This window comes from Candidatus Thermokryptus mobilis, from assembly GCF_900070205.1.
GTDB lineage: Bacteria > Bacteroidota > Ignavibacteria > Kryptoniales > Kryptoniaceae > Kryptonium > Kryptonium mobile.
In genome coordinates this window covers 1-57,671 of record NZ_FAOO01000013.1, presented here as the reverse complement: position 1 = coordinate 57,671, position 57,671 = coordinate 1, and the positions used below count along the sequence as shown (strand labels likewise).

The following is a 57,671-nucleotide window of genomic DNA, read 5'->3' as shown; positions in this document are numbered from 1 at the left end:
TTAGGAATCTTGAAAGAAGAATAGCCGATATTTGCCGTGGGGTTGCGAAAGAAGTTGCTATGGGTAGATCCGAGCCGACGACTATAACTGCAGATGATTTACCGAAATATCTCGGGCAACCGAAATTCTATCACGAGGTCGCAGAGAGAATCAATAAACCTGGTATAGCTACTGGACTTGCTTGGACTCCAGTTGGTGGTGAGATTCTCTTCGTTGAAGCAACGAAGATGAAGGGCAAAGGTTCGCTTCATCTCACTGGGCAACTCGGTGATGTGATGAAGGAATCGGCTCATATCGCTTTGAGTTATATTGCTTCAAAATCGGAAGAGTTTGGAATTGACCCGGATTTCAGAGAAAAATATGATATCCATATACATGTCCCTGCAGGGGCTATACCGAAAGATGGACCCTCGGCTGGAGTTACAATATTGACCGCTTTGTATTCGCTTTTGACTGGAAAAGTTGTTTGTAATGATATTGCTATGACAGGTGAAATAACTTTAAGAGGCGCTGTTTTACCAGTCGGTGGTATTAAAGAGAAGGTTTTAGCAGCACATAGGGCTGGAATTAAAAAGGTTATATTGCCAGAGAAAAACAGAGCCGACATAGATGAAATTCCTGAGCAAGTTAGAGCAGAGATGGTGTTTTATTTTGTGAAGGAGATGGACGAAGTTCTTGAGCTTGCGATAAAGAAAGAAGAAGTCCTTGAGTCAGTTTAATCAATAAGTTTTAGAATTTAAATTAGTTAAGGCGAATTGTTCCGATTGAAAATCGGGATGATTCGCCTTTTGTTTATTAAAGGAGGTGATTGTTAAAGATGAAGGACTATTATAAAATACTTGGAGTAAGCGAGAACGCAACACAAGAAGAGATAAAGCAAGCATATAAGAAGCTCGCAATGAAATATCATCCAGATAGAAATCCTGGGGATAAACAAGCTGAGGAGAAGTTTAAAGAGATTAACGAGGCGTATAGTGTTCTCTCTGACCCGGAGAAGAGGAAGCAATACGATCAGCTCAGAAAGTTTGGTTATACCGGTGTAGAAGGTGGATTTCCAGGTGGTTTCAACTTTGAAGATATATTCTCAAATTTCCGAACTGGATTTGGTGAGGGATTTAACTTCGGGGATTCATTTATTGATGACTTGTTAAATCAATTTTTTGACCGTGGTGAGTTCTTTAGAAAAAGCAGAAGAGGCGCTGTAAAAGGAGAGGACATTCATATAGATGTTGAAATTCCCTTTTCAACTGCGGTCAGTGGCGGTGAGATATATGTAGATGTTCCAAGGAAGGAAGTTTGTAATGTTTGTGGTGGAACGGGTGCAAAGCCAGGAGCGAAGGTGACAACCTGTCCTGTATGTAACGGAAGCGGAATGGTTTCGGAAGTTAAAGGTATGTTTGCTTTTTCAAGACCTTGCCCACGCTGTTACGGTCGTGGTAAGATAATCTCGGAAGTTTGCTATAACTGTGGTGGCACAGGTCAGGTTTCAAGATTAAGAAAGATAAAGGTTAAAATACCTCAGGGCGTTGACACTGGGACAACGCTTAGAATCAGAGGCGAAGGTGAACAAGGTATAGGTGGCGGTGGAAATGGTGATCTTTATGTTCATATAAAAGTTCAAGATGATAAATTTTTCAAGCGCAAGGGTAATGATATTTACGTTGAAATTCCAATTAACATTGCACAAGCGATACTTGGAAGTAGAATAAGGATAAAGACCATTTATGGGAATAAGGTTGAACTAACAATTCCTCCTGGAACTCAGAATGGAACAACATTCAGACTGCGTGGACTTGGTATCAGAAATAATGGCAATGTTGGTGATATGTATGTCACTGTCAAGGTTGAAATCCCGGAAAAAATAAATGAGCGTCAGAAAAGACTTATTGAGGAATTTGCCAAGGAGGGAAATTTAAAATATTGAAGGGCTTGAAAGGAATTTTAAATTGTGTTAAATTATCGCTGAAAATTTTTGAGAAAGAAATTGATTGGTTAAATGAAAAAAATTTTAACCATCGCCTGGTGGGAGTATATTACTAAGGTCAGAACAAAGACATTTTTTATATCTTTAATTCTAATGCCTGTCTTAATAGTTGCTTTTGGTTTTCTCCCAAGATTTTTAATGGAAAAAGCTGATCTAAAGCAAAAAAGGATCGGTGTTGTAGACTTGACGGGGCGGATTTTTGATAAGTTGCAAGATAAGCTTGAAAACGAATTCAAACTTCCCGATGGCAAACCAAATTATATCCTTATTAAAATTCAAGCTGGAGATAACTTGGGGGAAATTAAATCAATAGCAAATAAAAAGGTGATTTCTGGTGAGTTTGAGGCATATATTATTATACCGCGAAATTTTGAGGATAGTTTGAATTTTCAATATGTTGGTCAAAATGTTGGCAATATAAGGGACATTGAGCGTTTCAAGAGCGCGCTTCAGGAAATTGTGATCACATCTGAACTTGGGAAGTACGGTGTTGATAAAGAGGCAATTTCAAAAATAATTAGGCCAGTTAAATATAACACGATAAAAATTTCAAAAAAGGGTGAAGAGGAGAAGACGGACTTTCTTGCGCTGTTTTTTAGCTCGTACATTTTTATAATTGCGCTTATGGTACTTGTGCTTACAGGTGGGCAAATGCTTGTGCGAAGTGTTGTTGAGGAGAAGTCAAATCGTATTGTGGAAGTTCTTTTGTCCTCTTGCAATGCGAATGAATTGATGGCGGGTAAGATAGTTGGGCTTGGTATGCTTGGGTTGACGCAGATGTTTATATGGGCTATACTCGGTTTTTACTTTTTCTCTGGGTATGCGTTAATTTCCGTAAAGATTGACCTTATGCTTATTTCACTTGTTTACTTTGTCCTCGGTTATCTATTTTACTCCGCCCTTTTCGTCGCTGTTGGTGCACCTGTGAACTCTGAGTATGAAGCACAACAAATCGCCGGATATATCGCTCTTGGTGTTACACTTCCCATCGCCTTTTCTTTTTTAATTATGCAAAATCCGGATCTTTTTTGGATAAAAGTTTTATCCTTTTTCCCTCTATTTACACCCGCATTTATGGTCGCACGTATCCCTGTTAAGATGCCAGCAACTTGGGAGATAATTGGAACGATAGCAATTCTTGCTCTATCAGTAGTTTTTATGATCTGGGTTGCGGGAAGGATATTTAGAATAGCGATTTTAAGTTACGGGAAGTTTCCAAGTTTGAAAGAGCTTATATCTTGGGTCAAGGCAAAATAATTAAGGAGATTTAAAATGACAGATGCTTCATTTATTACTTTGATTATAAGCACTGCTTCAATAGCATTTCTCCATGCGCTTGCCCCAGATCATTGGCTTCCTTTCATCATGATTGGAAGGGCGCAGAAATGGTCAATTAAGAAGTTAATTTTTGTCACGTTCATCGCTGGGATTGGTCATGTTGGCTCTTCAGTTTTGCTCGGGCTTATCGGGTTATTTATAGGGATGGAGTTAAGCAAACTTCAAGGACTTGAAACGTTGCGTGGCGAAGTTGGACTATGGCTTTTGATCGGATTTGGTATAGCCTATGCGATCTGGGGCATAAAACATGTAAAACATCCACATAAACACGAAATCGTTGATGAAAAAATTTTGAATAGAAAAGTTATCACCGTCTGGACATTATTTGCGATTTTCGTTCTCGGTCCTTGTGAGCCACTTATACCGCTTTTCTTCATATCACTTAAATTTAAAACCGCTGGAATTCTTGCCGTTATAGTTGTTTTCAGCATCGTGACCTGGGTTATGATGATAGTGCAGGCATTGATCGGTTATCTTGGAATTCAACTTGCAAAACTTGAGAAACTTGAGAGATACTCACACGTAATCGCTGGAGTTGTGATCGCTCTGACGGGCGTTTTCATCTTGATTTCAGGGATTTAAATCTCGTCAAGGTTGAATCTTCTATCAAGTTCAATATATTTTTTGCCTTGTTTGACAGTGGCACAATCGGCGTAAGGATCATGCTCAAAGAATAAAATCCAATTCTCTTCAAGTGCTCTCTTTAAAAGTTTCTTTTTTTCTTCCATCGTGATTAAAGGTTGTAGGTCATAAGCCATTACATAAGGTATGGGTATGTGTGATGATGTCGGTATCAGGTCGCCACAATAAACTATCGTTTTTTCCCCGTCAGACACCTTGACAAGTTGTTGTCCGATTGTGTGTCCGTCCGATACGATTAATTCAACCCCATCAAAAATTTCAAATTCCCCGTCAACAACTTCAAGTTGATTAAATTCAATAAGTGGCATGAAATTTTCGGGCAGATAACTTGCCCTATCTTTTTCGTTTGGGTTCATTGCAAGTTCAAGGTTTCGCTTTTGGACATAGTAAGTTGCATTTTTAAATGTTGGTCTTAAAGTCCCATCGGAGTCAAGCATAGTTGAACCACCGGCGTGGTCAAAATGTAAATGTGTTAATATAACATCTGTTATGTCGTCTGTTTTAAGCCCAAACTTTGCAAGTGAATTTTCAAGTGTAAATTTCGCATGGTCAATGCCGTAAATCTCAGCGTATTTGTCATCCCATTTTTTTCCTATTCCCGTGTCAACGAGAATTTTTTTGTCGTCGCTTACTATTAAAAGCGTTCTTAAGGCGAGTTCAATTCTATTTTTTTCGTCCGACGGATTGAGTTTTTCCCAAATTGTTTTTGGAACGATTCCAAACATTGCACCACCGTCAAGTTTGAATCGTCCTGTTTCAACTGCATATATATCGTATTTCCCAATTCTCATTTTTCATCAATGAATTTTATTTTTGGTAAATTTTCAAAGTTTAAATTCTGTTTTTCTCCATTTAACGCTTTCTCCGCTTTTTCAAGCCAGATTTTGACCTCACTAAGCAATTCCCAAAGTTTTATGTTCATATAAATTTGCGGATAAGTTCCAATTTTGTCAAATGCTTTTTTAAATTGGCTTACCGCTCCACGAAAGTTATAGTTTGTCAGATGGTAGAAACCAACAGTTATGTGTATTAGACCGTGGTAAAATTTTTTTAATTCGGGGTTTCTTTCCTCGTTCCAGATTTCTTCAAATGTATCATGACATTCAAAGAAAAGCCCGTTGTTGAACTCATTTATTCCTTTTATAAATTTATTGCCCTTGTCCATTTGTTGAAAAAGTTTATGTTCCTGTAAGTTCTTTCAAAATTTTATCAATTTCTCTTTGTAGCTCTTCCTGTATTTGCACATAGCTTTTGCTGAAAGCTACAAAACCATTTTCCAAAATAAATTTCATACTTAATTTTATTTTTTGTGCGTGGGCTTACAAGTTTCCTTTTAAGCTCTTCTATGTTGAACACAGCGTATGGAACTTGAATTATTTTCATCTTTCTTTTTCCAGATCTTGCTTCTTTTCTCTGGGTTATTTTTGCAACCTGAAAATTTATCGTATCTAACTCGGCATTGCATTCTAATTTTAGATTCTTACCTTTCTTCTTGCAGATATATTCAAGCATATAGCAAAAATCCAATATCCCTTTCCTGAGAAGAAATGATCTACTAATCCAAGAATTTGACTTATCGGATGATGAGGTAGTAGAAATTTACAGGGAAACCACTTACCATTTTATAATAATATCGTTTTGCAATGGACATAAGCTGTGTTTTTGTTTTTTTAGGAAAATATCAAAAAGATTTTAATTTGACAAGTGTTAAATTTGGAATAGCGACCGCTTATTTTTAAATTTTTAAAAAAGGAAATTTTTCTCTCGTATGATAAATCGTCTTGGTGTTATCTTTTTGACCGTATTGATAGACCTGATTGGTTTTGGAATAGTTATACCACTTCTTCCGTTCTACGCTTTAAGCTATGGCGCAAGTTCTTCCCAAGTTGGACTTTTGGTTTCTTCTTTTTCACTTATGCAATTTATTTTTAATCCAATTTGGGGAAGGATATCCGACAGGGTTGGGAGAAGACCTGTGATTCTTTTAAGTGTTTTTGGGTCTTTTTTGTCTTATTTAATTTTTGCCTTTGCAAAGTCACTTGAAGTTTTGTTCATTTCAAGAATGCTGGCTGGGTTAATGGGAGCAAATATAGCAACAGCTCAAGCGTATATCGCAGATATAACTCCCCCTGAGGAAAGAGCAAGGGGAATGGGAATAGTTGGAGCTGGTTTTGGCATAGGGTTTATAGTTGGACCTTTGATCGGAGGAGTTTTAAGTAGATTTGGGTATAATGTCCCTATATTATTTGCCTCGGGACTTTCGCTTTTAAACTTTTTCCTCGCTTATAAATTCCTTCCAGAACCGCAAAGACATTCTCGCTCGGAAAATAGATTTAGCTACGGTTCAAGTATGTTAAAAATTATATCTGATAGGTTGCTTGTTTTCCTATACTTTACTTTCTTCGTTATAACTTTTGGGATTTCTCTAAATTATGTCGTTTTTCCCTTATTTACGAAAGATACATTTTCATTTGATGCGTCGCACAATGGGCTTTTATTCGGTTATGTTGGTGCTATCGGCGTTTTCACTCAAGGATTTCTCGTTGGCAGGATTTCAAAGAAATTTGAGGGTGAGAAGATTTTAATTTTCGGGACTTTGTTTATGGGATTGGGTCTTATTGGGATGGTTTTATCATTAAACTTTTATCAATTTTTTATTTCAGTAACTTTCTTTACATCTGGGAGTGGTGTGACGACTCCGACTGTTTTGAGTTTGATTTCAAGGCGTGCTAAAAGTGAATTCCAGGGTCTTACCCTTGGTTTGGGGCAATCGCTTTCAAGTTTGGCAAGAGTTTTGGGACCATCAACAGGTGGATTTTTATATGGGCATCTCGGTCATAGAGCTCCTTTTATGCTTGGGGCTTTAACGATGGGATTGAGTTTCTTGCTTGCAGTTAGTGTTTATAACAGAGCTAATTCAAAGGACAAAAATATAGATAAGGGAGAAGGATGAGTTTAATTATAATTTTGATGCTTTCTTTGATTTTTGCCTATGTTTTAGTTGTGAGTTACATTGGACCTATGAGGATTTTAAAACCGAGACAAAAAAATTTTTTGATTGATGGTAAGGTTGTTACCTCACCGTCTGACTTGGGGCTTGAATATGAAGATGTCCAAATAAAGTCGTTTGACGGTGTTGATTTAAAAGGATGGCTTGTCAAGTCAGTTGGTGACCCGATCGGTAATGTGATTTATATTCACGGAACATATACAAATAAAGCTTTTGGTTTGAAAAGGGCAAAATTTTTAAGTGAAAACGGCTACAATGTTTTATTGATTGACCTGCGCTATCATGGTGAAAGTGGCGGGAGGTTTTGCACATATGGATATTTTGAAAAGTTTGATCTGTCCGAGTGGATAAGTTTTATTTTGAAAAGGTATCCAGACCTTCCGGTTTCACTGTTTGGGATTTCGCTTGGTGGGGCGGTTGCGCTTCAAACGGCTGGTATAGATAATCGCGTTTGCGCTGTAATAGCTGAGGGAAGTTTTTCAAATTTTTACGATTTGATTTATGAGTATCAAAAAACAAAATTTAAGTTCGCTTCAAAATTTTTAACGGATAAAATCCTTGAAAATTGTGAGAGGATATCCGGGCTAAAAGTTAACGAGATTTCACCACTTGACTATGTCAAGAGAATTTCTTGCCCTGTTCTTTACATTCATGGCAAAAATGATGAAACAGTAAAACCGTGGCATTCAGAGGTTCTTTTTAGATATACCGCTAAAGGTGAGTTATTCCTTGTTGATAATGCAGGACATGTGAACTCTTGGGATATCGTTGGTGATGCTTATAAAGAGAGAATACTTGCTTTTTTGAAATCATCGTGTCGATCAAAAATAAATTAGGAGATTTTATGAAGGTTGCAATTGTGATGGGTAGCGCAAGCGATGATGAGATAATGAAAAACTGTGAGCGATATCTGCAGTATTTCGGTGTTGAATATGAGAAAATGGTTTTATCTGCGCATAGGAATCCGCTTGAGACGATTGAGTTTGCTAGAAATGCTGAAGAAAGAGGTTTTAAGGTTATAATTGCGGGTGCTGGTATGGCTGCTCATTTGCCAGGGGTGATAGCTGCGAATACGACGCTGCCGGTTATAGGTGTTCCAATCCCATCTTCGGAATTAAACGGGGTTGATTCTCTTTATTCAATAGTTCAAATGCCCCCGGGTATTCCAGTTGCGACCGTTGCAATTGGGAAAGCAGGCGCTGTGAATGCAGCTGTTCTCGCTGTTCAAATGCTCGCCTTACAAAATGAAGATTTGAAAAGGAAACTTGAAGAGTTTAGGTCAAAGGGTTCAAAATTATGAAATATGGAATCATTGGACATTTATGCCTTGATGTAATTCATCTACCAGATGGAAGTGAGGTTCAAAGTTATGGTGGGATATTTTTTTCTTTGGCTTCGCTTGCTAACATTGTTGATCGTGGAGATTTAATTTATCCTGTGTTCGGCGTTGGAGAAGTTGATTATGATAAATTTATTGAAAGGTTAAAAGCATACCGAAATGTGGTTGTTGATGGGATTTTTAAGTTTCCGGGGCTTACAAATCGTGTTCATCTTTTTTATCAGGATAGGAAAGAAAGAACGGAATGTTCCGTTCATATAGCGAAGCCGATTGGGTTTGATAAGATTAGATATTTGATGGATGTTGGTGTTGATGGAATTTTTATAAATATGATTTCTGGATTTGATGTTGAACTTGGAACATTGAAAAAGTTGAGGGGAAATTACAGCTGTTATATTCATTTTGATGTTCACAGCATGACGCTTGGGGTTGATGAGAAAAATATCAGATATAGGGTGAGATTGCGAGATTGGAGGGAATGGTTTGAGAATGTTGATACTGTGCAGATGAATGAGTTTGAATCAAAATCAATTGGGGAACCGGGTTGGAGTGATGATGAGCTTGCTGAGGAGGTTTTGAAACTCGGGGTTAAAGCGATGGTCATAACGAGGGCGAATCTTGGCGCAACGGTTTATTATTTTGATAATGGTCTAAAAAGAGCTGATTTAAAGGCCTACGATGTTGAAGTTGTTGACCCAACTGGTTGCGGTGATGTTTTTGGTTCTGCATTTTTTTATAAATTTTCAAAGACGAAAAATCCCATAGCATCAACGGATTTTGCAAATTTCGTCGCCGGATTGAATGCGACAATACCCGGGTCAACGCAGATAGATAAACTCAAAGAGCTTGTCAAAAGATGAGGGTTATGATAACCGGATGTCACGGATTGCTTGGGCAGAGGGTTTTGAAGGTTTTTTTGAAGAGCACATCTGCAGAGATTCTTGCAACGGCAAAAGAGCCCAGAACATTTCTTGAGGCTGAGGGTTTTGATTACACTATGCTTGATATAACGAATAGAAGCGATGTTAAAAATCTTGTCGTTTATTTTAATCCGGATGTTATAGTTAATACAGCAGCTTATACAAATGTTGATGGTTGCGAGTTAAATCGTGAACTTGCTTGGCGTGTGAATGTTGAGGGGGTGAGAAATCTCGTCCATTCAGCCCGCAGAGTTGATGCGAAGTTGATACATATCTCAACGGATTATATCTTTGACGGAAAAAATGGTCCCTACGATGAGAATGCGATTCCGAATCCGATAAATTATTACGGCAGAACAAAGCTCGCAAGCGAGAACGAGATCAAGATTGGGGGTATAAGATTTGCGATTTTAAGGACGAATGTCCTTTACGGTGTTGGTAAAAATGTCAAAAGTAATTTCGCCCTTTGGCTTTATAACAAACTTTCGTCGGGTGAAAAAATTAAGGTGGTCATCGATCAGATTGGTAATCCAACTTATGTTGATGACCTTGCTTTTGCAATTTTAAAAGTTGTTGAGTTTGATAAAGAAGGGATTTATAATGTTGGGGGCAGGGATTTTGTAAGCAGATATGATTTTGCAGTTAAGCTTGCTGAAATTTTCAGCTTTGATCGCGAGCTTATAATTCCCGTGAAGACATCCGAGTTAAATCAGGTCGCGCCCAGACCTTTGAAGTCGGGTTTGATAACTTTGAAAGCGGAGGCAGAACTCGGTCTTAAACCCTATGGCGTTGAAGATGGAATTCGTCAGTTTAAGTTTGAACTTGATGTTTGAGTTTGTTTTCAATTTTTGGTAAAATTAAAAAGAATGCTTGAATGAATAAAAATTTGCAGGAGATAATCAAACTTTATTCGGTTGGCTCTTCACAAGAATTGCAGAGTTTTCTTAATTCGTTATCTAAGCCGACTCTAATGTCAACATTGATAGATTTTTTGACAATTTACTTCAACGACAAGAATTCGTCAAAACTTTATATTGCTGGTTATGAACCGATAGAAGAGAAACTTGGGTATAACGGTTATAAACTAACTGTTGGAGCCAGAGGTTTGAAAAGGATAAGAATCAAAACTTAAACATACTGGTAAGTGGATTTGTGAATGGAAGGTTGGTTTACATACTTGAGTTTCCATTTAGCTGTGATAGAATTGAAAGACAGTTAAAAAGGAAATTTCCAGAAGGCAAAAGAGAACCGGGAGAATATTTGCGTTCGGCTTCGTTTACATTTAACGATTATAGAAATTGCAGTGATTTAAAGGTTATCTACCGAAGCGATGCTTTGGGGAAGTTCAGCAAGTATATCAATAGTAGATTTTATCTTTTTTAAAAAGTAGAGAGATTTGACATGCTTCCAATTGAAAATTTCCTGAATAAGGTGATCAATGGTGATGTCCTTGAGGTTCTTGTTCAAATTCCCTCTGATAGTGTTGATCTTGGGATAACTTCACCACCATACAACAAAAAAGAGCGATACGGCGGTTGGCTCGTTGATAAAGTCGTTTACAAAGGAGTAAGGGATGTTTTGCCTGAGGAAGATTATCAAAAATGGCAAGTTGATGTTTTAAACGAATTGTTTAGAATCATAAAACCTGGTGGTTCTTTCTTTTATAATCACAAGGTTAGATATGAAAACGGAAGGATGATTCATCCGATTGAGTGGCTTTTAAAAACGAAGTGGACGTTTTGGCAGGAAATAGTTTGGAATAGAAAGATAGCGGGGAATATAAGGGGTTGGAGGTTTTGGCAAGTTGATGAGAGGATTTATTGGTTGGTTAAGGGTAAGCCAGAGGAGTTAAGACCAGAACATGCAAAATTTACCTCAGTTTGGGAGATAAGACCTGAACCAGGGCATAAAGAACATCCAGCGGTGTTTCCGATTGAATTACCGACGAGAATCATTTACTCAATTTTGGATGGAAAGGGAATAGTTATTGATCCGTTTTGTGGGACTGGGACAGTGCTTGTTGCAGCGAAAATTTTGGGACACGATTATATTGGCGTAGATATTTCAAAAGATTATGTAGATTACACTTTAAAACGACTTGATCAAGCTGAGAAGGAGAGAAATAGGGTTTTAAAAGAGATTTCATTGCATGCAGTTGAGTTGACATTTGAGGAGAGGAAGGAGATGGGTTTATGGGATAGAAAATTAAAAAAATAAATTTTTCACAAGAAATGCTTGACCTTAAATTTATAAGGGAAAATCCCGAGGTTGTTAAAAATGCTATCAGATTGAAAGGGGATAGGGACACTGTTGATGAGATTTTGAAACTTGATGAAAGAAGGCGTGAGTTGATCAAAAAGGGTGACGCTTTGAAGGCAAGGCGAAATGATGTGACGGAGGAAATAGCGAACCTAAAAAAACAAGGCAAGGATGCAACCGATTTGATTGAGGAAATGAGAAAGGTCTCGGATGAAATTAAATCCATTGATGCTGAACTTAAGAAGGTTGAAACCGAGCTTGAAAACCTTTTGCTTTGGTTGCCGAATATACCGCATAGTTCGGTCCCAGTTGGAAAGGATGCAAATGATAATGTTGTTGTTAGGATGTGGGGGGAAATTCCGGAGTTTGATTTTGAGATAAAAGACCATTTAACGCTTGGGAAAAAACTTGGAATAATTGATTTTGAACGCGGGGCGAAGTTGACAGGCAGTGGTTTTCCTCTTTACATTGGAAAGGGGGCGACACTTGAAAGGGCATTGATAAATTTTATGCTTGACCTTCACATTCAAAAGCATGGTTATACAGAGGTTTTCCCGCCGTTCCTCGTGAATGAAGCTTCAATGCGTGGCACTGGGCAAATTCCAAAGCTTAAAGATGATATGTATTATTGTCCCGAGGATGACCTTTATTTGATACCAACAGCGGAAGTTCCTGTCACAAACATCCATCGCGATGAAATCCTTGATATAAGTGAACTTCCGAAAAAATATGTCGCTTATTCGGCTTGCTTCAGGAGAGAAGCTGGCTCGTGGGGAAGGGAAACGAAGGGTTTTTTGAGAGTTCATCAATTTAACAAGGTTGAACTTGTTAAGTTTACAACGCCAGAGACATCTTACGATGAGCTTGAATCACTTGTCAGGGATGCGGAAGAAGTTCTTCAACTTCTTAACATTCCCTATAGGGTTGTTTTGCTTTGCACAGGGGATATGAGTTTCGCATCGGCTAAGACATATGACATTGAGGTTTGGTCCCCAGCGGAAAAGAAATGGCTTGAGGCGTCAAGTTGTAGCAATTTTGAGGACTTCCAAGCAAGGAGGATGAATGTCAGATTTAGGCGTGATAGAAAATCAAAACCTGAGTTCGTCCATACGCTTAATGGTTCGGGGCTCGCAACATCAAGGTTGATGGTCGCGCTTCTTGAAAATTATCAAACCCCGGAGGGGAAAGTCATCGTTCCAAAAGTTCTTCATAAGTACACTGGTTTTACAATAATTGAGTGAAAACAAAAGAATTGGATCAAAGTATGAAAAAGAACATAACATTGATTTCGTTTGTGTTTTTAATTTCAGGATGTGCCTTTTTGAAAAATATCGGGGTCGTTGAAAAAAGAGAGTATGTCGCTAAAATTGGCAGTGAAGTTATAACGCTTGATGAATTTGAAAGGTCATTTGCGAGAAACAACGGTGGGGTTTCAAAAGCGAAGGAAAAATCAATTGATGAGAGGAAAAATTACCTTGACCTTTTGATAAGATTTAAACTTAAAGTCCTTGATGCCAAAGCTCAAAAATTGGATCGTGACCCGAGAGTTCAAAGTGAGGTGAAAGATTATTACACTACACTTGCGCTTTCGTATTTGACGAAAAGGGAAGTTGTTGACCCGGGATTAAAGCAACTTTATGAGAGGAGGAAGGAAGAAATAAGGGCAAGACATATACTTATTCAAATTAATGGCACAGATACTCTCTCTGCATATAAGCGTGCGAAGGAGGCAATTGAGAAGCTCAATGCTGGGGCTTCTTGGGATTCCGTTGCGCTTGATTATTCTGACGATCCATCTGTGATTTTTAATCGTGGTGATTTGTATTATTTCACAGCTGGAGCTATGGTTCCGGAGTTTGAGGATGCTTGTTATTCAATGAGACCTGGTGAGAGAACACAAGAACCTGTTAGAAGTAAGTTTGGATATCATATCATAGAAGTTCTTGACCGAAAGCCGAGGGTTGAGATGATTCGCATAAGTCATATTGGACGGAAAATTGAAAGAAACGCAACACCTGAAGATACGCTTAGGCTTTATAATGAGATGAAGGCAGTTCTTGATAGTTTAAGAAATGGATTTGATTTCGGTGAGCTTTCAAAAAGACATTCCGATGATAGGTTTTCTGTGCAACGTGGTGGGGATGCTGGGTATTATTCAAGGGGTCAAGCATATAGGGAGATTGATCAATTTATGTTTAACGCAAAGGTTGGTGATATAAGCGATATCATAAGGACAAGGTGGGGATATCACATAGTTAAGGTGACGGAAATTGTACCAGTTAAACCGTTTGATGAGATCGTTGATGATTTGAACAAGTTATATCAGTCATATCGTCTTGAGTATGATTTCAAAAGGTATGTTGAGCGTTTGAAAAGGGAGTATAATTTCAAGTTGAATGAGCAAACATTTGAATTTTTCTTGTCAAAAGCGGATACGTCAAAGACGACTTCTCATGAAAACTGGGACAGTGTTTATACGGGCGACGATAGAAGGAAAGTTTTATTTGAGTTTGCCGATGTTAAAATAACGCTTGACTCAGCGATAAAAATAATCAAAAGGAGCGCTGAGTTTTCTGGGAAAAAATTTGATCGCTTTTCTATGCGTTCTGTTCTTGATAGGATGGTTGAGATGAAATTAACTGAGTATAGGGCGAGGAATGTTGAGAAGATTTATCCCGAGTTTAAGAACGAACTTAAAGAGTTCGTTGATGGTGTTTTGCTTTATTATGTTGAGCAAAAAATGGTTTGGGATAGGATTGACTTGAATGAGGAGAAGTTGAGGAGTTATTATGAGAAGAACAAGGAAAATTATAGGTTCCCAGACAGGGTCAGGTTTAGTGAGATATGGGTTAAGAGCGAATCGCTTGCTAAGGACATTTACTCACAAATTTTGAAAGGGGTTGATTTTGATTCGCTTGCTGAAAGATACACCGAGAGACCCGGGATGCGGGAAAAGAGAGGTGATTGGGGGCTTGTCTCGGCAAGTGAAAATGAAATCGCATGGATGGCTTGGAATATGAAAGTAAATGATGTATCTGAACCGGTGAGGTTTCAAGGTGGTTTTTCAATCGTAAAAGTTACGGGTAAGGAACCAAGCCGAGTGAAAACATTTGAGGAAGCATTTAGCGAAGTAGCAAGCTCAGTTCAGGAGCAAGAGTTAAAGCGACTTGAAAATGAATGGGTTGAGTCGCTGAAAAAGAAATATAGGGTAGTTGTAAATGAAAAAGCGCTTGAAAAGGCTTTTAATCGTTAGTTTACTCGCTATGGTTTTCGGATGCTCAAAAAAGACCGGAAACGAAGATTACATTGCAAGGGTTGATGGTGAATATCTTTTAAGGCGGGATGTTGCTGGGCTTGATTCAAGCTTCGTGAGAAATTACATTGACAAGTGGATTATCAACAACTTGATTTATAAGGAGGCGCTTGAAAGAGGTTATGATAAAAAAGACGAAAAGATTGAGCGAATGGTAAATGAGTTTAGGAAATCACTTATTATTAACAAATTCGTGCAGGATGAAATAGTGAGAAAGGCGAGTAGTTTATCAGACGATGAAGTAAGAGAATTTTATCAAAAGCATAAAGACGAATTTATACTTGATAGACCCTTTGTCAAAATTGGCTATGTGAAGTTAAAGTCAAGGACTGATGCCAGTATTTTAAGAGGTAGAATCACAAGAACAAGAAATTTTAAAGAAGCGATTTCTGGTTTAATTTCGGAGTCAAGCGTTCTTGAAATTGTTGAGTCAAGATATTTTGATCAGCTCAGTATATCATCTTCTGATCTTTGGAAGGTTGCCTGGAACCTAAGCCCAGGGGAGGTTTCTTTCCCCGTTAGGTCGGGTGATAGTTATTTTTTGATTTACCTTTATGATAAAATAGAGCCCGGGGAAAGTGCTGATTTTGAACTTGTCGCCGATGATGTCAAACAGAGGGCTATAGTTGAAAAGCAAAACCGTTTGCTTGATAGTTTGGTCTCAAACTTGAGAAAAAAATACAATTATGAGGTGAGATGGTGAGGATGAAAATTTTATTTTTGCTTTTTTTATCTTTTACATCGTTTGCACAACAAAGAACCCTTGACAGGATAGTTGCTATCGTTGGTAACGAAATCATACTTGAATCGGATTTGAATTATCAGACATATATTTTCGCAATTCAAAACAATCTCAATCCGAACGATCCGAATCTGAAAAGGTATGTTTTAGAGGAGATGATAAATGATAAGATTGTTTTGACCAAAGCAATTGAGGATACAATAGTTGTTTCCGATGATGAGGTGTTAAGGCAAATAGACGCTCAAATTCAGATGCTTGTCCGCCAGTATGGTTCTGAGCAAAGGATTGAAGAAATTTACGGGATGCCGATAGGGAGGATAAAGCGTGAGTTAAGGGAAGATGTTAAGAAGAGGTTGATGATAGAGAAGATGAAGCAACAGAAATTTGGCATGATGACCGTTTCTGGTTATGAGGTGGAGGAGTTTTACAAGGCTTATAAGGATAGTTTGCCTGAGGTTCCGGAGATGGTTGAACTTTATCATATCATGTTAATTCCGAAGCCAACGGATTCCGTTGAACAATCGGTTTATAAGAGGGCGGTGGCAATTCTTGACAGTATAAGGTCGGGTGGGGATTTTGCGTATTTTGCCAGGGTATATTCTGAGGACAGGGCAACCGCAAGAGATGGTGGTGATTTAGGCTGGGTTAGGCGTGGAATGTTTGTAAAAGAATTTGAAGAAGCGGTTTTTAGATTGCAAGAAGGTCAGGTTTCGGATGTCATTAGGACGCCTTTCGGCTATCATATAATTCAATTGCTTGAAAGAAGGGGTGAGCAAGTACATCCAAGACATATCCTTTTCAAGGTTCCTTTGACGGAGGAAAGTGATAAAGTTGTGATTTCAAAACTTGAAGAAATAAGATATCAAATTATAACCGGTCGTGCAAAGTTTGAAGATATGGCGAAAAAATTTAGCGAAGATGAATCAACGAAATTACAAGGTGGATATCTTGGCTCTGTTCCGGTTAATGAACTTGACCCTGAACTTAAGGATGTAGTCCAGTCCCTCAGTGAAGGTGAAATTTCAAGACCGATTAAAATGAGTTATGGAAACTCATACGCCTATCATATCGTCCTTCTGAAAAGAAGAATACCAGCTCATAGGATGAACTTAAAAGACGACTACATGCGGATTTATCAGTATGCTTTGATTGAAAAACAAAATAGAGAATACCAAAAGTGGCTTGAACAGTTGAAGAAAGATGTTTATGTTTATATTGCTGAGGATTATCGCTGAAAAGTCAAAATAAAAATTTGAGGGTAAAGATATGCGTTTTAAAATTTTAAGTTTTTTGCTTTTCTTCCTTGTTGTTGAGGTTTTTTCGCAAGTTAAACCCGGGAAGATTAATTTCATTGAATATGACCTGCCTAATGGTTTGCATGTCATACTACACGAGGACCACTCAACCCCGATAGTTGCTGTTGATATTTGGTATCATGTTGGCTCAAAAAATGAAGACCCGGAAAGGACGGGGTTTGCACATCTTTTTGAGCATATGATGTTTCAGGGCTCTGCAAATGTTAGAAAAGCCGAACATATGGCTTACATTCAGAAAGCGGGTGGTATCTTTAACGGTTCAACCAATTGGGATAGAACAAATTATTTTCAAGTTGTTCCATCAAATCAACTTGAGCTTGTCCTGTGGCTTGAATCCGACAGGATGATGAGCTTAAATGTCAATCAGGAAAATCTTGACAATCAGCGTGAGGTTGTTAAGGAGGAGAGACGATGGAGGGTTGATAATCGTCCCTATGGGACGCAATGGGAGGAGACATTCAAACGGCTTTTTAAGGTACATCCGTATAGGTGGCCCGTCATAGGTTATATGGAACATCTAAACGCTGCGAAACTTGAAGAAGTTAAAAAATTTTTTGAGACCTATTATGTTCCTAACAACGCTGTTTTAGTGATCGCTGGTGATATTGATGTTGAAAAGACAAAAAATCTCGTGCAGAAATACTTCGGTGATATACCGAGGGGAAAGTACGAGATAAAAAGACCTAATGTCGTTGAACCACCTTTAACACAGCAAGTGCGGGATACGATTTATGACAATGTTAGATTGTCCGCTGTTTTCATCGCTTTTAGGATACCTAAAGATGGGGAAAGGGATTTTTATGCGCTTGATCTTCTTGCTAATGTGCTTGGTTCGGGTAGGAGTTCGCGACTTTATCAAAAACTTGTCTATGAGAAGAGAATCGCTCAAAATGTCAATGTCTATGCGATAGGTATGGAAGATGCTGGAGTGTTTAAAATTGATGCTTACTGCTCAATAGGTCACAAGCCAGAGGAAGTTGAAAGGGAGATATGGAATGAGATTGAAAAGATACAAAAAGAACTTATCTCCGAAAGGGAGCTTCAAAAGGTCAAAAATCAAACGGAAGCACAGACAATTTCAAGCTATCAAACTGTTTTATCAAAAGCAGATCAGCTTGCTCATTACTATGTCATCCATAAAAATACCGATGAGATAAACCGCGAACTTGATAAAATTCTTTCCATCACCCGGGAGGAGATTCGTGATTCGGCGGTTAAGTATCTCAAACCTGAAAATTCAGTTGTGCTTTATTATTTCCCAAAGGAGCAAAAAACTTCAAAATAATTGGGTGAATATTATGAGTCAGGAGACGGTCAAAATAGAGGCAAAGCGTTGGACTTATCAAGATTACCTTAAACTTCCGGATGAGGAAAGGTATGAGATAATTAATGGGGAGCTTTTCATGGTTCTGGCACCGAATTTGTTTCATCAGGATATATCAAGGAATCTTGAATACTTGATGTGGAACTATGTCCGAGAGAAAAACCTCGGTGTTGTTTATTATGCGCCTGTTGATGTCGTGTTAAGTGAGGAAAATGTTTTTCAGCCGGATATCGTTTTTGTTTCAAGGGATAATTTTGGGATTTTGAAGGAGAAGGCGATTTTCGGGGTGCCTGACCTCGTGGTTGAGATAATCTCGCCATCTTCAATTTATAACGATATGAATGTCAAGAGGGAAATTTATGAAAAGTTTGGGGTTAAGGAGTATTGGATTGTTGATCCAGCAAATAAAGCAATTCAAATTTTCACGCTTGAAAGTGGAAAGTTTAAACTTCACTTTTTTGGTTATGAAACGGGGAAAGCCAGCTCAAAAATAATCCAAGATTTTGAAGTTGAACTTGAGAAATTTTCAAAAGCGTAATTTGAAAATAATGGGGAGTTGCGATGAAAAATTTAAAACTAACATTGGCTTTAATTATGAGCGTAATTGTGTTTAAGCCGATTGAAATTTATCCTCAGAGCGAGGGAAAGGTTGATTTTGTTGAATTCACGCTTGATAATGGACTTCATGTTATACTTCACGAGGATCATTCCACGCCTATAGTTGCTGTGAATATATGTTATCATGTTGGTTCAAAAAACGAGAGGGAAAATAAGACGGGATTTGCCCATTTGTTTGAACATTTGATGTTTGATGGCTCAATGAATGTGAAGAGGGGTGAATTTGATAAGTACATAACGCAGGCAGGAGGTTATGATAATGCTTACACGACGGAGGATAAGACGAATTATTACGAGGTTTTGCCTTCAAACTATCTTGAGCTTGCGCTTTGGCTTGAGTCCGATAGAATGCTTGGCTTTTCAATTCAGGAGATAAGTTTGAAAACCCAGAGGGAAGTTGTTAAGGAGGAAAGGCGTTGGCGTTACGAGAATAGACCCTATGGTTCGGCTTGGATTAAAATTTCGGAGAAAAGCTATAAAAAGCATCCGTATAGATGGCCAGTGATTGGCTATCAAGAACATCTTGATAACGCAAGTATGGATGATGTCAGGGAATTTTATGAGACATTTTATGTCCCAAACAATGCTGTGCTTGTCATAGCGGGAGATATTGATATTGAGAGGACAAAGGAGCTTGTTCAGAGGTATTTTGGTGAAATAAAGAGAGGACCTGATCAAATCCCGCGACCATCTCCCTTTGACGAACCACTTGATGGCGAAGTTAGGGAAGTCGTTGAAGATGTAAATGCACCTCTTCCAGCTGTATTTATGAGTTATAGAATCCCAGAGGAAGGGAATCCCGACTCATATGCTTTGACACTTCTTTCAAATATACTTTCTGTCGGTGAGAGTTCAAGGTTGTATCAACGACTTGTTTACAAGGATAAAATCGCAAATGAGGTTGAGACATTCGCAGATGTCAGGGAACATCCTGGTTTGTTTTTGATTTACGCTATTTCAAATCCCGGGTTTGGTTCTGACACGCTTGAGAAAGTGATTGATGAGGAGATTGAAAAGATAAAAAATCATGGCGTTGATGAAAAGGAACTTGAAAAGGCAAAGAACAAGATTGAGTCGGCGTTTGTCTCAGCAAGGCAAACTGTTCAAGGCAAGGCGGATTTGCTTGCGCATTATTACACATTTTTCAAAGACGCTGGCTTGATAAACACGGAAATAGCCAAATATAGAAAAGTTACGGTTGAAGATATAAAGCGAGTTGCTCAAAAGTATTTAACTTCAAATAACAGGGTGATTTTGCATTATCTACCCAAAACGAATTAAATTTAGACAACAAATTTTTGGGAGGAAAGTTATGTTGAAAAAAATAGGGATGTTTTTCATGGTGATACTTTTATCAACGGTTTCAAATTCACAGGAGAAAATTGACAGAACTAAACCACCTAAACCAGGTCCTGAAAGCAAGGTTAAATTTCCGTCATATTACGAGAAAACACTTCCGAATGGTCTTAAAGTCATAGTGATTGAAAATCACGAACAGCCGATCGTTTATGTTAGTTTTGTCGTTAAAAGTGGTTCAACTTATGATGGTGAATTGCCTGGGCTTGCAAGTGTTACCGCTGAGCTTTTGACAAAGGGTACGAAGACAAGAAGCGCAACTCAGATAGCAGAGGAGATTGATTTCGTCGGCGGTTCTTTGAATGCAACAGCTAGCTGGGATGCTACAAATGTCAGCGTCCTTGTTTTGAAGAAATATCTTGGTGTTGGGATTGACATACTTCAAGATGTCGTTTTGAATCCGACATTTCCTGAAGAGGAGATTGAAAGGGTTAGAACACAGCGCCTTGCATCAATAAAACAATCAAAAGCAGAAGCGGGCTATCTTGCTGGTGTAAGGTTTTCAAAAGAATTGTTTGCAGGACATCCATATGCAAATGAAAGTGGTGGGAACGAGGAATCAATCCAAAAGATGAAAAGAGATGATCTTGTTAAGTTTTACCAGACGCATTTCATACCGAATAATTCGTTTATCATTTTTGCTGGGGACATAACCCCTTCTGAAGCATTGCCACTTGTTGAGAAATACTTCGGTGGATGGAAAAAGGGGAAAAATCCACACAGGGAATTCCAAACGGTTAAAGATGTGAATCAAACAAGAGTTGTCATAGTTGACAAGCCAGGTGCAGTTCAGTCAGCGATAAGGATTGGTCATCTTGGGATTGAAAGGAAGAACAAGGACTATGTTAAAGTTTATACGCTTAACACTTTATTAGGGGGATATTTCAATTCAAGGATAAATATGAATTTGAGGGAGACGCACGGATATACATACGGAGCTAGTAGCTTTTTTGATGCGAGGTTGTATCCTGGACCTTTCATAATCTCAACAGATGTGAGAAATGAGGTCACCGATTCATCCATTGTTGAGATAATAAAGGAGTTGAAAAGGATAATTGAAGAGCCGGTTCCGGAGGATGAATTGAAGATGGCGAAGGATTACATCGTCGGTTCGTTTCCATTGCAAATTGAAACCCCGGCACAGGTGGCTTCAAGGGTTATGACGATTGAAATATACGGTTTGCCTAAGGATTTTTATGACAGGTTTAGGGAAGAGGTAAAAAAGATAACTGCAAAGGATATACAGGAGACGGCGAGGAGGTATCTTCGTCCAGATAAACTTTTGATCGTTGTCTCTGGGAATTCAAAACAAATAAAGCCAGTCCTTGAGAAATTCGGTCCAGTTGTTGTTTATGATGCTGATGGGAACAAAATTGAATGAAAAACATATTGGGAGAAATTTAAGTGCGAAATAAAAGTGATGTTGAAATTGTCCAAGAGTTAAATTTGGCGTATAGAAAAATCAAATCTGAGATCGCTAAGGTTATTGTCGGGCAGGATAAGATAATTGAGGAATTATTGATAGCTCTTTTTGCTCGCGGGCATTGTCTTTTGGTTGGGGTTCCTGGGCTTGCGAAGACACTTCTTATAAAAACGCTTGCGCAAGTTCTTGATTTGAAGTTCAGCAGAATTCAATTCACGCCCGATTTAATGCCAAGTGATATAACTGGGACTGAGGTAATTGAGGAGAACATAACTACGGGTGAAAAATTTTTTAAATTTGTCAAGGGACCAATTTTTGCAAACATTGTTCTTGCTGATGAGATAAACAGGACTCCTCCAAAGACACAATCTGCTTTGCTTGAGGCGATGCAGGAGTATCGTGTTACAGCTGGGGGGCAGACGCATGAGCTTGAGCAACCTTTTTTCGTTCTAGCAACGCAAAATCCGATAGAGATGGAGGGAACTTATCCATTGCCCGAGGCTCAACTTGATAGGTTTATGTTCAACATTTGGATTGATTATCCATCTTTTGATGAGGAGGTTGAAATAGTCAGGAAGACGACAAGTTCGTATCAACCGGAGGTTGAGAAGGTTTTGAAGCGTGATGAAATACTTGAATTGCAAGACCTTGTGCGAAAAGTTCCAGTGGCTGACAATGTAATTGAATATGCTGTGAAGCTTGTTTCTCTGACGCGACCAAATCTTAATGGTGCGCCTGACTTTATAAAGCGATGGATAAGTTGGGGGGCTGGTCCAAGGGCTTCGCAATACTTGATACTTGGTGCAAAAGCACGGGCAATTCTTGAGGGAAGATACACACCTACAATTGATGATGTAAGGGCTGTCGCATTGCCAGTTTTAAGACACCGACTTGTCACGAACTTCAATGCAGAAGCGGATGGAGTTTCAACTCCAGAGATAATTGAAAAACTTTTAAAAATAATTTGAGGCAAAACAATGGAAAATTTCCAAGCCAATCAAGAACCGAGCTTTTCTGAAGAAGTTAAGCCGATGCCTTTGATTGACAAAATCTCCGGAATTTTTCTCGCACCCGCTGAAGTTTATGAAAATCTTGTTAAGTCAAAGCCTAAAACAATTGATTGGCTCTTTCCAGTCGTTGTTATGATTGTTGTCGTAATTGTTTCAACCTTGTTAAAGTTTGGTAACGAAAGCATAAGGGATTCTTTGATTTCATTTCAAGAGCAGAGGTTTGAACAACTTGTTGAAGAGGGTAAAATGACGGAGGAACAAGCTGAAATTGCTCGTGAAAGATTGAGCTCATTCACTGGTGCACAGAGAATCTTCAGCGTTGTCGGGGCTTTGATTGGTATTCCTATAGTTTTTTTGATCGTTTCGCTTGTTTATTTCCTGCTTGGGCGTTTGTTCTTTAAAGGTGATGTTGATTTTATGAGCGTCTTTTCAATTTATTCTCTTTCAAGTTTAATTGGAACAGTTGGGGTTATAGTTGCAACTCTTCTTTCTTTTTTGACGGGCTCGTTCTTTGCAAGCGCAAGCCCAGCAATTTTTATGGAACCATCGTCAAGCAAGTTATATCAACTTGCTACAAAGTTTGAGGTTTTTTCAATCTGGCAATATGTTGTTTTTGCGATTGGATTGGCGAAAGCTTTTAATAAGGGTTATTTATCTGCATTTGTGCTTGTTTTTGGAGTTTGGTTGATTTGGGTCGTGATGAGTTTATTTATCTCATTTCTCGGCTAATTAAAATTTTTTACCAATGCTTTTAACTTTGTTTGTTTTATTTCTTGGCTTTTGCAGAGTTGAGCCCGCTGACTCCAATAATGTCGCTGTTGAACAAACAAAGGTGAATAAGATAAAACTTGGCATCGTAACTGTTGGGACGCTTGGATTCGGTGTTGTGACATATGATTATTTCAATAAGGTTTGGTGGAAGCCGACGAGGGTTAAAAAATTTGTCTGGCGTGACGATTGGAACGATGTTTTAAAAGCTGATAAAGCGGGGCATTTTTATTTTTCCTATGTTTTATCCGATGTTTATAAAAATCTTTTCAAGTGGGTTGGTTTTAGTAGTAAGACATCGGCTTTCCTTGGGGCTGGGATAAGCACGATTTACGAAGTTGGTGTTGTTGAACTTACCGATGGATTCACAACTAAATGGGGTTTTAGTCCAAGCGATGCTATATCCGATGTGTTTGGTGCTTTCTTTCCAGTTGCACAGGAATATATCCCAATGCTGAGAATTTTTTCGTTTAAGTGGAGCTATACTCCGTCGGGTTATACTTGGTTGGATTATTTTCGTTTTGGAAGTTTGAAAGAGGCACTTTATAAAAAGCAGTTTCACACCGATTATTCCGGGATGACTTTTTGGGCAAGCGTTGACTTTCAAAATTTATTGCCAGAAAAATTTGAAAAGTTCATACCTGATTTTTTAAACATCGCTGTTGGTTATAGCGTTAAAGAGATAAATTACGCAGGTAGGGGTTATTCAGAGGTTTTTGTTGGGATTGATTATAATTTCTTGAAGGTTGACACAGGGTCTGAATTTTTCAACAAGGTTTTGAGGGCTTTGAATTACATACATTTCCCAGCGCCAACTTTAAGGATAAAGCCGAAAGTTAAGTTTTACTACCTTTATTTTTAAACTCGCTTGCGATTTTACATCCAAAAGGGGCTTTGAAAATTTTTCGCTTCTTCTTATCTTAAACAAAAAATTCTATGAAATTTATTTGCGCCATCGCTATGATATTACAATTTTCCGTGTTCAACTGGACTGGTAAAAAATCACCTGAACTTGACGGTGGAATTGGTTGGATAAATTCAAAACCGTTGAAGATCAGCGAACTCAAGGGTAAGGTTGTCTTAATAGATTTCTTTGAATATACCTGTGTCAATTGTCTTCGGACTCTGCCATATTTAAAAGAGTGGCACAAAAGATATAAAGATGCTGGGCTTGTGATAATTGGAGTTCATACCCCGGAGTTTGATTTTTCAGCTGAGTTTGAAAATGTGAAAAGAGCTGTTGAGGAACTCGGGATTGAATATCCAGTTGTCGTTGACAGCAAATATGAAATATGGAACGCTTTTAAAAATCAGTTCTGGCCAAGGAAATTGCTCGTTGACAAGGACGGCATAATAAGGTATGACCACATAGGTGAGGGAGCTTATGGAGCAACGGAGGCGAAGATTCAGGAGCTTTTAAAGCAGTTAAATTCAAATGTTAGTTTCCCAGAAATAATCCATTACCTTCGTGAAGAAGATAAGCCAGGTGCGGTTTGTTATCCTAGAACTCCTGAGATGTATGCTGGTTATTTGCGTGGTTATTTTACACAGAAAATAAATCCAGAAAAGGAAACTTTTTATAGCGGAAATGATTATAAAGAGACACAGATCACTTTGAACGGGTGGTTTAAGGTTGAAGCGATGAGGATAGTTCATTTAAGGGATATGGAGCAATTCAGCGATTATATCTCGTTTAAATTTAGGGGAACTGAAGTTAATGCTGTGTTTAATTCGGATGGGGGACCATATGATGTCATGGTTACACTTGATGACAAACCTATTCCGGAGGATATGAAGGGTTCTGATGTTTTTTACGATTCCTTGGGGAGGAGTTTGGTGAGGGTGAACTCCGGAAGGATGTATAATCTCATCTCTGGGAGAAGATACGGGGTTTACACTTTAAAGCTTTATACGAATTCTTCTTCGTTTTCGGTGTATTCATTTACATTTGGCTCATGCGTGGTTAAAGAATAAAAAATTCAATGCGGGACAAACTATGGGTGCGAACTTTTTTATTGAAAAGGTCAGATCCGAGATAAAGAAGATTGAGAAGTTTATTGATTTAAATCCTGAATCTCCACTGCTTGTCCGTTTAGCTTCACTTTACCTTGAGGTTGGGGATGTTGATAAAGCGATATCCTTGTGTTCAAGGGCGGTTCAGATTTACCCTGAATATTCAACCGCTCATCTTGTAATGGCAAGGTGTTATATTGAACTTGGGGCGTACTCAAAGGCGCTTGCGGAGTTGAATCGTGTAGCCGAAATTTTACCGGATTCAAAGTTTGTGGTTGATTTAATATCAAAAATTTCCTTAAAGAGAAGGAAACAACCTACAGCGATAAAAGGAACTTCTGAAAAGGTACAAGAAGAAATTAACTTGCCTGATATTTCTGAAGTTGATTTGGTGATATCAGATGAAGTTGAAGGATCAAGCGATACAAAGGTTGGCGATTTTGAAGAGGATGTTTTTGAAGTTCCCTCGCTTGATGAGAAAAAAGAGAAAGTTGAAACGCAGGCGTCTTATCTTGAAGAGCTTATAAGGCAGATTGAAGCTGGAAAGTCAAAAGTTAGAAATGAGGTCAAACAAGATAAAGGGGTTGAGGTTGAGAGAGAGTTGAGTTATGATGATATGAACATTGTGACGCCAGCTTTAGCCCAGATACTCGCAGGTCAAGGTGCGTATGAGGAAGCGATAAAAATTTACAAGAAGCTTATTGAACAGCGTCCGCAGGAGAAGGAGAAATATGAAGATGAGATAAGAAAACTTGAAGAAAAGATGAAAAACGAAGACCATGCTTAAGCCAGTTAAATATCTTGGACAACATTTCCTTAACGATAAAAATATAGCAAGGAAAATTGCGGAAGCGATAAATCCACAGCTGGACGATGTTATAGTTGAGATCGGGGCAGGTGAGGGTTTTTTAACTGAGCAGTTTGTCGGAAAGGTGAGGAAAATTTTCGCAGTTGAAGTTGATAAAAGAGCGGTTGATTTTTTAAGGGTTAGATTTGAAGATAAAGTTGAAGTTTTGCATAATGACTTTTTAAAACTTAATCTCAAGATGTTTGAAAGTTATGGTAAGATAAGATTGGTTGGAAACATACCTTATAACATTACGAGTTCAATCATATTCAAGGCGATTGAAAATAGGAGGTTGATCAAAGACCTTATTATAATGGTTCAGCTTGAAGTTGCATTGCGGATTGTGTCTCAACCGGGGGTTAAAGATTACAGCATACTCTCTGTTATGTGTCAGGCATATTCAAAGCCGGAGATTTTGTTCAGGGTGTCAAGGAATGTATTCTATCCAAGACCTAATGTGACATCGGCTGTCATACGGCTTGACTTTGAAAGAGGCGAGAGGGCAGAGAGGATAAGCGATGATGTTTTCTTCAGGAGGGTTGTCAAACTTGTTTTTAATAAGCGAAGGAAAATTCTGAAGAACACGCTTAAGGAGATTTTTGACGAGGCGATACTTTCACAACTTGAATTTGATTTGACGAGACGACCTGAACAATTGACAGTTGATGAATTTATAGACCTTTCAAATTCTCTTTACAACCTCGCTGGGAAAATAAAGGTCAACGATTTATGAATCTTTATGCGAACCTACGAAATTTACACTTTGGGGACTTGGTTAACATCTTTTTTTACCTCTTTTTAATTTTTCTTGCCATTTCGTTCTCACCTCAACTTAAAATTTGGTGGTTGATCGTTCTTTTCAACTTTCTCGTTATTTCTTTCATTCTTTTCGTCAGCAGGTGGAACTCTCTGGAGATTTTCTCAATCAAAAGATTTGTTCGGGAGTGGTATCTTATTCCGTTAATTTTGCTGACTTTTAAAGAGATTTATTTTTTCATCAATCTTTTGAAGCTTCCAGATTACGATTGGATTTTGATAAAGATTGATCAGATGATTTTCGGCGAGCATCCGACTTATGTTTTGAGTAAAATTGCTCATCCTATTTTGACGGAAATCTTACAGATTGTTTATTCAACCTTTTATTTTTTCCCGATAATTCTTATGTATGATTTTTACAGGCGTGGTGATATATTGACATACCGATATGTTGTTGCCACGGTTGTTTATGGGTTTTATCTTTCTTACATCGGTTATCTGCTTGTTCCGGCGATAGGTCCGAGGTTTACGCTTCATGATTTTTCAAATCTTGATGTTGAGCTTCCCGGTTTATTTTTAACCGAGCCGTTGCGTTGGATAATTAACACTGGGGAATCAATTCCACCGGGCGTTCCAAATCCTGAGGAGTTCGCGCAAAGGGATGCCTTCCCAAGCGGGCACACTCAACTTACGCTTGTGGTGATGTATCTTTCAATTGTTTTAAACTCAAAGACGAGATATTTTTTAATTCCTGTTGGGATTTTGCTTATTTTTTCAACTGTTTATTTGAGGTATCATTATGTCATTGACTTGATCGCTGGGTTTTTATTCGCTGTCTTCACACTTGCAACTGCGCCATATCTTTTCAATCAATGTGAAACAAAAATTGGATTAAAAAATGGAAAAGGTTGAATTTAAGCCATATGTTCCAGCGGAAACCAATTTAAAGGAGTTGACTTTAAGGTCTTTATTTCTGGGTGTTATAATGGCTGTTATCCTTGGGTCTGCAAATACATATATTGGTTTAAAGGCGGGGATGACAATCTCAGCGACATTTCCAGCTGCTGTTGTAGCGATGGCTGTGATGAGGGTTCTTCGCGGTTCAATACTTGAGGAAAACATTGCAAGAACTACTGCGTCAGTTGGTGAGGCGCTTGCTGCTGGGGCGATATTTACAATACCTGCGTTTGTAATTTCAGGTGTATGGGAAGATTTTAACTATTGGGAGAGCACCGTTATAATGCTTGTTGGAGGTGCGCTTGGCGTTCTGTTCATTATTATTTTAAGAAGACCACTTGTTAGTGATGCAACACTTCCTTACCCTGAGGCGGTCGCTTGTGCGGAAATGGTAAAAGCAGGACAAAAGGGTGAAACCGGAGCAAAATATGTCTTCAGCATGATGGGGGTTTCAGCTTTGATTGAACTTTTTAAGAACGCTCGCGGAATAAAGTTGTTTGAAGAGACATTGGGCAAGTTTTTTGAGTTTGGCAGATATAAAATTCAACTTTTCAGCGGTTCAAATCCTCTTGGAAATCCTCAAACATATACAGGCGGAATTTATCTTTCAACACCCGTAGCTTCCCCAGCGTTAATCGGTGTTGGATACATAATTGGTCCGAGATTATCAGCTGTTGCTTTTTCAGGTGGTGTGCTTGGATGGTGGCTCTTTATCCCGCTTGTTATGTTTTTTAATAATGGGCTTGAACCTTTGATCAAATCAGGAAGCGATTGGGAGACACTGACAAACGCAGTTTGGTATTATCAAGTCAGACCTATTGCGGTTGGAGCTATGATAGTTGGTGCGTTCCATACGCTTTGGAAAATGAGAAAACAGCTTTTTCAGGGGATAGCAAAAGGATTGAGAGACACGAAGTTAATAAATACAGGAAGGGTGACATATTCACGGCTTGAGGATGATTTACCGTTGACATCTGTATTGATTGGAATTTTGCTTCTTGTAATTCCCGTGGTTTTAATTTATTATTACTTCACGAAGGATTTTCTCAGTGCTGTTGTTGCTGGAATTGTGATGACTTTGACAGGGTTCTTATTTTCTGCGGTTGCGGGTTATCTTGTCGGTGTTATGGGTGGTTCAAATAATCCAATTTCTGGTTTGACGCTTTCATCCCTTGTCATATCAGCTGTGTTGATGGTGGCGCTTGGAGTGAAGGGGACAAAAGGGGTTGAGGTTGTCTTAGGTGTTGCAGCTGTTGTTTGCACTGCGCTTGGAATAGCGGGGGATATGCTTCAAGATTTAAAAGTTGGTCAAATTTTAGGCGGGACGCCAAGGAAAATGCAAATCGCTGAAATTATAGGTGTTTTATTTACAGCGCTTGTCCTTGTTTTCCCGATGTCAATACTTCACAAAGGAACGGAAGGAGGAATCGGGGGCAAGTATCTTCCGGCTCCTCAAGCTGGATTGATGAGCGTTATGTCAAAGGGAATTGTAAGTGGTGAAATTGCTTGGCCACTTGTCATCTTCGGTGGAGTTCTTGCTTTTGTGCTTATCCTTTTGAAATCACCTTCCCCAACTCTTATAGCTGTTGGGATGTATCTTCCATTTGAGACAACATCGGCAATTTTTGTGGGTGGCTTGATAAAGTATTTGGCTGATCAAATTGTAAAACGTAAAAGGATTTCACAGGAAGATGCAGTTAAAATAGAAAATCGCGGTATTTTGCTCGCTTCTGGTCTTGTAGCTGGTGAATCAATAACCGGTGTCCTTTTGGCTGGGCTTTATCTTTTGAATGTTCAACTTCCACACATCTCGGATAATCCATTTATTGGGATGTTAATTTTCCCGATCGTCGCTGTTATATTAATCCTTGTTCCGTTGCGAAGCAAGTAATTTGCCTTTTAAAGTGGCTTTTGTTTATTTTTTAGAAAAATCCTGGGTCATCTATGCGCTCATTGCTTGAGCTTAAACAATACATTTTGAAGTATAAAAGGTTAATTCTCTTTGGGATTTTGGCTATACTTTTGAGTGAGTTCTTTTATGTCGTCATCCCAATTTTAATTGGACGCGCTGTTGATAACTTAAAGGTAGGGGTGACCTTTGAAAAACTCTCACTTTTTGCCTTGCTCATTCTTGGTTCAACAATTTTAAGTGGGATTGCATCTTTTTTCACGAGACAGACGATAATTGTGGCTTCAAGGAAAATTGAGTATGATATGCGCAATGACTTCTACCGCCATGTTCAGGGGTTACATTATCTGTATTTCCGAGATAAAAAGGTTGGTGATATAATGGCTTATGCTACGAATGATATTCCCGCAGTAAGAAATTTCCTCGGGCCGGGGATAATGTATTCAATTGAGACCACCATTGAGTTCGTTGTGATACTTGCTATAATGTTTTCAATGAATTTAAAACTTACATTGATAACTTTGATACCTCTCCCATTGATATCTTATCTCGTTTATAAAGTTGGGAGGATAGTTCATGAGAAGTATGAGGACATTCAAGAACATTTTGGAACGATAACGACATTGGCTCAGGAGAACATCGCTGGGATAAGGGTTGTAAAATCCTATGTTAGGGAGGATTACGAGATTGAGAAGTTTAGAAAGGTAAATTTTGAGTATTTCATCAAGAATATAAAACTTGCAAAGGTTCAATCGCTTACATATCCGTTGATGATTTTGATAACTGGGATTTCAATTATACTTGTCATTTGGTATGGGGGTTATCAGGTGATAAAGGGGACGATGACGCTTGGGCAATTGACATCATTTTTGATCTATCTCGGTTATCTTATTTGGCCGATGATAGCTTTCGGTTGGATTATTAACTTGACACAAAGAGCAGCAGCTTCAATGGATAGATTGCTTGAAGTGATGAGGATTCAACCAGAGATAAAGGATACCGACGAAACTGATTTTTCAATTAGGCAGATAAACGGTGAGATTGAATTTAAAGATGTATGGTTTAAATATCCCGATTCGGAAAGCTATGTTTTAAGGGGTATAAGTTTTAAAATTGGACAGGGACAAACAGTTGGAATCGTTGGTTATACAGGGAGTGGTAAGACAACGCTTGTAAATTTGATCCCAAGATTATTTGATCCTGATAAAGGCGAAGTTTTGATAGATGGTGTAAATGTTAAGAGGATTCCGTTGAAGGTTTTAAGGGAAAACATAGGATATGTTCAACAGGATGTTTTTCTTTTTTCTGACACGATCAAAAATAATATAACTTTCGGGATTGACGGAGCCGATGATAGTAAGGTTATAGATGTCGCTAAAATTGCGCAGATTTACGATGAGGTTATGGGTTTCCCGAATAAATTTGATACGATTGTTGGTGAGAGAGGGATAACCTTGTCTGGCGGACAAAAGCAAAGGGTCGGACTTGCGAGAGCACTGATAAAGGAGCCAAAAATTTTAATACTTGATGACCCATTTTCATCAGTTGATGCTTATACTGAAGAGATGATTTTGAAAAATTTAAGAGAGTATAGGAAGGGGAGAACGACTATAATCATAAGTCATCGCATAACATCTGTTAAAGATTCGGATTTTATAATTGTTCTTGATGACGGGGAGATAGTTGAGAGTGGCACGCACGATGAACTTATTGAACTTGGTGGAATTTACGCTGAACTTTACCAGAAGCAAATACTTGAAGAAGAACTTGAAAGGATGTAAAAAAACAAAAGATAACATTTCTTTATGCACGATTTCAGAGAAGATGAAGTTTTAGGGAAGGCATATGATTCAAGGTTGATGAAGCGACTTTTGAAGTATGTCAAGCCATATTGGAAGCAAGTTGCTATTTCTGTTTTTCTTGTCCTTATCCTTGCGGTGTTAAATCCTTTGCGTCCATACATAACTAAATTTGCGATAGATGATTATATCTTAAAATCAAATTATGTCGGGCTCTTTAAGCTTTCCCTTTTGCTTTTTGGGTTGCTTTTGGTTCAGGGGGTTATACAATACATTTTAAATTATACAACGGAATGGATCGGGCATAAGACGATTTTTGATTTGAGGATGGAAATTTTCTCACACCTTCAGCGACTCGCTTTGAAATTTTTTGATAAAAATCCAACTGGACGACTTGTCACAAGGGTCACAAATGATGTTGAATCTTTAAATGAGATGTATTCGTCTGGAATAGTTCTCATTTTCGGTGATATATTTACGATAATTGGGATTCTTTATTTTATGTTCAAATTGAGCTTTGAGCTTTCGCTTGTGACTTTGAGCGTTTTGCCATTGCTTTTTTATGCGACTTTCCTTTTCAGGAAGAAGGCAAGGGAAGCGTATAGGGAGGTTAGGATTTTGATAGCTAAGATTAATGCTTTTCTACAAGAACACTTCTCAGGTGTAAGTGTTGTTCAGGTTTTCAATAGGGGGGAAGAGGAGTTTAAAAAATTTGATCAGATAAATTCAAAATATCGGGATGCAAATATAAAGTCAATTTTTTACTATGCGGTTTTCTTTCCAGTCGTTGAGCTTATAAGTGCGATTGGTATCGCTTTGATAATCTGGTATGGCGGTGGTGAAGTTATAAAGGGAGCTGTGACGATAGGTGTTTTGATCTCTTTCATTCAGTATACTGAGATGTTTTTTAGACCCGTCAGAGACCTTTCAGAAAAATATAATATTTTCCAGACGGCGATGGCTTCGGCAGAGAGAATTTTTAAGCTTCTTGACACAAAAATTTTCATAAAGCGACCTGAAAATCCCATCAAGCTTGAAAAGGTGAGAGGGGATGTTGAGTTTAAAAATGTTTGGTTCAGATATAAAGACGATTCGGACGGTGTGGGTGATGATGACTGGATTTTGAAGGATGTTTCTTTTAAAATTAAAGCGGGAGAGAAAGTTGCGATAGTTGGTGCAACTGGCTCTGGGAAGAGCACGATTATAAACTTGATGGGTAAATTTTATGAGGTGCAAAGAGGACAAATTTTAATAGATGGGATAGACATAAGAAACATTGACGAAAGAGAATTAAGAAAGCACATAGCGATTGTTTTGCAAGATGTGATGCTTTTTTCTGGTGATATTTTAACTAACATAACACTTGGGAACGAAAAAATCCCTTTTGAAAGGGTTGTTGAATCAGCTCGGTTAATAGGCGCGGATAAGTTTATTGAAAAATTGCCGCGAGGATATTTTGAACCCGTTTATGAGAGAGGATCAAATCTTTCTGTTGGCGAGAGGCAACTTATCTCGTTTGTAAGGGCGCTTGTTTATGACCCAGAAATCCTTGTCCTTGATGAGGCGACTTCAAGCGTTGATGTTGAGACTGAGTATATTATTCAGAAAGCAATTGATAAGCTCCTTGAAAATCGGACTGCGATAGTCATAGCACATAGGTTATCAACAATTCAAAATTCGGACAAGATAATAGTTTTGCACAAAGGTGAGGTTCGTGAGATAGGGACGCATGAGGAGTTGCTTGAGATGAGAGGGATTTATTATCGGCTTTATCAATTGCAGTATAAAGATAGAAAAGTTAAAGCGGGCGATTTATCGGGGATTGTTAAGACAAGCTCGACAAAATCGGGTTAAAAAATTAAACAAATTAAGGAGGGTTGAACTATGCAGAGGATAATAACAATTGAGCGTTTCATCATTGAAAGGGAACATGAAATCCCTGGGGCAACGGGGGAATTCTCAAAACTCTTGACAGACCTTGCCCTTGCATCTAAAATTGTCTGGCGTGAGGTCTCAAAAGCAGGTCTGGTTGATATCATCGGCTCAACTGGAAAAGTTAACATCTCTGGCGATGTTGTTCAGAAACTTGATGAGTTCGCAAATGAAATTTTCATCAATGTGATGCAAAAAGGTGGACATCTTTGTGTCATGGCAAGCGAGGAAAGTAAAGGTTTGATTGAAATCCCAGATGAACTTGCCAAGGGGAAATATGTTCTTGTGTTTGACCCTCTTGATGGGAGTTCAAACATTGATGTGAATGTTTCAATTGGTTCAATTTTTGGAATCTTCCGAAGGGTGACAACTTCTGGAAAGGGAACTGAAAGGGATATCCTTCAGCCGGGACGAAATCTCGTAGCTGCTGGCTATATCGTTTATGGTTCAAGCACGATTTTCGTTTACACAACTGGAAATGGGGTTCATGGGTTTACGCTTGATCCAAGTATTGGGGAGTTTTTGCTTTCGCATGAAAACATTCGCATACCGAAGAAAGGTGATATTTACAGTGTAAATGAAGGATATTATGAGAGATGGGATGAGAATATGAAAAGGTTTATAAATTATCTCAAGGCGGAGGACAAGGCGACGGGACGACCCTATAAGTTGAGATATGTTGGGACGCTTGTTGCTGATTTCCATAGGACGCTTTTATACGGGGGTATTTTTATGTATCCTGGTGATAAGAAAAATCCAGAGGGTAAGTTGCGCTTGCTTTATGAAGCCGCACCCCTTGCTTATGTTGTTGAAAAGGCTGGTGGAAGGGCAAGTGATGGTTTCAGAAACATACTTGACATTGAGCCGACAAGCTTACATCAGCGAACGCCACTTTTCATCGGAAGTGAGGAAGATGTAAAACTGGCTGAAAAATTTATCCAAGGTAAAGCCGAAGATTAAGTCAACAAATGGGGCTCTTTTAGAGCCCCAACTTTTCTTAATTATCCCCCCTCGTGATGTTCAATGTTTGTCTCAATCCACTTTGATATAAACTCAGAGACATCAAGCCAAAGTTTAATTTTCTCTTCTGGGGTTAATCCCGCCGTTCTTATTAAATTTTCAATTTCCTTGCAAATATCATCCGGGAGATTTATTCCCTTGTTTTCTTCCTGGATAGATTGTTTTACCGCCATGGGATGGTTCTGCTTTGTTTTATACCTGAAATAAACTAACGTTTTTCTCTTAAAATGTCAAGGGATGTATATATGCTTGTTTCAATCGGGGATATTGAGAGTTTAAAGGTTGGAATTAAAAAGACGCTAAGGAAAGGCGTTAAGCTACGTAGGATTGAGGGGGTCAATTTTACAATGTTATCTTTTTGTTGGTTTTTCCGGCGGTGATAGAGAGTTTTAAGGGATATCGCTGGGCAAAGTGATGTTAAACCGAGAAAATATGATGTTGAAAAATTTTATGTTAGCGGTGTTGAAACGTGTCGTAAAGTTTATGGAGAAAATTTTGAGATGTTAGTTCAAAATATGAACTTGCTTCATCCTGATCTTGCTCAGTGGATGATAATGGAAGGATATAGGAAAGTTTTAAGTAGGGATGTGTTAAGTTTAAAAGAGAGGGAGGTTTTAAATGTGGCAATTTTAACGACGCTTGGTTGGGGGGACAGTTACATTCGCATTTAAAGGGTGCTATAAATGTTGGGGTAAAGCGGAGTGAGATTTTAAATGTTTTTAGAGATATTGTTGACATTTGAGGAATGATAGTTAAGTTTGGAAAGGGGAAATTTAAACAAAGTGTCCTTTACGTTGCCGATGGGATCAGTTGAGAATTTGTCGTCAAGTCGTTGATCTTTCTTGCTATTGACATTTGTTTTTTAAATTTTTATATTTGTGTAAGTCGTGATGAAACACGCCTAAAAAATTAAAGTTAAATAAATCAAGGAGGATTTATGGAGTATGTTAAGAAAAAAACAGTGGGTGAAGAAACCCCGAGTGATAATGTTTTGTCTGTTGATAAATCTTTAAAAAGGGGGCTTAAATTCAAGAGGTTCTTCACGAAGGAGGGTGTTCATCCGTTTGATGAGATTCAATGGGAAAAAAGAGATGCGGTTATAACGAACGAGAAGGGAGAGGTTGTTTTTGAACAAAAAGGGGTTGAAGTTCCCGCTTTTTGGTCAATGCTTGCTACGAATATAGTTGTATCAAAGTATTTTCACGGTCAGGTTGGGACTCCAGAGAGGGAATATAGCGTAAAACAATTGATAGAAAGAGTCGCAAGGACGATAACGAATTGGGGGGTGAAGGATGGATATTTTGCGGATGATGAATCTACGGATATTTTTTACAACGAGCTTGTTTATCTATTGGTTAATCAATATGCTTCTTTTAATTCACCAGTTTGGTTCAATGTTGGTGTTGAAGAAAAACCGCAAGCATCTGCCTGTTTTATAAACTCGGTTCAGGACACCATGGAATCAATTCTTGAGCTTGCGAAGACGGAGGGGATGTTGTTTAAGTATGGTTCTGGGACTGGGACTAATTTTTCAACTCTTCGTTCTTCTAAAGAAAAACTCTCTGGTGGAGGGATTGCAAGTGGTCCGGTTTCGTTTATGAGGGGGTTTGATGCTTTTGCTGGTGTAATAAAAAGCGGTGGCAAGACGAGAAGAGCTGCAAAGATGGTTATTTTAAATGTTGATCACCCAGATATAATTGATTTCATAAAGTCAAAAGCTGAAGAAGAGAAAAAGGCGCATATTTTAATAAAGGCAGGTTATGATCCAGGGTTTAATGTCCCAGGTGGAGCTTATGACTCGGTTCAATTCCAGAACGCAAATCATTCAGTGAGGGTGACAGATGATTTTATGAGAGCAGTTCTTGAGGATAAACAATGGCATACAAGATATGTGACCACCGGTGAGATATGCGATACATATAGGGCAAGGGATATCATGAGGATGATAGCAGAGGCGGCTTGGATTTGCGGTGACCCGGGGATGCAATTTGACACAACCATAAACAACTGGCATACCTGTCCAAACACCGGAAGGATAAATGCAAGTAATCCTTGTTCTGAATTTATGTTTCTTGATGATAGCGCTTGTAATCTTGCTTCATTGAACTTGATGAAATTCAGGAAAGAGGATGGAAGTTTTGACATCGTTGCATTCCGTCAGGCTGTTGATATTTTAATAACTGCTCAGGAGATAATCGTGGATAATGCGAGTTATCCGACGAAGGCAATTGAAAAAAACAGCCGGGATTATAGACCGCTTGGTTTGGGATATGCGAATCTTGGTGCATTGCTTATGTCTCTTGGTTTGCCTTATGATAGTGATGAAGCGCGGGCATATGCAGGAGCTATAACTGCGATAATGACAGGTGAAGCGTATAGACAATCGGCTTTGATAGCGAAGGAGATGGGACCATTTAAAGGATTTGAGCTTAACAGGGAACCAATGCTTGGAGTGATAAGGAAACATATGTCTTATGTTGATAAAATTGATAAAAATTTAATCCCGGATGAACTCTTTGATTCAGCGAAAAAGGTATGGAAGGAGGCCTATGAACTTGGACAAAAGTATGGTTATAGAAATGCACAGGTCACGGTTTTAGCTCCTACTGGGACAATTGGTTTTATGATGGATTGTGATACTACTGGGATTGAACCTGACATCGCTCTTGTAAAGTATAAGAAGCTTGTAGGGGGTGGTTTTTTGAAGATAGTCAATAACACTGTCCCGCTTGCTTTGAAGAAGCTTGGTTATAACGAGAAACAGATAAAGGATATAGTTGATTACATTGACAAAAACGATACAATAGAGGGAGCTCCGCATTTGAAAGAGGAGCATTTGCCTGTTTTTGATTGTGCTTTTAAGCCAGCCAAGGGTAAAAGATTTATTCATTATATGGGTCATGTTAAGATGATGGCTGCTGTTCAACCATTTATCTCCGGCGCAATTTCAAAAACAGTTAATATGCCAAATGATGTAAGCGTAGATGATGTCATACAGTTATTTATAGACGCTTGGAAGATGGGTTTAAAGGCAATCGCCATTTATAGAGATGGTAGCAAAGGAACGCAACCTCTCTCAACAAGTTTGGAGGATAAAAAAGAGGAGAAGAAGATTGAGTATAGACCGATTCGTCGTCGCCTTCCTGATGAAAGAAATTCAATCACACACAAATTTAGCGTTGCTGGTCATGAAGGTTATATAACGGTTGGGATGTACCCAGATGGAACGCCTGGGGAGATTTTCATAACGATGAGTAAAGAAGGTTCAACTTTGAGTGGTTTGATGGATGCGTTCGCAACTGCAATTTCGCTGGCACTTCAATACGGCGTCCCATTGAAAGTTCTCGTTGATAAATTTAGCCATATGAGGTTTGAACCAAGCGGTTATACGAATAATCCCGATATACCGATAGCTAAGTCAATCATTGATTACATTTTCAGATGGCTTGGGAAGAAATTTCTGAAGCCTGAGGAACAGCCAAGCAACCTTGACTATACTGATATTTTAAATGGAACATATTTAGTGGAGAGGGGAGTTGCTCCAAGGAGTGAAGCACTTGAAAAGTATGAGAAACAAGTGTTTGAGTCGCAATCCGATGCCCCACCATGTCCGAGTTGTGGGACGATTATGCAAAGGTCGGGTTCATGTTATGTCTGTCCAAACTGTGGTTCAACGAGTGGTTGCTCGTAATATTTATAGGGCATCCTTTATGGATGCCCTTTTTTGTTAAAACAAAAATAACCTGAAAAATGAGAAGGATGATCATTGCCGGGAATTGGAAGATGAACAAGGACATAAAAGAGACATTTGATTTCATTCTGCCGTTAAAAAATAATCTCATCGGTCAAAATTTATCGGTTGAAGTTGTTGTTTGCCCTCCGTTTACATCTCTTTATGTGGTATCTGAATTGCTTAAAGAGACAAGCATAAAGCTTGGGGCACAAAATATGTTTTACGAGGTTGAAGGTGCTTATACTGGTGAGGTGTCTCCAAAGATGTTAAGATCGGTCAGATGTGAATATGTCATACTTGGTCATTCAGAAAGAAGGAGATATTTTTACGAGACGGATGAAATTGTAAATAAAAAAGTGAAGAAGGCGCTTGAATTTGGACTCAAACCGATAATATGTATTGGGGAGACGCTTGAAGAAAGGGAACGGGGGAAAACATTTGAGGTTATTGAAAGGCAGGTTAAGGGGACGCTTTCAGGTTTAAGTGCTGATGAAGTGAAAAGTGTCGTTATAGCTTATGAGCCGGTTTGGGCTATAGGAACAGGTAGAAACGCAACCCCTGAACAGGCACAAGAGGCGCATAAATTCATAAGGGAAGTTGTGTCTGGTTTGTTTGATTCTGATTTAGCTGATAAGTTGACAATTCAGTATGGCGGGAGTGTCACAGCGGAGAATGCTTATTCACTTCTTTCACAGCCAGATGTTGACGGAGCTCTTGTTGGAGGCGCGAGTTTAAAGATTGATTCTTTCCTTAAAATTGTCAAGGCCGGGGAAATGGCTTACCTTGAAAAAAAGGATTAACTTTGCGAAACTGGTTTGATTATCAAAACAGAACAATTTGATCTGCGAATCACTTTTTCAGCGGTGCTTCCAAATAGTAGGTGTTCAACTTTGCTATGTCCGTGAGTTCCAATGACTATTAAATCAACCCTTTGAGAATTTGCAAGGTCAATTATCTCTTTGTCAGGTTTACCAAGTTTAACGATGCCATTTACTTTGAAATTATTTTTCAAAGTGTCAATGGTCTCTTTCATCTTTTCTTCGGATCTCTGAAGCATCTCACTTTCAATTGATGGTATGTTGATTTGCCCCATTGTGAGGTCAGCGATGAACATGACTGGTTCAACCACATTTAGAAGGATTATTTCCGCATTAAATTTTTCAGCTATTGCTTTTGCATATTCAAGCGCTTGAAAAGAGTAATCTGAGAAATCAAGGGGAACTAAAATTTTCTTAATTTCCTTCACGGCTTATCTCACTTTTGGTTTGTTTGTTCAAGGGCTAATTTTAACGCTTCAAGTTCGGTTTTTAATTGTGTTACTTCTTGGTTCGTTCGCCTTAATCTTTCTGCGATTATTTCAGCAAGTTTTAATACTATTTGAATTCCAAGTTTAGGATGTTTTTCAATTATTTCAAAGAGGTCGGGTCTGAAAAAACCGATTATCTCGCTATCAATTCTACATATTGCTGATGCAGAGCGTGGTGATTCGTCAATCAGGGCTATCTCACCGAAGAAGTCACCATCCCTTAAAATTGCAAGGTCTTTTTTATTTCCATCGGGGTCTGTGTATTGAATAAGTACTTCTCCCTGAAGAATTATGTACATCCCCAGCCCAGGGTCACCTTGATAGAATATGTATTCACCTTTTTTGTATTCACGCCTGTGAACTATTGAGGCAAGCAGAGAAATCTCTTTGGGTTTGAGGTGGGAAAACGCAGGGACTTGCTGTAGAATTGATTCAACCGCCTCATCTTTTTTTCTCCTTCCCTTGAAGATATTAGTCCAGAGTATGTCTTTGAGTTCCATTGTTTGAAGTTTTTTATTTTCGTTCCTTGCTTTAAGATAAGAAGGCGTCTTGAAAAAAACAACGGCTTTTATGTTTTAATTTTTTCCCATTTTCCCAACAAAGTGCATTTTTGCCACATTATAGGGGCAATTCAAGGGGGATAATCCGATTAAAATTTAGTGATTTTTTGTTTAAAATTCTGGCACAATGATTGTTGCATTTACTTACAGAATAATTAAAGCTTCAGAGAAGATGAAGGTTTTAATAGTTGACGCAGACGAATCAATGCGAAATTTATTGAGCAAATTCCTCGCTCGCGAAGGGTTTGATGTCTATGTTGCAAGTTCAAAGAAGGAGGCAAATGAAAGTTTTTTGAAAAATAAGTATGATGTCGTCATCGTTGATGAAAACATTTATAATCGGGATCAGTGTGGTATAAAGCACTTCTTAAGCGATGTTATGCCTAACGCTAAGGTGATTTATATAGCGCCGTTTTACGCTTTGAGCGAGGATATTGATTTTGAGGATGAGAGGATTGTGAGGTGCGGGAATAAACTTTTTAGAATTTCTGAACTGAAGAAGTTAATAAGTGAAATAAAAAAATCCACCACTTAAAAGATATCAACCTATGCTCAGGAAGGCATTCAAATCATTTTTATTAATTTTGATTTTGAAAGCACCTTTATTGTCGCAGGATAATTCTCAATGTTTTGCCTGTCATGATGATAAAACGCTTACCATGGAACGAGCAGGTAAGGTGATTTCTCTTTATGTTGATCAAAAGAAGTTTGAGAAGTCCGTTCATTCCTCTTTGAGTTGTATTGATTGTCATTTGGGCTTTAACCCTGATGAAATCCCGCACAAAGAAAAAATTGAATCGGTTGATTGCTCAATTTGTCACGGAAACGAGGTGGTTGAGTTTAATAAAAGTAAGCATGCGAGTGTTGTTGGTTGTTCTTCATGCCATGGAGATGTTCATGGGATTGTAAAGGTTTCACGTTCGGATTTCGTTAGGAGATGTTCAAATTGTCATGTTAAAGAATTTGACGATTTTAAAGCCAGCGTTCATGGTAATGTTAGAAATGGCGCTAATTGCATCAGTTGTCATGGATATCATTCTGTTAAGTTAGCTTCTTCTGATGTTTGTTTACGCTGTCATGCTGACAAGAAGATCGTGCACGAGAAGCAGGAGTTCGTTTTGAAATATAAAGAGAGCATTCACGGGAAGGTCGTACCTTGTTCTGGTTGTCATACGGGGCATAAGGTGTTGAAGGCGAGCGATCCGAATTCAAGTGTTGCAAGGCGAAATATATCTCATACATGTATGAAATGTCACGAGGAAATTTCAAGGAATTATTTTGAGTCCGATCATGGGAAATCATTCGCTAGTGGTTTTGAACAGGCGCCGACTTGCACGGACTGTCACGGTGAGCACGATATATTTAAAGTAACGAGTTCAAAATCAAAGATAAGCCGAGCAAATGAGATAGAAATTTGTTTGAGATGTCACCTTGATAATCCGGATGTCAGGCAGAGGATGACGCACACTTCAAGTTTTATATCTTCTTATGAGAAAAGTGTTCATGGGCGATTGTATCACGCTGGGAATGAAAACGCTGCGGTTTGCAGTGATTGTCACGGTGCTCACGAGATGATGAAGGTAAGTAATCCCGCATCAAAGGTCTTTAAGTTCAATGTTGCTTCAACATGCGGACGCTGTCATGTAAAGGTAGTTGAAGAATTCAGTCAAAGCGTTCACGGTGTTGCCCTAAGCAAGGGTAACGCCGATTCGCCTACATGCACGGATTGTCACGGTGAGCATTTAATTCTTGAACCAACCGATCCACGCTCACCGGTTGCGCCGAGAAATGTCGCACTTCAACTTTGTTCAAAATGTCATGGCTCGGTTAAATTTGAAGAGAAGTACGGGCTCCCGTCAGGTAAATATAAATCGTTTGTTGATAGCTATCATGGTTTAAATGTCCGCCTTGGGAATGTTGAAGCAGCAAATTGTGCAAGCTGTCACGGTGTTCACGATATTTTACCATCTTCTGATCCGAGGTCAAGCATTCACAAGGCAAATCTTGTAAAAACATGTGGCAAGTGTCATCCAGGGGCAAATGAAAACTTTACAAAGGGGAAAATCCATGTAACAGTTACAAGCACAGATGAAAAAATCATCTACTGGATATCAACGATTTACATCGTTTTGATCGTCTCAATCGTTGGGTCAATGTTTATTCACAATGTCCTGGACTGGATAAGGAAAACGATAGATAGGTATAAGCAAAAGCATTCGCATGGGGTTTATCATAGGGACGAACTTGAACGGAAGACGAATTTGTATCTTAGGATGACGCTTGAAGAAAGAGTTCAGCATTTTGCGCTTCTTATCAGTTTCTTCACGCTTGTAATAACTGGTTTCATGCTTGCTTTTCCGGATGCCTGGTGGGTTGTTGGTATAAGAAATATCGGTGGTGAAGGATTTTTTAAATACAGGGGTTTAATACACAGAATTGCTGCGGTTGTCTTAGTTCTTGATTCAATTTATCATCTCTATTACATCATCTTCACGAAAAGAGGCAGGGAGTTTATACGGGACATAATGTTTAGGAAGCAAGATGTTAAAGATATGGTTCAAGTTTTAAAATATAATCTTGGGCTTTCAAAGGAGAAGCCGAAGTTTGGCAGGTTCAATTACATTGAGAAGAGTGAATATTGGGCTTTGATCTGGGGGACGGTTGTTATGACGGTGACAGGTGTGGTTCTTTGGTTTGAGAATCATTTCATGGGTTGGTTTTCAAAAACATTTGTTGATGTTTGCAATACAATTCATTATTTTGAAGCGTGGCTTGCTTTCTTGGCTATAATCGTTTGGCATATCTATTATGTGATTTTCAACCCGGATGTTTATCCTATGAATTTTGCTTGGTTGACTGGTTATTTGACTGAAGAGGAGATGGAGAAAGAGCATCCTTTGGAGCTTGAAAGGATAAAAACTCAAAAAATTAAACAAGAGGTTTAGCTATGAGTTGCGAAAATATGGAAGTTAAAAACATAATCGTTGAAATTTTGAGGACAGCCATTGAGCGAGAGAAGGATTCGTTTGATTATTATTACTCTGCGTCTTTGAAAGCATGCGAGCCTCAGGTTCAAAAGTTTTTGCTTGAGCTTGCTGAGATGGAGAAAGAGCATCGCCGTTTGCTTGAGGAGAAATTGAAAGAGATTGAGGCACAAATTTCAGTTACAGATGGGATCAGGTCAAGTTTTGAGTATTTTGAATAAAAAAATAGGTTGAAATATGGAAACAGGTAAAAAGATATTGCGTTTTTCGCTTTCTTGGAGAATTCAGCATTTTCTTTTGATGGTGAGCGTTATACTTTTGATAATAACTGGTTTTGCTTTGAGGTATCACGATACTTGGCTTGGGAGGTTTTTGATTTTCATTGAGGGTGGTTTTGAAGCGAGGGGAACTATTCATAGGATTTCAGCGATATTGCTTTTTATAACGGGAATTTATCACCTAATTTATATCATTTTCACCTCTGAGGGCAGACATGAGTTCATCGAGTTGTTGCCAAGGAAAAAAGATTTTAAGGATTTCGTTGAAAGTTTTAGATACGACATAGGCAAAAATGAGAGACCACCTATGTATGGCAGGTATTCGTATAAAGAGAAGATTCAATATTGGGCATTTTTTATATTCTTTTTGATAATGACTTTGAGCGGTTTCGTTCTCTGGTTTCACAATTATCTCTTTGGTATTTTCCCGAAATGGTTTTTTGACCTTTCGCAGGCGTTACATAGTGCGACGGCAACTCTTATAATAACATTTCTTGTCCTTTGGCATCTTTACTTAGTTCATCTCTCTCCGGGAAATTTCCCGATGAACTCCTCCTTTTGGCATGGTTATGTTTCTGAGGAATGGCTCAAGGAAAACCATTATCTTGAATATCTTGATATAAAAAATAAGGAAAGTGAAAGATGAGATATGGGCTGATTTTTTTATTTTTCTTCTTTGTGATCGGTCAAGCGAATTCGCAGTTGAAAAATGATAGATGTTTTGTTTGTCATGGTGTTAAAAATTTTGGTGTGATTGAACAGGGGAGATTTAAATCACTTTATGTCTCAAGAGAGGAATTTGAAAGTTCAGTGCACAGTAAGTTTCTCTGTGTTGCTTGCCATGTTGATGTAAGGGTCATACCTCATTTTACCAAGCCCAAGAAAATACATTGCTTGCAATGTCATTTTGAAGGGAATACGGTTGGGGCTCCTGTTACAGCAAAGCCGGAGAAATATAAGGAAAGCGTTCACAGTAGGGCTATAGCCCGTGGTAAAAATGCGCCCGATTGTAAAGATTGCCACACGGTTCATTATGTCAAAAAGCCAGAGGACCCAAGTTCAAGTGTATATAAAACTAAAATACCCGAACTTTGTGGTAGATGCCATCAAACGGTTAGGGATGAGTATTATAGTTCAATTCACTGGGCTGGGATTCAGAGAGGTGTTCTTGAATCGGCGGTTTGCTCTGATTGTCATCGCGAGCATGATATCTTGCCTCCGGAGGACCCGAGATCAAGTTTAAATCCAAAAAATGTCGTTGGAACTTGTGACAAATGTCATTCTGATGTAAAGTTAATGAAAAGGGTTGGTGTTCCTGTTAAAAATCCAGAAGCGTACAAGGAAAGCTTCCATGGTATAGCTTTGAAATTCGGTGTGGTTAGAGCTGCTAATTGTGCCTCTTGTCATGAATATCACGATGTTTTACCATCGCGTGACCCGAAGTCACCAATTCACCCGGCAAATCTCGCAAAGACCTGTGGTAAATGTCATCCGAGGGCAAACGAAAATGTGGCAAAAGGAAAGTTCCATATTCTGCCGGGTGAAAAAGAAGCTGGGATAGTTTATTATGTCTACACATTCTTTAAGTGGTTCACGCTTATCGTTCTTGCTGGGCTGTTCACACATATCGTTCTTGACTTAATTGGGCATTTTAGGAGAAAAAGAAAATCGGTGGAGTAAATGAAGAGGAAAAATTCATTAGAGGAAGCAGAAAAATTGATAAGCGAGGTTGAAAAGACTAAAGATGTTGAACTTGATGAGGAATTTCGCGAGAGGTTGAGAATTGAAATAGCCAAGAAGATTGAAGAGGAAGTTGAGAGGAAGAAGAGGGAAAGTTTGAAAAAGGCAAAAAAGGAAGAGGAGGAATATTTTGTCCGTTTCAGTTTAAACATACGCCTTCAACATTTGACGCTTGCTATTGGTGTGATTTTGTTGATCATAACTGGCTTACCGATCAAGTTTCACGATTCTTGGTGGGCTAATTTATTTTTTGATTTAATAGGTGGGATTCAAGTGTCAAGGTTTATCCATAGGGTTGGGGCTGGGATGTTAATTTTCGTCTCAATTTGGCATACGATTTACATAGCTTTTACGAAAGAGGGTAGAAATGAATTTAAAGAGCTTCTGCCAAGGAAAAAGGATTTCCTTGATTTTTATCAAAACATTAAATATATGCTTGGCAAAACGAACGAGAGACCTAAATATGGTAGGTATTCGTATATTGAAAAGTTTGATTATTGGGCTGTTTATTGGGGTATGGTGATAATGGTTTTGTCTGGGTTGATTTTATGGTTTCATAATTTTTTCCTTGGAATTTTCCCGAAGTTTGTCTTTGACATAGCTAAGGAGGCGCATTCAGACGAGGCTATGCTTGCTACACTTGCTATTGTCATATGGCATTGGTATAATGCTCATTTTAATCCGCATGTATTCCCGTTTAATCCAACGATTTTCACTGGAAAGATTTCAAAAGAGAGGATGATGAGAGAACATCCGCTTGAATATGAGAAGATTATGAAGGAGAAACTTATGAAGGAGGGGAAGGCAGATGAAAAGTAAGCGTCGGATTTTAATTTCATCCGTGTTTTTAGTTTTCGCTGGATATCTATTTTTTCTCTTTCTAAGGGCATCGGATGACCCGGAGTTTTGTGCTTCTTGTCATTTTATGAAACCATATTATGAGAATTGGCTTTCATCAACACATAATCAGGTGAATTGTTCAACTTGCCATTATGGGAGTGGATTTTCCAATTATTTCAAAGGAAAAGTTCGACTTTTTTCTGAGATAGTGAGGTATTATCTTGGCGTTTACAACTATGAGATAAGATCAAAGGTTGATAACGAGTCCTGCCTGAAATGTCATAGTGAAAAAGGGTATGTCGGCAAAGAGGTGAAGTTCTTAAACGGTAGAATAAGCTTCACACATTTGAATCATTTATCGGAGGAAAAAGTCGGTTTCAAGATGCAATGCCAGACATGTCATTCCGAGCTTGTTCAGGGCAGGCATGAGGCGGTTTCTGAAAAAATATGTGTATTGTGTCATTTTATGGGTGGGGAAGTAAAGGAGGCACATCCAGTTTCAGGGTGTGGGAGTTGTCATGGACCGCCTAAGGATGATATAATGATTTGGGGTGTTGCATTTAATCATTCAGAATATATCAAGAATAAAGTTGAATGTGGAACTTGTCACATTCATGTTGTCGTTGGAAGGGGTGATGTTAGGTTAGAGAGATGCTCATCTTGTCATATAGGTGTGGCAGGGATGACGCTTGGATCAAAGGATATGCATAAGGTTCATGTCAGCGCAGAGAGGATAAACTGTTTTAAATGTCACAATGAGATAAAGCACGGCAAGATTGAGGTTTTTGAAGTTTTTTCCCCAGTTTGTCAGGAATGCCACGGTAACAGGCATTCCATTCAAGAAAAAATCTACGCTGGAAGTGCTGGAAGAGGCGTTCCAATTTTGCCCGATCCAATGTTTCTCTCCGGGGTATCGTGTAGAGGTTGTCATGAGGTTAAACTTGTTAAAACACACGCCGAGACATTATTTGAACTTCCGAAATTTAATCCGATGTCGTGTGTGAATTGTCATGGAAAAGGTTATGATAAACTTGTAACACAGTGGCAGAAAATTATTAGAGAGAGGATAAGTAAAATTGAGAAGGAAGTTGAGATCGCCGGTCTTTTAAAAAAGGTTGGTATGATTGAGTTCAACAATGAAAATGTGAATGCGAATCTTGAGATAGTGAAAAGGGATGGCAGTTTCGGTGTGCATAACATAAAATATGTCAATGTCTTGCTTGATGAAATTGAAAAGGAGATAAAGGCATCGCGCAGCAAGCCATCGGTTGAGTTCGTTTTCAAGAATAATTCAAGGTGTCTTGATTGTCACTTCGGTATTGAAAATTTAAATAACTTATACAGGTCAAGGGAGTTTCCGCATGGCGTTCATCTTTTTAAGTTAAATTGTGTTGACTGTCATATAGGTGGTGAACCGCTAAAACCTTCTCATGGAAAAGTTCTTGACTTTGTCAAAGATTGTAATTCTTGCCATCACAGGGATTTAAGAGCTGATGTTAAATGTGAAAGTTGTCACGATAAGCAAGCGAAATTTTATCGTGGTAAGTTTTTAAGCTCGGAGGAGGATTTCATGGCTCAAGCGGACATTTCCTGTCAGGATTGCCATTTATCCAACAGTGATAAGCCGATAAGAGCAGGTATTGAGATTTGCGGTTCTTGCCACGAGCAAAGCTACATTGATGATTTTGCCGGAAAGAGAGAGGATTTAAGGAAGACAATTGAGAGATGGGATTCTTCACTTGCAGATTTGATCCGATTTTTAAAAATTAATAGTGATAAAGGTAATATTGGAGAGTTTGTCAGATTGAGAAGCGAGATTGAAGAATTTTTGAGAGAGGGTTCATTTGGAGCGCATAACTTACAGTATATTGACGATTTGAGACAAAGGATTGAAAAGTTTATGAGAGGTTTTAATTTTGTTGAAAACGGGAATAAGAATTAAATGGAACATGGAAAGTTGAAAAAGGCGCTTTTAAAAATAAGCATTGCGGTCATAGCTTTTTTGTTTGTGATTGCACTTTCAGCGGAGTTCACATCCCGTCCTTCTTTTTGTCCAATATGTCATTATATGGAGCCGTTTTACGAGAGTTGGAAGACATCAACACATAATGATGTAACTTGTGTTAAGTGTCATTTTCCGCCGGGGTTTGCTGGCACTGTTAGAGGTAAAGTTGAGGGTCTTGTCCAAGTTGTGAATTATTTTGCCCGTTCATATACGAAGAGGAAACCTTGGGCTGAGATATCTGATGAGTCATGTTTGCAAAGTGGTTGTCATGAGACGCGACTTTTAAAGGGCAAAGTTATATTCAAAGGTGTCGTCTTTGACCATGCTCCGCATCTTGAAGAGATGAGGCGAGGCAAAAAATTAAGATGCACGAGTTGTCACTCCCAGATAGTTCAAGGGGAGCATATAACTGTTACCGAGACGACTTGTTTTTTGTGCCATTTCAAGCGAGATGGGGATATTGAATTCGCTATTTATAGAAAACTTTCAAATTGTCAAACTTGTCATCATTGGGAGTCAATACCAAAGGAGGAAATGGTGAAATACAGATTTGATCACAGCGAGATCGTAAAGCGTGGGATAGAATGCACGCGTTGTCATGTTAACACGATTATTGGTGATGGATTCGTCCCGCGTGAGAATTGTTATGCTTGTCATTTTGACCATGCGAGATTGAGCCAATATGGAAATACAGATCTTTTGCATAGAGTTCACATCTCTGAACATAAGATAGAGTGCATACAATGTCATCTCACGATTCAGCATAAAATTCAGAGATTGAGCCCGGGTGAGGAGCTTGAATGCACAACTTGTCACACTGGTGAACATAAAAACCAAGTTTTATTATTCACTGGAAAAGATATAAATGGTTTAAAGGGACATCCAAATCCCATGTTTGAGGCGGGATTGAATTGTGCAAGTTGTCATATCTTTCACGAGGAGTTGGTTGGGGAAGCAAAAGTTAAAATAGCGCGTCCGCAATCCTGTGAGACATGCCATGGTAAAGGTTATGCTAAATTGCTGAAATTATGGGAGGAAACTGCGGATAAGAAGATTTCCCAGCTGAAAAGTTCAATTCAAGAGGTTGATTCGCTTACCGATGTCAAGGAAGCGAAAATTTATATTCAAAAGGCGAAAGACGCGGTTGCAGTCGTTGAAGCTGGGAAAGCGGTTCATAATATAACCTATTCCGATCAAATAATTTCAAAGGCATATGAATATCTTTCTAAGGCGGTGAAAGTCGCTGGTTTAAATTATCAAGTGCCGAGCGTTTTAGTTGGGTCTCGTGTTCCAGGCGAGTGCGCCAATTGTCACACCGGGATTGAAAATATATCAAGAGCAATCTACGGGACAGTTTTTCAGCATTCAAAGCATGTTCAAGAGAAAGGTTTGAGATGTAATGTGTGCCATTCAAATGCAAGGAGACATGGTGAATTAATCGTGTCAAAGGATAATTGTAATTCTTGCCATCATCAAAATCAAACGGTTGAGGGCTGTAAGGCGTGCCATAAAATTTCAGATGAAATTTATTCTGGAAGTTATTTGGGGAAAAAGATGCCAGATGTTATGAGAGAAGCTGGGGTTGAATGTGTGGATTGCCATGTGGTTAACAATAAAGTTATGCGTCCGAGCGAAAAAGTTTGCTTAAACTGTCACGATGCTGGCTATGATGCAATGGCGGTTGAGTGGAAAAATGAGGTGAGAAAATTGATAATTGAGATCAAAGATTTAAGTTTAAAAAGCCCAAGGAAAGATAAGGATGAGCTTAAGCGTATGGTTGAGGAAATAGAAAGATGGAGTGCTTCTGGGCTCCATAATTATTCACTTGTCGTTGATGTTTTGAACGAGATAAAAAGGGAACTAATCTCTAGCACAGCAAGCAACTGAGGTTTGAAATCAACTTGACAATTTGCTTTATTTCGGTTAAATTAAAGTTGTAAAATTAAAAAATATCGGAGGAAAAGATGAAAGGCTTATTAGCTGTCTCTTTCCTTTTAATTCCCATCTATTTGACCTATCTATTCTCTCAAGAATCTCCAAAGTTCAAGTATGTTGGTGTAGCGGTTTGCGCACCATGTCATAAGGGTGAGAAGAAAGGTAAGATGTTTGAGATTTGGCAATCAAGTAAACATGCAAAGGCGTATGAAACGCTCAAGACTGAAGAAGCTAAAAAGATAGCTGAAGCGAAGGGAATTAAAGTCCCACCGTATGAAGCGCCAGAGTGCTTGAAATGTCATGTGACTGGATTTGGGGCTCCAAAAGAGGCGTTCCTTGAAAGGTTCAAGATTGAAGATGGTGTTCAATGTGAGGCTTGCCATGGTCCTGGGTCTGAGTATAAGGCATTGAAAATCATGCAAAACCGTGAAGAGGCTATCAAGAACGGGCTTGTACTTGTGCTTGTCGCTGATGGTAGCGCCGAGAAGCTTTGCAAGACATGTCATAATGAAGAAAGTCCCACATTTAAGGGCTTTGACTTTAAGAAAATGTGGGCTGAGATAGCTCATCCTTTGCCGAAGGAAAAGTAACTTTTGATTAAGGGGCGCATCTATAAAAAAGATGTGCCCCTTTTCGTTTCTGATTAAAATGAAGAAAGGAGTGGAAATGGAACCTGGTTTAAGAAAATCAAGGCGTGACTTTTTGAACTATCTCCTTGGCTTTGGTTTTATCGGTTGGCTTATATCTGTTCTTTATCCCGTCATCAAATATATCATCCCTCCAAAACTTCCCGAGGCAAAAATAAAAAGTGTAAAACTTGGCAAGGTTGATGACTTTAAGCCGGGGACGGGAACTATATTTAAATTTGGCAACAAACCCGGGCTTTTGCTTCGGCTTGAAAATGGCGAGTTTAGGGCTTTCTCAGCTGTTTGTACACACCTTGATTGTACTGTCCAATATCGGGAAGACATGAAAGCAATCTGGTGCGCATGTCATAACGGAAAGTATGACCTAAATGGAAGAAATATATCAGGACCTCCACCGAGACCACTTGAGCAGTTCCGAGTCATTATTAGAGGCGATGAAATCTATGTAACAAAGGAGGCGTGAGGAGATGGCAAAATTGGGTGAAAAATTATTTAATTGGTTTGATGAAAGATATAATATCCGTGGTTTTATTGAGTTTATGTCTCACAAGTCAGTTCCTCAACACAGGCATTCAATTTGGTATTATTTCGGCGGGGTCAGCTTATTTCTTTTTATAATCCAGGTTTTAACGGGCATCCTTCTTTTGCTTTATTATCGTGTCGGTGAAGATAGCTCTTATGAGAGCGTTCAATTTATAGTTTCAAAAGTTAAATTTGGCTGGTTAATTCGTTCAATTCACAGTTGGTCTGCTAATTTGATGATATTGGCTGTTTTCATACATATGTTTAGCGTCTATTTCACAAAGGCGTACAGAAAACCAAGGGAATTGACTTGGGTTACCGGGTTTTTACTTTTAGTTCTTGCTTTGACTTTCGGTTTTAGTGGATATCTTTTGCCATGGAATGAGCTTGCGTTTTTTGCGACAAAAGTTGGAACGGACATTATCGGTTCAATACCTTGGATAGGGAAAGATCTGTTAAAAATTATCCGCGGTGGTGAGGATGTAACTGGGGCAACGCTTGCGAGATTTTTTGGCTTGCATGTTGCAATCCTTCCGGGGATCTTTACAGTTATACTTTTCTTTCATCTTTTGTTTATACAAATTCAAGGGATGAGCGAGCCCCCCGAGTGGGAGAAGTTACCGCCCGAGAGGAGAAAATACATACCGTTTTTCCCAAACTTTTTACTCCGCGATCTTTTGCTGTGGCTCATAATTTTGAATATACTTGCAGTCCTTGCTGTATTTTTCCCATGGGAACTCGGTAAAAAAGCCGATCCATTTGCCCCAGCCCCAGCTGGTATAAAACCAGAATGGTATTTTCTGTTTATGTATCAAACTTTAAAGCTTTTGCCCCCAAAGGTCCTTTTTCTTGAAGGCGAATTTTTCGGAGTCCTGATGTTTACGGTGGCTGGAATACTTTGGCTTCTTGTCCCATTTTGGGATGTTAAAACGAAAAATGGATACAGAAATAGATTGATAAATTTGATCGGTTTGTTCGTTTTGATTTACATGTTGACTATGACAATACTTGGTTATGTGTTAAGTTAAAATAAAAAATTTTGATATAATGGTGCGTAAAATTTTCCTTTCTTTATTCTTTTTGAGTCTGATTTCTTTCGCTCAAAATAAGGATGGCTGTTATAATTGTCATAAAGATGTTGTCGGCGATAAACCAACAGCTCTTTATTCCGAAGATGTTCATTTCAAATTGGGCATCTCTTGCGCCGACTGTCACGGCGGTGACAGAACAAGCGATGATATGGATGTGGCTATGAGCAAAGAAAGGGGATTCATAGGTGTCCCCAAAGGAGATAAGATAATTGATGTCTGTTTGAGATGTCATTCTAATGAAGAAACGATGAAAAAATTTAATTCAAAGGTTGATGTTTCCCAATTCAAACTTTTCAAGGCGAGCGTTCACGGCAAGAGTGAAATTGCAACTTGTGTAACTTGTCATGGCATACACGAGATAAAAAGAGCTTCTGATCCAAGGTCGCCTGTATATCCGACGAGAGAGATCAGATTATGTTCAAAGTGTCATAGCGATGCAAATTATATGAAAAGGTTTAACCCTGGGCTACCGACTGATCAATTTGAAAAGTATAAGACGAGCGTTCATGGGCAGAGAATTTTGCGTGGTGATATAAAGGTTGCAACCTGTTCGGATTGTCATTCCGCACATGACATTTTCCCTGCTAATGATCCGCGCTCAACGGTCTTTGCTTCAAATTTACCAACAACTTGCGCAAGATGTCATAGCGACGCCAGCTATATGCGCGGTTATAAAATTCCAACGGATCAGTATGAAAAATATGTCAAAAGCGTTCACGGTAGGGCTTTGCTTGAGAAGGGGGATTTATCAGCTCCTGCTTGTAATGATTGCCATGGAAATCACGGTGCTATTCCCCCTGGTGTTAAGTCAATTTCCCATGTTTGTGGTACTTGCCACGCTTTAAATGCCGAGATGTTTTCAAGGAGTCCCCACGCTCCTGTCTTTGAAGCTAAGAAAATACCGCAGTGTGAGGTTTGCCACGGGTATCATCTAATTGAAAAACCGACGGATGAAATGCTTGGAACAAATACAAAAGCGACTTGTATAAAGTGTCATAAAGAAGGGGATAAGGGCTTTGAAGTCGCAAGGCAAATGCGCGAGATGATTGATACCCTTGTTGTCAAAATTAATAAAGCGAAGGAGATACTATATGAAGCTGAAACCAAAGGAATGGATGTCTCTGACGCAAGATATCAAATGAATGATGTCCCCCAAATTTTGATCAAAGCAAGGACGGTAATTCATACAGCAAACCTTGATGAATTTAAAGAGACGATAAATCCCGGATATGAGATAATAAGTGAAGTTACAAGAGCGGGGCTTGAGGCAATAGATGAATATTACTTTAGGCGATGGGGACTCGGTGCTTCAACTTTGATAATAACTATCCTTGTGATTGCACTCTACCTTAAAATTAAACAAATTGAAAGACGAAAATGAGAATTTTAATTTTATTAGTTTTGCCAGCATTTTTATTTGCCCAAAATCTAAACCTGCGCTTGACAACATCTGCGTACATGTGGCAAAGACAAGAAACCCAAACAATATCAACAAATCATCTTCGGGCTTATCAATTTGCGCAGTTATCTTTAAGTCAGGGAAATTTATCTTTTCATGCCTTTGCTAATCTCTCAAATGATTTTCGCCAGAAGCAATCGGGTGACCCGCGCGTTAGATTTTACAATTTCTATATCAACTGGAGAAATCTCTTTAATAGATTTAATTTGAAAATCGGAAGGTTTGCGGTTTTTTCTGGCGTTGGTGTTGGAACGATTGATGGTGCTTTCATAAATACGAAAATCTTGAAGTCTCTTTCAGCGAATGTTTATGGTGGTTTTCTCCCACCCGTCGGTCAGAAATTTAGTATCACAGATGACACAAGGAATAATTTTATGTTCGGCGGTCAATTGAAGTTTTCAAGCGGTGATTTAAACACTTCGTTAAGCTATTTTAACCAACATAGAAAACCAAAGCCGTATTCAGCGCTACGAGCTGACAGCTTGGGTGATGTCTTTGCTCAGGAGATTAACACAGTCTCTTCACAGTATCAAATCATCAGCGCTGATGTTGGGTATGATTTTTCCATTTTTGAATTTTATTCACGGGCGGATTATGATTTGAATAAGTCAAAATTTTCAAGAGGGGAGGTGTCACTTGGAGTTAATTTGACAAATCGCTTGAAGTTGAACGCTGGTTATGATTATCGCGACCCGCGGATCCCCGTGAATTCAATTTTTTCCGTTTTCAATTATGGCGTCACGAAAGAAATTGAAGTGGGCGTAAATTATAAAATTTCATCACTTTTCAGACTTACCGTTGGATTTTCAAATGTGAATTATGTTGATGAGAAATCGCAAAGGATAGTTTTTGGTTTTGATGCTGGATATGGTTCTGTTAATTTTGCAAAAAGGATTGGGTATGCTGGCGAACTTGATGGGTTCTCGGCTCAACTTTACTATCCGATGTTTGGAGATAGGTTGATACCAAATGTGAGCTTAAGCTACGCCTCATATAAACTTTCAGATGTCACAGAAAGGGAAAAATCCATCGCTTTATCGCTCGGTGTGAATTATAAACTTAACAGGGCGTTTTCATTTGACATCCAAGGTCAATATCTGCGGAACAGAATTTACAGCTCTGATTTCCGTTTCTTCTTCAAGTTAAATTACTGGCTTTTCACAAACATTGGTTTTATCAAATGAAAAATTAACATTCGGAAGTTGCGATGAAATCAAATTTTAAAATTTTTGCTCTGTATTTCTTCACCATTTTACTTGTTCCAGCTTCATTTGTGTTTGTCGCTTTTTCAAACTCTGACAAATCCGACAAGGCGGAATTTTATGGTGACAATGTTAAGCAATGGATGAACATTAAATTTTCACATCAATTTCACGCTGAAAATGTTGGTGCCGAGTGCACCGATTGTCACGCTGAGGCACTGAAAAGTGAAAACGCCTCCGATTTTCTTTTACCTGATATGAGCACATGCTATAATTGTCACGATGAGAAATCAACACCATGTGAGTATTGTCATAAAGACATTGAACTATTAGTCCCTTACGAAGCCCCGGTGCGGAAAATTATCTTTTCGCATAAATTTCACATTGAGAATCAAAAGATGAATTGTCTTGACTGTCACGCTGGCTCAGATAAAGTTGACTATGCAACGCCGGAACATTTGCCAAGCATGGAGAGTTGTTTTGCCTGTCATAACAATAGAATCGCTACGAATGAATGTGAGGCGTGCCATAAAGAAATGGTTTCAATCTTGCCGTCAAGCCATAAGGTAGCCGATTTTAAAACCGAGCATAAAAAGCTTGTCCGCGCCGGTGGGGCTGAAAATAGTTGCATCACTTGTCATTCAGATGATTTCTGTCAACAGTGTCACGATGGGGCAAATCTTTTGCGAGTTGGAAGTGATTTTTATTCTCCCTTCACCCCACAAAGCTCAGGGAAGCAACAGCTTGTTTTACAAAGAGTCCATGACCTAAATTACCGCTACACTCACGGAATTGACGCAAAGGCAAAGTCAAATGATTGCTATGTTTGCCACGATAGGCAAACGTTCTGTTCTGGTTGTCATGTTCCAAATGGCGCAACCACAAGTTCTGTTAAACCGGAATGGCATAAGGGAAATGATTTCGTTACAATTGGAGTTGGAACGGGTGGCGGAAGGCATGCAAAACTTGCAAAAAGGGACATTGAAATGTGTATGAGCTGTCACGATACAGAGGGAGCTGACCCAACTTGTGTTCTCTGCCATGTTGATAGAAACCCTGGACTTGGGAACGACCCGAAGACGCATCCGAAAAATTATATGAAAGATGTTGAAGGTGATTGGCACACAAACGATGGTTCGGTTTGCTTTACTTGCCACATTAATACTAGAAAAGCTGGTATTGGTTTCTGTGGATATTGTCATGGGCAAGAAAAGTAAAAATTAAATTTTCAAAAACGAAAATGAAATCAAAAATTTTGTTCTTGATTTTTTCACTTTCATTGCTTTTCTTTTCTTGCAGTGAGTTAAAAGAGGATGTTTTAACACCTCAACCAAAAGTTAAATTAACCTACAAAGACGATATAAAACCAATTTTTGATAACAATTGCATCGGCTGTCATAACCAAAATTCAGATTTTGACCTTTCAACTTATTTCGGCATAATACAAAGTGGTGTTGCTTTTCCGGGGGACCAAAACAGCAAAATAGTTCGCGTCACTCAGCCCGGTGGAAGTATGCGAAAATATCTTGGTGCTGATTCCTCAATCAAAGCTGACAAGATAAAAAAATGGGTTGTTGAAGATAGCCTTTTGCTTGGTGATATAAGAATTCATCCTTCAGATTGGGTTGACATTAAAAGTGAAAATTCACATGGTAAGTTTTTAAGAAGAACAAGTTATGACTTTGATCAGTGCAAACAATGTCACGGAAAAGATTATACAGGTGGTGTGAGCAGGTCTTCTTGTTATACCTGTCATAATAGCGTTGGTGGTCCAGAGGCGTGCAATACTTGTCACGGAAGTGTTGCAAATCCAGCCCCGCCGAGAGATTTGAACAATAACTTCTCAACAACTTCTCGTGGTGTCGGGGCTCATCAATCTCATCTCATTGAAGGTAAAGTCAGCGTTGGTTTTGACTGTGCTGAGTGTCATATAAAACCGACCGCTCTTAAATCCCCAGGTCATATTGATTCAACCCCAGGAGCAGAAGTCATCTTTCAAGATAGCTCACTTGCAAGACATAAATCTGCTGGTTTTAACATAGGTGAATATATAGTGCCGAGCCCGATTTACGATTCAGGCAATTTAACCTGTTCAAATACATATTGTCACGGTTATTTCAGAAACGGGAACATGAACAATGCTCCTAAATGGAATGTCGTTGATGGAAGTCAAGCCGAGTGCGGAAGTTGTCACGGGCTACCACCTGGCGGAACTCATCCGAAGGTATCGGCTACATCTTGCGGGACGAGCTGTCACAATGATGTGGTTGAAATTTCAAATGGTGGTTTACGCATCAAGGATAAAACAAAGCATATAAATGGAAAGTTGAGCTTGTTCGGCAATGAAGTTGACTTTTCGGTTAGTGGGTTAAGTAAAGCTGTGTCAAGGTGAATTTTTATTTAATCAGTAGCATTTTTTGAATTTCTTTTTGTCTATCTACGGTCAGTTCGGCGAAGTAAACTCCGCTTGATAGGTCGCTTGCGTTGAATTCAATTTTATAAGTTCCTGGTTTTTTGTTTGAACTTACCAGAGTCGTTATAATCCGTCCTTCAATGTTGTAAATTTTAAGAGAAATATGCTTCCTTGTAAATTGAGAACTCAATTGTTGTTTTTAGATTAAACGGGTTCGGATAATTTTGACGAAATTCAAAAAGTTTTGGCACTGAGGTAACATACGAAAGATTGCGATATCCAATCCAGGTTCTGCCCGAATCAATTGAAAACGCATACGCAAACCCTCCCATATCTAATCCAACCAAATGGAATTTACCTG

At 38.7% G+C, this 57,671-nt stretch carries 56 protein-coding genes and 1 pseudogene (1 of these 57 running past the window's edge); 49 read left to right on the top strand and 8 right to left on the bottom strand.

The genetic code is table 11. From position 1 onward, the window contains the following. The 4 genes from lon to FKZ43_RS08785 form a co-directional block, all read left to right on the top strand. Positions 1-719 carry the end of an endopeptidase La gene (lon, locus tag FKZ43_RS08800; protein ID WP_140945519.1) on the top strand. The gene continues 1,633 nt to the left of window position 1, outside the view, so only the last 719 of its 2,352 coding nucleotides appear in the window; its start codon lies beyond the left edge, outside the window; the stop codon is at positions 717-719. A gap of 98 nt (positions 720-817) precedes the next feature. After that, entirely contained in the window at positions 818-1,924 is a 1,107-nt protein-coding gene (gene dnaJ, locus FKZ43_RS08795; protein ID WP_140945518.1) for a molecular chaperone DnaJ, read from the top strand. Between the two features lie 72 nt (positions 1,925-1,996). Next, complete coding sequence (locus tag FKZ43_RS08790; RefSeq protein WP_140945517.1) at positions 1,997-3,241, top strand: ABC transporter permease; 1,245 nt, start codon at positions 1,997-1,999, stop codon at positions 3,239-3,241. Between the two features lie 15 nt (positions 3,242-3,256). Beyond that, positions 3,257-3,904, top strand: a complete 648-nt coding sequence (locus FKZ43_RS08785) for a hypothetical protein (RefSeq protein WP_140945516.1) — start codon at positions 3,257-3,259, stop codon at positions 3,902-3,904. Here the strand turns inward: FKZ43_RS08785 and FKZ43_RS08780 are convergent. The 3 genes from FKZ43_RS08780 to FKZ43_RS08770 are packed head-to-tail and all read right to left on the bottom strand — an operon-like array spanning position 3,901 to position 5,491. Continuing rightward, entirely contained in the window at positions 3,901-4,755 is an 855-nt protein-coding gene (locus tag FKZ43_RS08780) for an MBL fold metallo-hydrolase (RefSeq protein ID WP_140945515.1), read from the bottom strand. The two genes, FKZ43_RS08785 and FKZ43_RS08780, sit on opposite strands and share 4 nt — an antisense overlap. Then, positions 4,752-5,129 carry a DUF309 domain-containing protein gene (locus FKZ43_RS08775; protein WP_140945514.1) on the bottom strand — a complete coding sequence of 126 codons (378 nt, stop codon included), beginning with the start codon at positions 5,127-5,129 and terminating at the stop codon, positions 4,752-4,754. Before FKZ43_RS08775 ends, FKZ43_RS08780 begins: the two co-directional genes overlap by 4 nt. Positions 5,130-5,173: 44 nt before the next feature. Continuing rightward, entirely contained in the window at positions 5,174-5,491 is a 318-nt protein-coding gene (locus FKZ43_RS08770) for a TaqI family restriction endonuclease (protein ID WP_268904468.1), read from the bottom strand. Between the two features lie 241 nt (positions 5,492-5,732). On the opposite strand from FKZ43_RS08770, the gene FKZ43_RS08765 reads away from it, so the two are divergent. From FKZ43_RS08765 to fbp, 27 genes are all read left to right on the top strand, one after another. Further along, positions 5,733-6,917 (top strand): MFS transporter, encoded by a 1,185-nt coding sequence (locus FKZ43_RS08765; protein WP_140945512.1) that lies wholly within the window; start codon positions 5,733-5,735, stop codon positions 6,915-6,917. Continuing rightward, positions 6,914-7,810: an alpha/beta hydrolase gene (locus tag FKZ43_RS08760; protein ID WP_140945511.1), complete on the top strand. Its 897-nt coding sequence runs from the start codon at positions 6,914-6,916 to the stop codon at positions 7,808-7,810. The genes FKZ43_RS08765 and FKZ43_RS08760 overlap by 4 nt, the downstream gene beginning before the upstream one ends. An 8-nt stretch (positions 7,811-7,818) precedes the next feature. Continuing rightward, positions 7,819-8,274, top strand: coding sequence for a 5-(carboxyamino)imidazole ribonucleotide mutase (gene purE, locus FKZ43_RS08755; RefSeq protein WP_140945510.1), 456 nt, complete (start codon positions 7,819-7,821; stop codon positions 8,272-8,274). Then, complete coding sequence (locus tag FKZ43_RS08750) at positions 8,271-9,173, top strand: carbohydrate kinase family protein (protein WP_140945509.1); 903 nt, start codon at positions 8,271-8,273, stop codon at positions 9,171-9,173. Before purE ends, FKZ43_RS08750 begins: the two co-directional genes overlap by 4 nt. Next, the gene (gene rfbD / locus FKZ43_RS08745) at positions 9,170-10,066 is read left to right on the top strand and encodes a dTDP-4-dehydrorhamnose reductase (RefSeq protein ID WP_140945508.1); all 897 of its coding nucleotides are present in this window, start codon (positions 9,170-9,172) and stop codon (positions 10,064-10,066) included. Before FKZ43_RS08750 ends, rfbD begins: the two co-directional genes overlap by 4 nt. A 41-nt stretch (positions 10,067-10,107) precedes the next feature. Further along, entirely contained in the window at positions 10,108-10,365 is a 258-nt protein-coding gene (locus FKZ43_RS11475; RefSeq protein WP_181180316.1) for a hypothetical protein, read from the top strand. A 20-nt stretch (positions 10,366-10,385) separates the two neighbouring features. After that, positions 10,386-10,616: a hypothetical protein gene (locus tag FKZ43_RS08740; RefSeq protein WP_140945507.1), complete on the top strand. Its 231-nt coding sequence runs from the start codon at positions 10,386-10,388 to the stop codon at positions 10,614-10,616. Between the two features lie 18 nt (positions 10,617-10,634). Further along, positions 10,635-11,450 (top strand): DNA-methyltransferase, encoded by an 816-nt coding sequence (locus FKZ43_RS08735; RefSeq protein WP_140945506.1) that lies wholly within the window; start codon positions 10,635-10,637, stop codon positions 11,448-11,450. A 14-nt stretch (positions 11,451-11,464) separates the two neighbouring features. Further along, complete coding sequence (gene serS / locus FKZ43_RS08730) at positions 11,465-12,733, top strand: serine--tRNA ligase (protein WP_140945505.1); 1,269 nt, start codon at positions 11,465-11,467, stop codon at positions 12,731-12,733. 23 nt (positions 12,734-12,756) lie between these two features. Further along, on the top strand, positions 12,757-14,745 hold the full coding sequence (locus tag FKZ43_RS08725; protein ID WP_140945504.1) for a peptidylprolyl isomerase: 1,989 nt from the start codon (positions 12,757-12,759) through the stop codon (positions 14,743-14,745). Then, positions 14,723-15,508 (top strand): peptidylprolyl isomerase, encoded by a 786-nt coding sequence (locus FKZ43_RS08720; RefSeq protein WP_181180315.1) that lies wholly within the window; start codon positions 14,723-14,725, stop codon positions 15,506-15,508. Before FKZ43_RS08725 ends, FKZ43_RS08720 begins: the two co-directional genes overlap by 23 nt. After that, on the top strand, positions 15,502-16,782 hold the full coding sequence (locus FKZ43_RS08715) for a peptidylprolyl isomerase (RefSeq protein WP_140945502.1): 1,281 nt from the start codon (positions 15,502-15,504) through the stop codon (positions 16,780-16,782). Before FKZ43_RS08720 ends, FKZ43_RS08715 begins: the two co-directional genes overlap by 7 nt. Positions 16,783-16,813: 31 nt before the next feature. After that, complete coding sequence (locus tag FKZ43_RS08710; RefSeq protein ID WP_140945501.1) at positions 16,814-18,148, top strand: M16 family metallopeptidase; 1,335 nt, start codon at positions 16,814-16,816, stop codon at positions 18,146-18,148. Positions 18,149-18,161: 13 nt separating this feature from the next. After that, entirely contained in the window at positions 18,162-18,725 is a 564-nt protein-coding gene (locus tag FKZ43_RS08705; RefSeq protein ID WP_140945500.1) for a Uma2 family endonuclease, read from the top strand. Positions 18,726-18,748: 23 nt separating this feature from the next. Further along, positions 18,749-20,086, top strand: a complete 1,338-nt coding sequence (locus FKZ43_RS08700) for a M16 family metallopeptidase (RefSeq protein ID WP_140945499.1) — start codon at positions 18,749-18,751, stop codon at positions 20,084-20,086. Positions 20,087-20,117: 31 nt separating this feature from the next. Next, on the top strand, positions 20,118-21,542 hold the full coding sequence (locus tag FKZ43_RS08695; RefSeq protein WP_140945498.1) for a M16 family metallopeptidase: 1,425 nt from the start codon (positions 20,118-20,120) through the stop codon (positions 21,540-21,542). A gap of 23 nt (positions 21,543-21,565) precedes the next feature. After that, a complete protein-coding gene (locus tag FKZ43_RS08690) occupies positions 21,566-22,552 on the top strand; it encodes an AAA family ATPase (protein ID WP_140945497.1) in 987 nt (328 codons plus the stop codon). A gap of 9 nt (positions 22,553-22,561) precedes the next feature. Further along, complete coding sequence (locus FKZ43_RS08685; RefSeq protein ID WP_140945496.1) at positions 22,562-23,323, top strand: Yip1 family protein; 762 nt, start codon at positions 22,562-22,564, stop codon at positions 23,321-23,323. Between the two features lie 16 nt (positions 23,324-23,339). Further along, positions 23,340-24,224, top strand: a complete 885-nt coding sequence (locus FKZ43_RS08680) for a DUF2279 domain-containing protein (RefSeq protein WP_140945495.1) — start codon at positions 23,340-23,342, stop codon at positions 24,222-24,224. A 98-nt stretch (positions 24,225-24,322) separates the two neighbouring features. Further along, positions 24,323-25,336: a redoxin family protein gene (locus FKZ43_RS08675; protein ID WP_219916517.1), complete on the top strand. Its 1,014-nt coding sequence runs from the start codon at positions 24,323-24,325 to the stop codon at positions 25,334-25,336. Between the two features lie 22 nt (positions 25,337-25,358). Further along, on the top strand, positions 25,359-26,162 hold the full coding sequence (locus FKZ43_RS08670; RefSeq protein ID WP_140945493.1) for a tetratricopeptide repeat protein: 804 nt from the start codon (positions 25,359-25,361) through the stop codon (positions 26,160-26,162). Further along, on the top strand, positions 26,155-26,955 hold the full coding sequence (rsmA, locus tag FKZ43_RS08665) for a 16S rRNA (adenine(1518)-N(6)/adenine(1519)-N(6))-dimethyltransferase RsmA (RefSeq protein ID WP_140945492.1): 801 nt from the start codon (positions 26,155-26,157) through the stop codon (positions 26,953-26,955). The genes FKZ43_RS08670 and rsmA overlap by 8 nt, the downstream gene beginning before the upstream one ends. Continuing rightward, positions 26,952-27,890, top strand: a complete 939-nt coding sequence (locus tag FKZ43_RS08660) for a phosphatase PAP2 family protein (protein WP_140945491.1) — start codon at positions 26,952-26,954, stop codon at positions 27,888-27,890. The genes rsmA and FKZ43_RS08660 overlap by 4 nt, the downstream gene beginning before the upstream one ends. Continuing rightward, positions 27,877-29,826 carry an OPT family oligopeptide transporter gene (locus tag FKZ43_RS08655; RefSeq protein ID WP_140945490.1) on the top strand — a complete coding sequence of 650 codons (1,950 nt, stop codon included), beginning with the start codon at positions 27,877-27,879 and terminating at the stop codon, positions 29,824-29,826. The genes FKZ43_RS08660 and FKZ43_RS08655 overlap by 14 nt, the downstream gene beginning before the upstream one ends. A gap of 53 nt (positions 29,827-29,879) precedes the next feature. Then, entirely contained in the window at positions 29,880-31,625 is a 1,746-nt protein-coding gene (locus FKZ43_RS08650; protein WP_140945489.1) for an ABC transporter ATP-binding protein, read from the top strand. A 24-nt stretch (positions 31,626-31,649) separates the two neighbouring features. Continuing rightward, a complete protein-coding gene (locus FKZ43_RS08645) occupies positions 31,650-33,497 on the top strand; it encodes an ABC transporter ATP-binding protein (protein WP_140945488.1) in 1,848 nt (615 codons plus the stop codon). Between the two features lie 30 nt (positions 33,498-33,527). After that, positions 33,528-34,535: a class 1 fructose-bisphosphatase gene (fbp, locus tag FKZ43_RS08640; RefSeq protein ID WP_140945487.1), complete on the top strand. Its 1,008-nt coding sequence runs from the start codon at positions 33,528-33,530 to the stop codon at positions 34,533-34,535. Positions 34,536-34,576: 41 nt separating this feature from the next. On the opposite strand, the gene FKZ43_RS08635 is transcribed toward fbp, so the two are convergent. Beyond that, complete coding sequence (locus FKZ43_RS08635) at positions 34,577-34,768, bottom strand: hypothetical protein (RefSeq protein ID WP_140945486.1); 192 nt, start codon at positions 34,766-34,768, stop codon at positions 34,577-34,579. Positions 34,769-35,095: 327 nt separating this feature from the next. Between FKZ43_RS08635 and FKZ43_RS11470 the strand changes: the two genes are divergently transcribed. The 3 genes from FKZ43_RS11470 (at position 35,096) to tpiA (ending at position 39,128) form a co-directional block, all read left to right on the top strand. Continuing rightward, a complete protein-coding gene (locus FKZ43_RS11470) occupies positions 35,096-35,266 on the top strand; it encodes a carboxymuconolactone decarboxylase family protein (protein WP_181180314.1) in 171 nt (56 codons plus the stop codon). Positions 35,267-35,532: 266 nt separating this feature from the next. Beyond that, positions 35,533-38,286: a vitamin B12-dependent ribonucleotide reductase gene (locus FKZ43_RS08630; RefSeq protein ID WP_140945485.1), complete on the top strand. Its 2,754-nt coding sequence runs from the start codon at positions 35,533-35,535 to the stop codon at positions 38,284-38,286. A gap of 59 nt (positions 38,287-38,345) precedes the next feature. After that, positions 38,346-39,128 carry a triose-phosphate isomerase gene (tpiA, locus tag FKZ43_RS08625; protein ID WP_140945484.1) on the top strand — a complete coding sequence of 261 codons (783 nt, stop codon included), beginning with the start codon at positions 38,346-38,348 and terminating at the stop codon, positions 39,126-39,128. Here the strand turns inward: tpiA and FKZ43_RS08620 are convergent. Beyond that, complete coding sequence (locus tag FKZ43_RS08620; RefSeq protein ID WP_140945483.1) at positions 39,125-39,574, bottom strand: universal stress protein; 450 nt, start codon at positions 39,572-39,574, stop codon at positions 39,125-39,127. The two genes, tpiA and FKZ43_RS08620, sit on opposite strands and share 4 nt — an antisense overlap. Before the next feature lie 8 nt (positions 39,575-39,582). Continuing rightward, positions 39,583-40,134: a Crp/Fnr family transcriptional regulator gene (locus FKZ43_RS08615; protein ID WP_140945482.1), complete on the bottom strand. Its 552-nt coding sequence runs from the start codon at positions 40,132-40,134 to the stop codon at positions 39,583-39,585. A gap of 187 nt (positions 40,135-40,321) precedes the next feature. Here FKZ43_RS08615 and FKZ43_RS08610 point away from each other — a divergent pair, with 187 nt between their 5' ends. The 15 genes from FKZ43_RS08610 (at position 40,322) to FKZ43_RS08540 (ending at position 57,289) form a co-directional block, all read left to right on the top strand. Continuing rightward, positions 40,322-40,729, top strand: coding sequence for a response regulator (locus FKZ43_RS08610; RefSeq protein ID WP_140945481.1), 408 nt, complete (start codon positions 40,322-40,324; stop codon positions 40,727-40,729). 13 nt (positions 40,730-40,742) lie between these two features. Then, the gene (locus tag FKZ43_RS08605; protein WP_140945480.1) at positions 40,743-43,139 is read left to right on the top strand and encodes a cytochrome b/b6 domain-containing protein; all 2,397 of its coding nucleotides are present in this window, start codon (positions 40,743-40,745) and stop codon (positions 43,137-43,139) included. Between the two features lie 2 nt (positions 43,140-43,141). Next, the gene (locus FKZ43_RS08600; protein WP_140945479.1) at positions 43,142-43,399 is read left to right on the top strand and encodes a ferritin family protein; all 258 of its coding nucleotides are present in this window, start codon (positions 43,142-43,144) and stop codon (positions 43,397-43,399) included. Positions 43,400-43,415: 16 nt separating this feature from the next. Next, a complete protein-coding gene (locus FKZ43_RS08595; RefSeq protein WP_140945478.1) occupies positions 43,416-44,102 on the top strand; it encodes a formate dehydrogenase subunit gamma in 687 nt (228 codons plus the stop codon). Further along, entirely contained in the window at positions 44,099-45,136 is a 1,038-nt protein-coding gene (locus FKZ43_RS08590; RefSeq protein ID WP_140945477.1) for a cytochrome c3 family protein, read from the top strand. Before FKZ43_RS08595 ends, FKZ43_RS08590 begins: the two co-directional genes overlap by 4 nt. Continuing rightward, positions 45,137-46,015, top strand: a complete 879-nt coding sequence (locus FKZ43_RS08585) for a formate dehydrogenase subunit gamma (protein ID WP_140945476.1) — start codon at positions 45,137-45,139, stop codon at positions 46,013-46,015. Then, complete coding sequence (locus FKZ43_RS08580) at positions 46,005-47,978, top strand: cytochrome c3 family protein (RefSeq protein ID WP_140945475.1); 1,974 nt, start codon at positions 46,005-46,007, stop codon at positions 47,976-47,978. The genes FKZ43_RS08585 and FKZ43_RS08580 overlap by 11 nt, the downstream gene beginning before the upstream one ends. Then, positions 47,979-49,928, top strand: a complete 1,950-nt coding sequence (locus FKZ43_RS08575; RefSeq protein ID WP_140945474.1) for a cytochrome c3 family protein — start codon at positions 47,979-47,981, stop codon at positions 49,926-49,928. A gap of 77 nt (positions 49,929-50,005) precedes the next feature. Then, entirely contained in the window at positions 50,006-50,566 is a 561-nt protein-coding gene (locus FKZ43_RS08570; RefSeq protein ID WP_140945473.1) for a cytochrome c family protein, read from the top strand. 58 nt (positions 50,567-50,624) lie between these two features. Then, positions 50,625-51,086, top strand: a complete 462-nt coding sequence (locus FKZ43_RS08565) for a QcrA and Rieske domain-containing protein (protein WP_235894727.1) — start codon at positions 50,625-50,627, stop codon at positions 51,084-51,086. A 4-nt stretch (positions 51,087-51,090) separates the two neighbouring features. Next, entirely contained in the window at positions 51,091-52,173 is a 1,083-nt protein-coding gene (locus FKZ43_RS08560; RefSeq protein ID WP_235894726.1) for a cytochrome b, read from the top strand. A gap of 22 nt (positions 52,174-52,195) precedes the next feature. Continuing rightward, positions 52,196-53,617 carry a cytochrome c3 family protein gene (locus tag FKZ43_RS08555; RefSeq protein ID WP_219916516.1) on the top strand — a complete coding sequence of 474 codons (1,422 nt, stop codon included), beginning with the start codon at positions 52,196-52,198 and terminating at the stop codon, positions 53,615-53,617. Then, entirely contained in the window at positions 53,614-54,879 is a 1,266-nt protein-coding gene (locus FKZ43_RS08550; protein WP_140945471.1) for a hypothetical protein, read from the top strand. Before FKZ43_RS08555 ends, FKZ43_RS08550 begins: the two co-directional genes overlap by 4 nt. Positions 54,880-54,902: 23 nt before the next feature. Further along, complete coding sequence (locus FKZ43_RS08545; protein ID WP_140945470.1) at positions 54,903-56,114, top strand: cytochrome c3 family protein; 1,212 nt, start codon at positions 54,903-54,905, stop codon at positions 56,112-56,114. Positions 56,115-56,137: 23 nt separating this feature from the next. Continuing rightward, positions 56,138-57,289, top strand: coding sequence for a CxxxxCH/CxxCH domain c-type cytochrome (locus FKZ43_RS08540; protein WP_140945469.1), 1,152 nt, complete (start codon positions 56,138-56,140; stop codon positions 57,287-57,289). Positions 57,290-57,293: 4 nt separating this feature from the next. On the opposite strand, the gene FKZ43_RS11715 is transcribed toward FKZ43_RS08540, so the two are convergent. Continuing rightward, positions 57,294-57,500: a T9SS type A sorting domain-containing protein gene (locus FKZ43_RS11715; protein WP_140945468.1), complete on the bottom strand. Its 207-nt coding sequence runs from the start codon at positions 57,498-57,500 to the stop codon at positions 57,294-57,296. Then, a pseudogene (locus FKZ43_RS08530) lies at positions 57,463-57,671 on the bottom strand (hypothetical protein); the annotation flags it as partial. The gene FKZ43_RS11715 and the pseudogene FKZ43_RS08530, both read right to left, overlap by 38 nt.

Excerpts from the sequence above, each read along its gene's own strand:
- dnaJ (WP_140945518.1), top strand. The coding sequence starts at position 818 with ATGAAGGACTATTATAAAATACTTGGAGTAAGCGAGAACGCAACACAA.
- FKZ43_RS08790 (WP_140945517.1), top strand. The coding sequence starts at position 1,997 with ATGAAAAAAATTTTAACCATCGCCTGGTGGGAGTATATTACTAAGGTC.
- FKZ43_RS08785 (WP_140945516.1), top strand. The coding sequence starts at position 3,257 with ATGACAGATGCTTCATTTATTACTTTGATTATAAGCACTGCTTCAATA.
- FKZ43_RS08780 (WP_140945515.1), bottom strand. The coding sequence starts at position 4,755 with ATGAGAATTGGGAAATACGATATATATGCAGTTGAAACAGGACGATTC.
- FKZ43_RS08775 (WP_140945514.1), bottom strand. The coding sequence starts at position 5,129 with ATGGACAAGGGCAATAAATTTATAAAAGGAATAAATGAGTTCAACAAC.
- FKZ43_RS08765 (WP_140945512.1), top strand. The coding sequence starts at position 5,733 with ATGATAAATCGTCTTGGTGTTATCTTTTTGACCGTATTGATAGACCTG.
- FKZ43_RS08760 (WP_140945511.1), top strand. The coding sequence starts at position 6,914 with ATGAGTTTAATTATAATTTTGATGCTTTCTTTGATTTTTGCCTATGTT.
- purE (WP_140945510.1), top strand. The coding sequence starts at position 7,819 with ATGAAGGTTGCAATTGTGATGGGTAGCGCAAGCGATGATGAGATAATG.
- FKZ43_RS08750 (WP_140945509.1), top strand. The coding sequence starts at position 8,271 with ATGAAATATGGAATCATTGGACATTTATGCCTTGATGTAATTCATCTA.
- rfbD (WP_140945508.1), top strand. The coding sequence starts at position 9,170 with ATGAGGGTTATGATAACCGGATGTCACGGATTGCTTGGGCAGAGGGTT.
- FKZ43_RS11475 (WP_181180316.1), top strand. The coding sequence starts at position 10,108 with ATGAATAAAAATTTGCAGGAGATAATCAAACTTTATTCGGTTGGCTCT.
- FKZ43_RS08735 (WP_140945506.1), top strand. The coding sequence starts at position 10,635 with ATGCTTCCAATTGAAAATTTCCTGAATAAGGTGATCAATGGTGATGTC.
- serS (WP_140945505.1), top strand. The coding sequence starts at position 11,465 with ATGCTTGACCTTAAATTTATAAGGGAAAATCCCGAGGTTGTTAAAAAT.
- FKZ43_RS08725 (WP_140945504.1), top strand. The coding sequence starts at position 12,757 with ATGAAAAAGAACATAACATTGATTTCGTTTGTGTTTTTAATTTCAGGA.
- FKZ43_RS08715 (WP_140945502.1), top strand. The coding sequence starts at position 15,502 with ATGGTGAGGATGAAAATTTTATTTTTGCTTTTTTTATCTTTTACATCG.
- FKZ43_RS08710 (WP_140945501.1), top strand. The coding sequence starts at position 16,814 with ATGCGTTTTAAAATTTTAAGTTTTTTGCTTTTCTTCCTTGTTGTTGAG.
- FKZ43_RS08705 (WP_140945500.1), top strand. The coding sequence starts at position 18,162 with ATGAGTCAGGAGACGGTCAAAATAGAGGCAAAGCGTTGGACTTATCAA.
- FKZ43_RS08700 (WP_140945499.1), top strand. The coding sequence starts at position 18,749 with ATGAAAAATTTAAAACTAACATTGGCTTTAATTATGAGCGTAATTGTG.
- FKZ43_RS08695 (WP_140945498.1), top strand. The coding sequence starts at position 20,118 with ATGTTGAAAAAAATAGGGATGTTTTTCATGGTGATACTTTTATCAACG.
- FKZ43_RS08685 (WP_140945496.1), top strand. The coding sequence starts at position 22,562 with ATGGAAAATTTCCAAGCCAATCAAGAACCGAGCTTTTCTGAAGAAGTT.
- FKZ43_RS08680 (WP_140945495.1), top strand. The coding sequence starts at position 23,340 with ATGCTTTTAACTTTGTTTGTTTTATTTCTTGGCTTTTGCAGAGTTGAG.
- FKZ43_RS08675 (WP_219916517.1), top strand. The coding sequence starts at position 24,323 with ATGATATTACAATTTTCCGTGTTCAACTGGACTGGTAAAAAATCACCT.
- FKZ43_RS08670 (WP_140945493.1), top strand. The coding sequence starts at position 25,359 with ATGGGTGCGAACTTTTTTATTGAAAAGGTCAGATCCGAGATAAAGAAG.
- rsmA (WP_140945492.1), top strand. The coding sequence starts at position 26,155 with ATGCTTAAGCCAGTTAAATATCTTGGACAACATTTCCTTAACGATAAA.
- FKZ43_RS08660 (WP_140945491.1), top strand. The coding sequence starts at position 26,952 with ATGAATCTTTATGCGAACCTACGAAATTTACACTTTGGGGACTTGGTT.
- FKZ43_RS08655 (WP_140945490.1), top strand. The coding sequence starts at position 27,877 with ATGGAAAAGGTTGAATTTAAGCCATATGTTCCAGCGGAAACCAATTTA.
- FKZ43_RS08650 (WP_140945489.1), top strand. The coding sequence starts at position 29,880 with ATGCGCTCATTGCTTGAGCTTAAACAATACATTTTGAAGTATAAAAGG.
- FKZ43_RS08645 (WP_140945488.1), top strand. The coding sequence starts at position 31,650 with ATGCACGATTTCAGAGAAGATGAAGTTTTAGGGAAGGCATATGATTCA.
- fbp (WP_140945487.1), top strand. The coding sequence starts at position 33,528 with ATGCAGAGGATAATAACAATTGAGCGTTTCATCATTGAAAGGGAACAT.
- FKZ43_RS08635 (WP_140945486.1), bottom strand. The coding sequence starts at position 34,768 with ATGGCGGTAAAACAATCTATCCAGGAAGAAAACAAGGGAATAAATCTC.
- FKZ43_RS11470 (WP_181180314.1), top strand. The coding sequence starts at position 35,096 with ATGTTAGTTCAAAATATGAACTTGCTTCATCCTGATCTTGCTCAGTGG.
- FKZ43_RS08630 (WP_140945485.1), top strand. The coding sequence starts at position 35,533 with ATGGAGTATGTTAAGAAAAAAACAGTGGGTGAAGAAACCCCGAGTGAT.
- tpiA (WP_140945484.1), top strand. The coding sequence starts at position 38,346 with ATGAGAAGGATGATCATTGCCGGGAATTGGAAGATGAACAAGGACATA.
- FKZ43_RS08615 (WP_140945482.1), bottom strand. The coding sequence starts at position 40,134 with ATGGAACTCAAAGACATACTCTGGACTAATATCTTCAAGGGAAGGAGA.
- FKZ43_RS08610 (WP_140945481.1), top strand. The coding sequence starts at position 40,322 with ATGATTGTTGCATTTACTTACAGAATAATTAAAGCTTCAGAGAAGATG.
- FKZ43_RS08605 (WP_140945480.1), top strand. The coding sequence starts at position 40,743 with ATGCTCAGGAAGGCATTCAAATCATTTTTATTAATTTTGATTTTGAAA.
- FKZ43_RS08600 (WP_140945479.1), top strand. The coding sequence starts at position 43,142 with ATGAGTTGCGAAAATATGGAAGTTAAAAACATAATCGTTGAAATTTTG.
- FKZ43_RS08595 (WP_140945478.1), top strand. The coding sequence starts at position 43,416 with ATGGAAACAGGTAAAAAGATATTGCGTTTTTCGCTTTCTTGGAGAATT.
- FKZ43_RS08590 (WP_140945477.1), top strand. The coding sequence starts at position 44,099 with ATGAGATATGGGCTGATTTTTTTATTTTTCTTCTTTGTGATCGGTCAA.
- FKZ43_RS08585 (WP_140945476.1), top strand. The coding sequence starts at position 45,137 with ATGAAGAGGAAAAATTCATTAGAGGAAGCAGAAAAATTGATAAGCGAG.
- FKZ43_RS08580 (WP_140945475.1), top strand. The coding sequence starts at position 46,005 with ATGAAAAGTAAGCGTCGGATTTTAATTTCATCCGTGTTTTTAGTTTTC.
- FKZ43_RS08575 (WP_140945474.1), top strand. The coding sequence starts at position 47,979 with ATGGAACATGGAAAGTTGAAAAAGGCGCTTTTAAAAATAAGCATTGCG.
- FKZ43_RS08570 (WP_140945473.1), top strand. The coding sequence starts at position 50,006 with ATGAAAGGCTTATTAGCTGTCTCTTTCCTTTTAATTCCCATCTATTTG.
- FKZ43_RS08565 (WP_235894727.1), top strand. The coding sequence starts at position 50,625 with ATGAAGAAAGGAGTGGAAATGGAACCTGGTTTAAGAAAATCAAGGCGT.
- FKZ43_RS08560 (WP_235894726.1), top strand. The coding sequence starts at position 51,091 with ATGGCAAAATTGGGTGAAAAATTATTTAATTGGTTTGATGAAAGATAT.
- FKZ43_RS08550 (WP_140945471.1), top strand. The coding sequence starts at position 53,614 with ATGAGAATTTTAATTTTATTAGTTTTGCCAGCATTTTTATTTGCCCAA.
- FKZ43_RS08545 (WP_140945470.1), top strand. The coding sequence starts at position 54,903 with ATGAAATCAAATTTTAAAATTTTTGCTCTGTATTTCTTCACCATTTTA.
- FKZ43_RS08540 (WP_140945469.1), top strand. The coding sequence starts at position 56,138 with ATGAAATCAAAAATTTTGTTCTTGATTTTTTCACTTTCATTGCTTTTC.